The sequence below is a fragment of the Streptomyces sp. NPDC018031 genome, from assembly GCF_044327625.1.
GTDB lineage: Bacteria > Actinomycetota > Actinomycetes > Streptomycetales > Streptomycetaceae > Streptomyces.
This window is the reverse complement of the sequence record NZ_JBIRFT010000005.1, coordinates 419,866-477,214: the sequence shown is the minus strand read 5'-3', so window position 1 is coordinate 477,214 and position 57,349 is coordinate 419,866. Positions and strand designations below refer to the sequence as shown.

The following is a 57,349-nucleotide window of genomic DNA, read 5'->3' as shown; positions in this document are numbered from 1 at the left end:
ACCAGCACCACCCAGCACCACCCCACGGCCCCCCGGACCCTCCACACCCCCGGGGGGCCGTCCCCGTACCCCCACCACCCCCAGCCACCCGACCCCCACCACCCCCGGCCACCCGACCCCCACCACCCCCGGCCACCCGACCCACACCACCCCCGGCCACCCGACCCACACCACCCCGCACGCCCGAAGGCCCCGCCGCGGCGCACTCGTCGGATGCCCGGGGCGGTGGGCCTACTCGCCGAACTCCCGGTCGTACACGGGGGCGCCGGGCAGCTGCCGGTCGAGCGATTCCCGGTAGCGGACGCACCCGCGCAGGAAGCGCGGCCACGGCGGTACCGCCACCTCCGGCGCCGTACGTTCCGGCAGCAGGCCCCACAGCAGCGGGTGGTGCCAGCACAGCTCGTGCCCCGAAGCGTCCCGGTGCGCGCGGATACCGGCGCGCAGCCGGCGCACCTCGGCCGCCAGTTCGCCACGGTCGAGCCCGTCCAGGTCGTCGTCGAGGTCCACCGGCACACCGTAGGTCCCCGGCCGGCCCCGCGCGCCGCGGCCGGGCCGGGTACGTCACCCGGACGACCGCACCGGGCGCCGGCCGCCGGCGCGCTCGGCGTCAGTAGCCGATGGTGAACCGGCGCTGGACGAACCGCGGCAGCTCGGCCTCGTCGACGAGGGCGACGGCGGCGTCCTCCACCGAGATCCGGCTGCGCCCGTCGGCGTCCCGGACCGGCTGGTCGCCCCCGATCCGGAACCGGCCGGTGCGCTCGCCCGGGGCGATGGCCTCGGCCGGACTGAAGTACGTCCACAGCCGGTTGGAGGTGCGCAGCACGTTCAGCGCGTCCCGGTGGCCGCGTACGGCGGCGGCGTACTCCCGGGGCAGCCCGAGCGCGTCCAGGGCCTCGTGGAGGCGTTCCTCGGCGTCGGCGAACACCAGTCCGGGTTCGACCTCCAGGCTGCCGGTGCCGCCGATCACGATCAACCGGATCCGCGGATGGCCCGCCAGCGCCGTCAGCAGGGCGCGCGCCGCGGTGGCGTAGAGCGTGGGGTCGGCGATGGAGCGGGTCACCGTGTCCGCGATGTCCCGGGCGCCGTTGCCCGGCTGGAAGCCACTGATCAGTACGTCCAGTCCGGGCAGTACCGCCGCGACGCTGTCGGCGTCCAGCACGTCGACGCTCCGCCAGGTGATGTTCTCCCGTTCCTCGGTGATGCGTGCCGCGTCCCGGCTGAACGCGGTGACCCGGTGCCCGCGGCCGAGGGCTTCGGTCACGACGCGGCTGCCGATGGTGCCGGTGGCCCCGATGACTCCGATGTGCATGGCTCTCCCCTGCTCCGTGCTGTGTTCGCCTCGCCGTGATCACTTCACGGCGTCCCTGAACTATACGCCGTGAACTATATGGCGTGAAGTTTCCATACGCAGCTCAAGTGCGGGACGCTGTAGAGTGCGGCCATGGGAAGCACCACCGGGCGCCGGGAACGGCTGCGGGCGGAGACCACGGCGGAGATCAAGGACGTCGCGCTCCGGTTGATGGCCTCGGGCGGGCCCGACGCGATCACGCTGCGCGCCATCGCCCGCGAGATGGGCATGACGGCCAACGCCATCTACGGCTACTTCGCCACCCGGGACGACCTGGTCACCGCGCTCATCAACGACGTGTACACCGCCCTGGCGGACACCGTGGACGCCGCCTGGGCCGCCGCACCGGCCGGGGGCCCCGGGGCCCGGATCGGGCGCTGGGCCCACGCCTTCCGGGACTGGGCACTGGCCAACCCCGCGGGCTTCCGCCTCATCTACGGCGACCCGGTCCCCGGCTACCGGGCACCGGACGGCGGAGCCGCCCCGGACGCGGCGCTCCGGGTCTGCACCGGGTTCGCCGCGCTCGCCGCCGCCGCCTGGCCGCACGCCGGACCCCGCTACGCGGGCAGCGACTTCCGCTGGTCGGACTTCGAACCGGGGCTGCTCGACAAGGTCCGCCCGGCCTTCCCCGACCTGCCGCCGGCCGCCGTGGCCCTCGCCCTGCGCATCTGGAGCCACCTGCACGGCCTGGTGTCACTGGAGATCTACGGCCACCTCGCCACCCAGACGCCCAGCCCGGCCAAGCTCTTCCGCGAGGAGCTGGCCCAGCTCCTCCGCTCCCTGGGCCTCGACCCGGAGCACTGAACGGCGGCCGGCGCCGCCGGGCACCGGCCGCGGCGGCGGGCGGGCGGTCCCCGGCGGGTCGTGTCGCGCGGGTCCGGGCCGGGCGGGGCCGCACCCCGGGTGGCTCACCCGCCGCCCCGCCCGGCCGCGGGCGCGCCCGGTCAGCGCTGGAAGGGCATCGTCCAGCAGTTGGAGGTGGTGGCCTTCCCGGAGAGCCGGTCGGTCAGCCAGGAGACGGCCGCCCCCTGATCGGTGATGAGGGGCACCAGATGGTTGGTGAGCAGTCCGTCGCCGAGGTCGGGCAGGTCGACGGCCTCGTAGGTGACGGCGGCGCCCTTGCGGCACCAGTCGACGGCCAGTCGGCGCGCCTGGGCGTGCGGGACGATGTCGTCCTGCACGCCGGTCGCCAGCCGCACCGGCCCGGCGGGCTTCAGGGTGCCGATGCGCTGGGCGTCGAGGGTGGCCCGCAACTCCGGCTCCTCCGCCACGATCTCGGTGACGGACTCGCCGCCGTTGGTCCAGGCGGTGCTCTCCTCGAACGCGTAGGCGAGGATCGCGTCACCGACGCACCGGGTGGCCAGGTCGGCCAGCGCCGCCTTCCCGGTGGCGTTGAGCCGCGCGTCGGCGATCGGCCGCAGCCGGGGGTCGGACTGGAGGAAGCCGTTGAACGACCAGCCGAGGGCGCCCGCCAGCGCGCTGCCGTCGACGCCCTTCATGACCTCGGCCAGATCGGCCGGGGGCGCGCCGGAGTAGGTGCCGGCCAGCTCGATCTCCGGCGCGTGGGACGGCTGGAGTTCGGCGGCCGCGGCGCTGGCGCCGCCTCCCTCGCTGTAGCCGTAGAGGCCCACCCGCGAGCCGGAGGTGACCGACGCGCCGGGCAGCGAGCGGGCCGCGCGGACGGCGTCCAGCAGCGCGCGGCCGCCGTCGAGGCGGTTGACGTAGGTGTGCAGCCGGTCGGTGGCGCCCAGCCCGACGTAGTCGGTGACGACCACCGCGACCCCGGAGGCCAGCAGCCGGTAGACCGCCACGTCCTCGTAGCCGACCGAGACCGTCTGGCCGTCGAGGACGACCGGGTGCTCGAGCCCCAGTGAGGCCGCGCACTGGTCGCCCTGCCCCATGGTGCCGGGGGCCAGCGCGACCAGCGGGCGCGGACCGCCGCCCCGCCAGGCGGCCGAGGGTTCGAGGTAGGCGCCGGTCACCGCCACCGGCCGGCCGCCCGAGTCCGTCGACTTGTACATCAGGCGGGTGGCGGTACCGGGCAGCGGCTTCCCGTCGAGCCCGGGCAGGCTCAGCGCCAGCGGCAGCGGCTCGGTCCGCACCAGGGCGCCGTCGGCGGCGGGGAGCGAGGCCGGGGGACGGTAGAAGTCCGGGACGGCCGCGCCCCGGGACGGCCCGGCGTCCGGTCCGGCGCCGGAGGCCGGTGCCATCTGCACGCCCAGGCAGGCGAGCGTCGCGAGGACGCCGGCGACCAGGCGTCCGCGCGCGGCGGGTCTCCGGGCGGCCGGCGATCCGGTCCCTTGGGGGCGGGCCGCTTCGGTGCGGGCCGGTCGATCGGTACGGCGTGACATACGGCTCACTCCCTGTTGCGTCGAGGCGGTGCGGGCCGGACCGGACCGGCGGCGCCCAGGGGGCGGCCCGCGCCGGTCCGCTGGCGCCGGACCCGGGCGGCCGCCGGCCGGGCGGCGCGGCCCGGACGGCGGGTCCGGTCCGCGCGGTCGGGGCCGAGCCGTGCGGGCCGGGGCCGGCGGGCGCCCGGACCTCGCCCGGCACCGGGTACCGGCGCGGCTCCGGCCGGGTCGGCGTGCACCGCTCGCGGCCGTGGCTCCGCCGTCCCGCCGACGACCTCGCGGACCGCCGGACTCCCCTGCTCCGCACGTAAGTTACCGGCGGTTACAGGTGGAGGGTAGGGGCGGATGTCACGGAGTGACAAGACATCCGGGGTGCCGTTTCGGCGACTCGCCACGCCGCCGGCCGGCCGCCGAATGGGAGGTGGTGGGGCGGCGGCGCACGGCGTGGCAGCCGGGGGCCGGGCTCGCCGCCCGCCGCACCACCCGCACGCGGCGGAGAGGCCGCCCTACCGCCCGGTGCCCGACGGGCCGGGCACCGGGCGGGTCGGCGGACGCTCCCCGCCCAGCCCCGCGGCCCAGGCCAGCAGTTCGGGCGCGGCCAGGCTGGAGCCCAGCCAGTCGTGGTCGAGATCGGTACCGGGAAGGGACGGCACGACGGCCACGTGGAGTCCGGCGGCACGCGCCGAGGCGATGCCCGTGGCCGAGTCCTCGAAGGCCACGGAACGCGCCGGAGCGACGCCGAGCGCTTCGCAGGCCGTGCGGTACAGGTCCGGCGCGGGCTTGGGGAACCGCACCTCGTCGGCCGCGAACGAGTGGGTGAAGCAGTCGAGGAGGCCGGCCGATCGCAGTGCCGTGTCCAGGAGCTCCCGCGGGCTGTTGCTGGCGACGGCTATGGGGACGCGCGCCCGGCAGGCCCGCACCAGTTCCACCGCCCCGGGAAGGGCCGCGGCACCCCGGCCCAGCTCCACACGGACCCTTCGGAGGAGTTCCGCGGCGAGTTCCGCACCGGCTCCGGGGCGCCCGAAGTGGTCCGCCATGGCCTCCCCCGCGGCTTCCAGGGTGCGGCCGATGACCAGGGCCTTCTGCGCGGGACCGAAAGGCCGGCCGTGGGCCGCGAAGATCGCCGTCTCCGCCACCGTCCAGCAGGTCTCGGTATCGACCAGCAGACCGTCACAGTCGAACACCACGGCCTCCGTGCCGGCGGGAAGCGAGCGCATGAGTGTCCTCTCCGTCGAGTAGGGGTGACGCACCGTCGGCCCACTCGGCGGCTGCCGTCTCGGGCCGGTCACGAGCGATCACCCTAGGCGGGAGGGCCGGGAACTTCCATAATCCTGCCCGGAATCGGGCACGAATCGAGGAATCCAGGGCAGTGTGCCGAGGGCCGACGGAGTCCCGGGGCGCCGGGGCACCACCGGCACGGCGGCCGGCGGAACCGGGGCCGCACCGGCGCGGTGGCGGGCGGCCGGGCACCGGCACCCGCGGGCCCGGCCGCCCGCCACCGGTCAGCCGGCCTCGGCCCCGAGCGCGGCGCGCAGCCGCTCGTAGCCGGGTGCGAGCCGGCGCAGGCCGTCCGCCAGCGCCCGGTCGTCTCCCGTGACCAGCGGGTGCTGCAGGCTGCCGAGCAGCCGGGACTGCCCGGCAGCCAGGGCCGCCGAGCCGCCCAGCCCCAGCAGGCCCAGGCAGTGCGCGGCGTCGCCGAGGCGGCGCACGCCCACCGGCAGCGCGAAGTCCGCCAGGAAGCCCCGGGTCCGCGGGTCGAGCCCGCCGTCCACCCGCGCCGCCAGCTCCGCCAGCCCGGCGGCCCCGCCGAGCGTCCCCGGCGGCACCGGCCGCCCACCCGGACCCGCCAGCCACCGAGCGGCCGCCGGCAGCGACCGCCGCAGCGCCTCCTCGGCGGCGACCGGGCGCTCCCGGACGAAACCGACGCGCAGCACGTACCGGTCGGCGAGGTAGTCGACCCCCTTCCCCTCCCAGGCGGCGACGAAGTCGGCGACCGGCAGGGTCGCGTACGGGTGCCCGTGCGGGTCGTGGAAGACCACGGCGCCGCCGCCGACCTCCAGCACGACCACGAAGTGGTCGCCGCCGTCGGTGAGCGGCGTGCCCGGCTGGTGGAGCAGCAGCCCCATGTCGAGCGGGCCGGCCAGCGCGGGCCCCCGCGCGACCGCCTCCCGCAGCCGCGCCTCGGCCTGCCCGGCGGTGCCGCCCGCGGTCCGCTCGCACCGCACGCCGAGCAGCGCGAGGGCGGCGTCGATGCCTTGGTCCGGGTCCCATCCGCAGGGGTCGAACAGCGGCAGGGTCCCGCCGATCAGCTGGAAGCCGAACGGCGAGCCGGTCAGCACCTCGATGACCGCCGGCGGCGGGGCCGTTCCGGCCAGCACCATCGCCAGGGAGTTCGCGTAGCAGTACGGGCCGGATCCGATGTAGTGCGTCATGACGTCCGTACCTCCGTCCGGTCAGGCCCCGGTGACGGGCTGCTGAAGCTCCGTCACCCAGCCGGCCGGGTCGTCCGGGCAGTCCAGCGAGACCTCGCGGGCGTATCCGACCGGGCGGTACCCGTTGGCCTCGATCCACCGGGCCAGCGCGTGCGCGGTGGGCAGCACCCCGTCCATCGAGCCGCGGTGGATGACCGTGGCCGCCAGCGGGACCCCGGGCAGGTCGGTCACGCGCAGGCCCGGCAGGTCCCCGCCGCACACCGGCACCCCCGCCCGCACGATGATCGCGCCGGGTTCCGGGGCGTCCTCGTAGCGGGCCAGGGCCGGGCCGACCGGGGTTCCGCCGCCCGCGGCGAGCCGGCGGCACACTTCCGCGAAGAGCGGGCCGACCACCGGCCCGATGTCCCGCGGTTCGAAGCCGCCTGCGATACCGGTCAGCTCGGCGAGCCGGACCGGGGGCAGGGAGGTGACGACGACGTCCTCGGTGGGCATGGTGCCCTCGCTTTCGATCGACCGGAGCCTCGCCTCGACCCGGGCCAGCCGGGCCGCCGCCTCGGCGGCGGCCGACTCCAGTTCCGCCCGGCGCAGCCGCAGCATCCCGCGGAGTTCGTCGGTGCCGATGTCCTCGTCGAGGATCGACCGCACCTGCTCCAGGGTGAACCCCAGGTCCTTGAGGGCGATGACGCGGTTGAGCCGGGCCAGCTGCGCCGCCTCGTAGTAGCGGTAGCCGCTGGACGGGTCGACGCGGGCCGGGCGCAGCAGCCCGACGGCGTCGTAGTGGCGCAGCATGCGGACCGATACGCGTCCGTGCCTGGCGAAGTCTCCGATGGTGAGCATGGTGTGCTCCAGTGCAGGCCCTGACACGGTGGGAGGGTCAAGCCGGGGGCGGCAACGGCCGCCGGACCGGGGTGCCCGGCCGGCCCCGGGTAGCGTGACCGCCCGGCTGCCGGGGCGTCGCACGGTCGCGGCGGCGGCGCCCCGGTCCGGGTCACCAGGCCGAGGACAGTTCGCCCAGCAGCTTCCAGGTGCGCAGCCGCTCCTCCTCCGTTCCCAGGCCGGTCTGCGAGACGATCAGCTCGGTGGCGCCGGCCTCCCGGTACCGGGCAAGCTCCGCGGCGACCGTCTCCTCGTCCCCGAGCGCCATGACGTCCCCCGCCCGCTCGACGCCCGCCCGGTCCAGGACGGCACGGTAGGACGGGATGCCATCGTAGAAGGCGAGTTCGGCCCGTGCCTTCTCGCGGAGCGCCGCCGGATCGGCGGTGACCAGCGCCGGGACGATCGCGACCACCCGCGGCGCGGCCCGCCCGGCCGACTGCGCCGCGGCGTTGATCGTCGGTACCAGGTAGTCGCCGAGGGCCTTCGGCGCGGCGAGGTAGGGCAGTGTGCCGTCGGCGAGTTCGGCGGTGGCGCGCAGCGCCTGCGGGCCCAGCGCGGCCACCAGGACCGGCGGCGGCTCGGCGCCGGGGACGACGGCGGGCCCGAAGACGGTACGGGCCCGCAGCGTCTGGCCCTGGAAGTCGATCTCCCCGTCGTGCAGCAGGGTGCCGAGTGCGGTGAGGTACTCCCGGAGGTGCCGGAGCGGGCGGTCGAAGGGCACTCCGTAGCCCTCCTCGACGAACGACTTCGCCGACAGGCCCAGGCCCAGGTGGACCCGGTTGCCGGTGGCCGCCTGGGCGGTGCGCACCTGGGCCGCGAGGGTGATCGGGTGCCGGGGGTAGACCGGTACCACCGAGGTGCCGAGCCGGATGCCGGGGACCGCCTGGCCGGCCAGTGCGACCAGGGACAGCGCGTCCAGGTGCTGCTGCTGGGAGAACCACACCGCGCCGATCCCGGCGTCGGCGGCCACCCGGACCCGGTCGAGGAGGTCCGTCACGAGGTTGGGCGCGTGTTCGTCGCCTGCGGGCAGGGTGATGCCGATCGTCATCCGTGGGTCTCCTCACCGAGGTGGCCGGGCCGGTCCCGGCACACGGGGCTCCTCCGTCCAACCCACCGTCCGGGCAACGGAATTCCGCCCCGGTGTTGCGGCCGGATGAATTTCCGGTCGCGTGCCGTCCGCACCGGCCGGTAGCGTCCCCCCATGACCGTCCCGGACTCGACCGCCGCCCATCCGCGCTTCGCCGAAGCCCTGCGCGAGCTGGGCCTGGAGGTGGAGGTGCGGCGCTTCCCCGACGCCACCCGGACCGCCGCCGAAGCCGCCGCGGCCATCGGCTGCGCCCTGGACGAGATCGTCAAGTCACTGGTGTTCGAGGCGGACGGCGAACCCGTGGTCGTGCTGCTGGACGGCGCCTCCCGGGTCGACACCGAGCGGGTGCGGGCCGAGCTGCGCGCGGACCGGGTCCGGCGCGCGGACGCGGACACCGTGCGGACGGCCACCGGGTACGCGATCGGCGGTGTGCCGCCCTTCGGGCACCGTACGAAGACGCGGGTACTCGCGGACCGGGGGCTGCTGGCCCACGCCACGGTCTGGGCGGCGGCCGGCACCCCGCACACCGTCTTCCCGATGGCGCCCCGGACGCTGGTCGACCACGCGCGCGGCATCCTGGCCGACGTCCGCGAACAGGCCGTGTGACCTCGCTGACGGTCGCCGCGGCGGTGCTCGCGGCGGTGCCGCAGGCCGGCTGAACGCGCTCGCGCCCGCCCTGCGGGGCCGGCTCCTGGCCTTCGCGCTGACCACCGGGGGCGGGGCCGCCATCGGCGCGGTGCTCGCCTGCTTCAGCCCGCTGCCGCGTCCCGGGGCGTGGCCCTGGCTCGTGGTGTCGGCGCTGCCGCACGTCGGCTACCAGGTCCTGCTGATGCGGTCCTTCATCCTCGGCGACTTCGGGCAGATGTATCCGATCGCGCGGGGCACGGCACCGCTGGTGGTGACGGTGCCGGCGGCGCTGTTCGTCGGCGAGACGCCGAACGGCCCGCAGGTGGGGGGATCGCCCTCGCGTCCGCCGGGCTGGTCGGCGTCGCCCTGTGGGGAGCCCGCGGCACCGGGGCCCGGCCGCACCGGCCGGCGCTGGCGGCCGCGCTGGCCACCGGGGTGTCGATCGCCGCGTACACGGTGGTGGACGGCGTCGGGGTACGACGGCTCAACGGCGCCGCGCCGGTGCCGGAACCGCTACCGGCGTCGGCACCGGCATGGCACCGGCCCGCATCCCGTCTGGTTCCCGGCGGGATGCGGGCCGGTCGTGCCGGGGCGTCAGGCCCGGTGACTCGGCTCCCGCCGCTCCTCCCGGGGAGCGGCGATCACGGCGCCACCGCCGCCCCCGGTCGGCATCCCGGCCTCCAGACCGACCAGCCAGTCCCGCACGGCCTGGGCCGTCGTCAGGGAGTGCTCCTCCATGACCGTGAAGTGGTCGCCCGGGACGTCCACCAGCTCGTGCGGCCACGGCCACTTGGAGCGCCAGGCGTCGCCGTCGGCGGCCTCGGCCGAGAGGCTGGGCGGGCGGCAGGCGTGCACCTGGAGCGTCGGGGCGCCGACCTCCACCGGGGACCAGCCCTCGAAGGCCCGCAGGTAACCGCCCTGGCCGGTCAGCTGCGTGCCGGTCAGCAGTTCCAGCTCGCCGCCGGGCGCCCGCACCATCCGGTCCACGATCTCGTCCAGCAGCACGGTACGGAACTTGCCGGTGTCCGGGTACGTGTCGAGCAGCACCAGACCGGCCGGCCGCACCCCCCACTCCTCCAGACGGCCCACGACGGCGTTCGCCATCCAGCCGCCGGAGGAGTAGCCGAGCACCGCGAAGGGGCCGTCGCCGGCCAGCCGGCGCACCGCCTCGGCCTGGAAGTCCACCGCCGGCTGGAGGGTCGCCGGGATCAGCTCGCCGGGCCGGAAGCCCGGGTGCCGGAGCACCGTCACCTTCCGCTCGCCGCTGAAGACGGTCGAGAACTGGTAGAAGAAGTTCGGGCTGGCCGGCGCGATCACCGGCGGCACACACACCAGGTGGATCCCGTCGCCCGTGGTCAGCTCGACCGGGGGCAGCGGCTCGCCCGCCTCCTCGACGGTGGTGAACATCGGCCGCACCGCCGCGGCCGCACGCAGCATGTGCAGGCTCTCGTCGTAGCGGCGCAGCCGGAAGCCCTGCCGGTACAGCACGCTGATGGTGTCGTCCGACGCCGGGGCGGTGGCCGGCGCGGCCTGCTCCTGCCGCTCCCCGCCCACCGCGAGTTCGGTGCGCAGATGGCGGCACAGGCCCGCGCTGGAGGCGTGGTCGAAGATGAGGGTGGTCGGCAGCCGCAGACCGGTGGCCTGGCAGAGGCGGTTGCGCAGTTCCAGGGCGGTCAGCGAGTCGAAGCCCCACTTCGGCATGGCGTCGGTCGCGGCCAGCGCGTCCGGTGACGGATGGCCGAGGACGGCGGCCGCCAGCTCGCGGAGCAACTCCAGCAGTACGCCCTCCTGCTCCTCCTCCCCCAGCCCCGCCAGCCGGGCGGCCAGGTCGGCGGCGGCCGTCGCGGAGTCCGCTCGGGCCGCCGGGACCGCGCTCGCCGTCGCGGCGGCCCGCTTCGCCGGTGGCCGGACCAGTCCGCTCAGCACCCGGGGCACGGTTCCGGCCCGGGCACGCAGCGCGGCCATGTTCAGCCGCACCGGCGCCACCACCGCCGGGGCCGCGGCCAGCGCCCGGTCGAACAGGGCCAGCCCCTCCGGCACGGACAGCGGGTCGACGCCCAGCCGGGCCGCCCGTGCCACATCGGCCCCGGTCATCGCACCGGTCATCGCGCTGGGCTGCTCCCACAGACCCCAGACGAGGGACTGCCCGGGCAGGCCGAGCGCCCGGCGGTGCTGGGCGAGCCCGTCCAGGAACGCGTTGGCGGCCGCGTAGTTGCCCTGGCCGGGACTGCCGAGCGTGCCCGCCATGGACGAGAAGAGCACGAACGCCGACAGGTCCGACTCCCGTGTCAGCTCGTGCAGATGCCAGGCGGCGTCCACCTTCGCGCGCAGCACCCGGTCCACGCGCTCGGGGTCGAGGGATTCGACCACCCCGTCGTCGAGCACCCCGGCGGCGTGCACGACCGCGGTCAGCGGGTGCTCGGCGGGTACCGCGGCCAGCAGCCCGGCCAGCGCCGACGGGTCGGCCACGTCGCAGGCGGCCAGCGTCACCTCGGCCCCGAGGCCGGTCAGTTCGGCGCGCAGCTCCTCGGCTCCGGCCGCCGCCGGACCGCCGCGGCTGACCAGCAGCAGCCGGTCCACTCCGTGCGCGGCCACCAGGTGCCGGGCCAGGTGTCCGCCGAGGGTTCCGGTGCCCCCGGTGAGCAGCACGGTGCCGCCCGGCCGGAACGCCGGGCGCTCCGCCCCGGTCTGCTCGTCCGCCGGCCCGGTGCGGGCCAGCCGGGGCACCCGCACCTCGCCCTGGCGCAGCGCCAGCTGCGGCTCGCGGTCGGCCGACACCCCCGCCAGCACCGCGTACGAGGCGTCCGACCGGTCGAGGTCGACCAGGGCGAACCGGCCGGGGTGTTCGGACTGCGCGGACCGCAGCAGCCCCCACACGGCGGCGTGCGCGAGGTCGGTGACGTCCTCCGCGGGGCCGGCCGCCACCGCGCCCCGGGTCACCAGGACCAGCCGGGCGTCGCCGAACCGCTCGTCGGCGAGCCAGTCCTGCACCAGGCGCAGGGCCCGGTGAACGGCCTCCCGGGCCGCGGCGGGCCGGTCGGACGGACCCGCGTCGGCGTCCTCGGCGCCGAAGGACGCCAGGACCACGGTGGGTACCCCGGCCCTCGCCTCCGCGATGGCGCCGGCGGCGTCGTCGAGGTCGCGGCAGCGCTCCGCCTTCACCCCCGCGGCGGCGAACACCGCGCTCAGGTCCAGGTCGTCCTGGCCGAGGAGGAGACGACGCCCCTCGGGGACGGTCCGGGCCGGCCGCGGAACCCAGTCCAGCCGCAACAGCGGCCCGCCGGCGCCGGTCCGGCCCGGGTCCAGCCGGTCGACGTCGACCGCCCGCAGCACCAGTGACTCCACGGTGGCGATCGGTTCGCCCTGCACGTCCGCCAGTTCCACGGCGACCGAGTCCGGCCCCGCCTGGGCCAGCCGCACCCGGCCGACCGCGGCGCCGACGGCGTGCCGGCGCACCCCGCGCCAGGAGAACGGGAGCCGGGCCCGTCCGGTGCCGGTCTCCTCGGTGGAGCCGTCCAGCCAGCCGAGGCCGACGGCGTGCAGCGCGGCGTCCAGCAGCGCCGGGTGCACTCCGTAGGCGCCGGCCTCGGACTGCTGTTCCGGCGCGAGTCCGACCTCGGCGTACACCGCGTCGCCGTGCCGCCAGGCGGCCCGCAGGCCCTGGAACGCGGGCCCGTACGGGAATCCGGCCCCGGCCATGGCCTCGTACGCCCCGTCCACCGGGAGGGGTTCGGCGCCGGCCGGTGGCCAGGCCGGGAAGGCGGCCCGGGGCGCGGTGCCGCCGGTGGTGGCGAGGACACCGGAGGCGTGCCGGGTCCAGGGGGTCCACCCGGCGGTGCCGTCCGGGTCCTCGGGGCCGGTGGCCTGCTCCGGGGCGGCGTCGAAGCCCACCGTGCGGCGGCCGGACCCGTCGTCCTCCCCCAGGGTCACCCGGAGCCGCACCCCGCCGCGCTCGGGCAGCGGCAGCGGGGCGGTGATGGTCAGCTCCTCCAGCTCGTCGCACCCGGCGGGCGCACCGGCCGCCAGGGCCAGTTCCACGAACGCGGTGCCCGGCAGCAGCACCACGCCGCCGACCACGTGGTCGGCGAGCCACGGGTGCGCGGCGAGCGACAGCCGGGTGGTGGCCACCAGGCCCTGTCCGTCGGCGAGTTCCACGGTCGCGCCGAGCATCGGGTGGCCGGTGGCGGTGAGCCCCAGCTCGGCGACGGCCCGGTCGCCGGCCGGGGTGCGGGGGGCGGACAGCCAGTAGCGCTGCCGCTGGAAGGGGTAGGTGGGCAGGTCGGCGGGGCGGCCGGGCCGGGCCGCCGCCGGCCAGGTCACCGGTGCGCCGTGGACGTACGCCTCGGCCAGGGCGGTGTGGAGCCGGCGCAGGCCGCCGTCGTCGCGGCGCAGGGTGCCCAGGGCGACGCCGCCGGTGTCGCGCAGCGTCTCCTGTACCGGCATGGTCAGCACCGGGTGCGGGCTGACCTCCACGAACACCTGGTGGCCCGCGGCGGTCACGGCCCGCACCGCGCGTTCGAACTCCACGGTGTACCGCAGGTTGCGGTACCAGTAGCCGGCGTCCAGCGCGGTGGTGTCGAGCAGTTCACCGGTGAGCGAGGAGTAGAACGGCACCCGGGCGGCGCACGGCCGGATCCCGGCCAGCGCCTCGGTCAGCTCGGCCTCCACGGCGGCCACCTGCGGGGAGTGGGAGGCGTAGTCGACCGGCAGCAGCACCGCGCGGACCCCGTCCGCGGTGGCCGCGGAGACCAGTGCCTCCAGCGCCTCGACCTCCCCGGACACGGCCACCGTGCTGGGGCCGTTGACGGCGGCGATGGACAGCCGCTCGCCCCACGGGGCGATCCGCTGTGCCGCGTCCGCCACCGAGGTCACCATCGACACCATGCCACCGCGCCCGGCCAGCGCCCGCAGCGCCCGTGAGCGCAGGGCCACGATCCGCGCCCCGTCCGCCAGTGACAGCGCCCCCGCCACGCAGGCCGCGGCGATCTCGCCCTGGGAGTGGCCGACCACCGCCGTGGGGGTGACCCCGTGCGCGCGCCACACCTCCGCCAGCGACACCATGACCGCCCACAGCGCCGGCTGCACCACGTCCACCCGGTCCAGCCCGGGGGCACCGGGGGCGCAGCGCACCACGTCCGGCAGGGACCAGTCGGTGTGCGGGGCCAGCGCGGCGGCGCACTCCTCCAGCCGGGCGGCGAACACCGGCTCGGTCGCCGACAGTTCCCGTGCCATCCCGGCCCACTGGGCGCCCTGGCCGGGGAAGACGAACGCGACCTTCGCACCCGCCGTCGCCACGCCCCGGACCACCGACGCCTTGTCGCACGACCCGGGTTCGTCACGGGCCAGCGCGGCCACCCCGTCGAGCAGCCCGTCCCGGTCGTCGGCGACCACGGCCGCCCGGTGGTCCCAGGCGGTCCGGCCGGTGAGCAGCGTCCGGCCCACCTCGGCCGCCTCCGGATCGGGCCCGGCCGACAGGTGGGCGTGCAACCGCCGGGCCTGGTCCCGCAGCGCGGCCGCGGTGCGGCCGGACAGCACCCAGGGCACCGGGGCCGAGCCGGCGGGTTCGGCGGCGGTCTCCCCGGCGGGATCCTCGGCCGGCGGCGCCTGCTCCAGGACGACGTGGGCGTTGGTGCCGCTGATGCCGAAGGAGGAGACCCCGGCGCGCCGCGGCGCGCCGGTCTCCGGCCACGGCCGGGCCTCGGTGAGCAGTTCCACCGCCCCCGAGGACCAGTCCACATGGGTCGAGGGCCGGTCCACGTGCAGCGTCCTGGGCAGCCGGCCGTGCCGCATCGCCAGCACCATCTTGATCACGCCGCCGATCCCGGCCGCCGCCTGGGCGTGCCCGATGTTCGACTTCAGCGACCCCAGCCACAGCGGCCGGCCGGCCGGCCGGTCCTGGCCGTACGCCTCGATCAGCGCCTGCGCCTCGATGGGATCGCCCAGGGTGGTACCGGTGCCGTGCGCCTCCACCGCGTCCACGTCCGCCGGGGACAGCTGGGCCGCCTCCAGCGCCTGGCCGATGACCGCCACCTGCGAGGGGCCGTTCGGCGCGGTCAGGCCGTTGGAGGCGCCGTCCTGGTTGACCGCGCTGCCCCGGATCACCGCGAGCACCGGGTGGCCGCCCGCGAGCGCGTCGGACAGCCGCTCCAGGACGAGCATGCCGGCGCCCTCGCTCCAGCCGGCGCCGTCGGCGGCCTCCGCGAACGGCTTGCAGCGGCCGTCCGGGGCCGACACGCGCTGCCGGCTGGAGGCGACGAACGCCCATGGGGTGGACAGGAAGGTGGCGCCGCCGGTGAGGGCGAGCGAGCACTCCGAGCGGCGCAGTGACTGGCAGGCCAGGTGCAGTGCCACCAGCGACGACGAACACGCGGTGTCCACCGTGACGGCCGGGCCCGTCAGGCCGAAGGTGTAGGAGATGCGGCCCGACGCCACGCTGCCGGAGCTGCCGTTGAAGAGGTAGCCCTCGAAGTCCTTGGGCACCTGCGGCAGCCGGCTCGCGTAGTCGTTGTAGATGACGCTGAGGAACACCCCGGTGCGGCTGCCCCGGGCCCGGGTCAGGTCGATCCCGGCCCGCTCGCAGGCCTCCCAGGAGGTCTCCAGCAGCAGCCGCTGCTGCGGGTCCATGGCCGTCGCCTCACGGGGCGGGATACCGAAGAACTCCGCGTCGAAGTCGGCCGCGCCGCGCAGGAACCCGCCCTGCCGGGTGTACGAGGTGCCGGGGTGGTCGGGGTCCGGGTGGAAGAGCGCGTCCAGGTCCCAGTCGCGGTCGGTGGGGAAGTCCGTCACCGCGTCCCGGCCGTCGACCAGCAGCTGCCACAGCTCCTCCGGGGTGCCGACATCGCCCGGGAACCGGCAGCTCATCCCGATGATCGCGATCGGCTCGCGGTCCCGTTCCTCGACCTCGCGCAGCCGTCGCCGCGCGGTGCGCAGGTCGGTGCCGGCCCGCTTGAGGTAGCTGCGGAGCTTCGCCTCGTTCTCCATCTGAAAGTCACTTCCTGATCTGTGCGGGGCGGTTCACTGGTCGGGGTCCTGGCTTTCGAGCTCCTCGTCGAGGAGCTCGAACAGTTCGCGGTCGGACGCGGTGCTGAGGTCGCGCTCGGCGTCGGGTTCGGGCCTGCCGTCACGCGCCCCGCCCCACCGGGCCAGCAGGGTGCGCAGCCGGGCGTCGACCCGGTCGGCGGCGGTGCCGGCGGCGGGGTCCTTGGCGAGGCCGAGCACGGCCGCCTCCAGCCGCTCGATCCCGGCGAGGACCTCCGCGCCCGGATCGGGCCGGTCCAGCGGGAAGCGGGCGAGCACGAACCGGGCGATCGCGGCGGCCGTCGGATGGTCGAACGCCAAGGTGGCGGGCAGCCGCAGGCCGGTCGCGGCGTTGAGCCGGTTGCGCAGCTCGATCACGGTCAGCGAATCGAAGCCGAGATCCTTCAGCGCCCGCTCCGGGGCGATCCGCTCGGTGGTGGCGTGGCCGAGCACCTGGGCGATCTGGGTGGACACCACGTCCAGGACCAGCTGGTCGCGCTCGTCGTCGGGCAGCGCCGCGAGCCGCTCCGGCAGCGTCCCGGACGGTGCGGCGGCGGTCGCCTCGGCGGGGCGGCGCGCGGCGGGGACGGCGGCCGGCCGGACCAGGGCCCGCAGCAGCGGGTGCCGGGTGCCCGCCGCGGCCTGGTCGCGCAGTGCCGCGTGGTCCAGCCGCACCGGTGCCAGCAGTTCCCGGCCGTCCGCGAGCGCCGCGTCGAACAGCGCGAGCGCGTCCTCGGTGGACAGCGCGGCGATCCCGGACCGGGACAGCCGGGCATGGTCGGTGCTCCCGAGGGCGGCGGTCAGCCCGCTCTCCTCGGCCCACAGGCCCCACGCCAGGGACACCCCCGGCAGCCCGGCCGCCCGGCGGCGCTGGACGAGCGCGTCCAGGGCGGTGTTCGCCGCGGCGTAACCGGCCTGCCCGGCGCCGCCCAGCACCCCGGCCACCGAGGAGAACGCCACGAACGCCGACAGCGGCGCCCCGCGGGTCAGCTCGTCCAGGTGCAGTGCGCCGTCCACCTTCGGCGCGATCACCGTGTCGAGCCGCTGCGGGGTCTGCGCGTCGAGCACCCCGTCGTCCAGCACCGCGGCCGCGTGGACCACCACGCCCAGCGGGCGGTCCAGGGAGGCCAGCAGCTTGGCCACCGCGTCCCGGTCGGAGACGTCGCACGCCGCCACCGTGACCTCCGCGCCCAGGGCGCGCAGTTCGTCCTGGAGCGCGTCCGCCCCCTCGGTGGCCGGGCCGCGCCGGGCGGTGAGCACCAGGTGACGCGCCCGCCAGCGGGTCGCCAGATGGCGGGCGAGCGCCCGGCCGAGCGTGCCCAGGCCGCCGGTGACCAGCACCGCGTGCTCGGGGTCGAACGCGGCGGGCACGGTGAGCACCAGCTTGCCGATGTGCCGGGCCTGGCTGAAGAAGCGGAACGCGTCGGGGGCGCGCCGCAGATCCCAGGTGCGGGTCGGCAGCGGCCGCAGCGCGCCGCTGTCGAACAGCGCCACCAGCTCGGTCAGCATCTCCTGGATCCGGTCCGGACCGGGCCGGGCCAGGTCGAAGGTCTCGTACTCGACCCCCGGGTGGCCGGCGGCCAGCTCGCCGGGGTCGCGGAGGTCGCTCTTGCCCATCTCCACGAACCGGCCGCCGCGCGGCAGCAGCCGCAGCGACGCGTCGATGTACTCGCGGACCAGGGAGTTCAGCACCACGTCGACGCCCCGCCCGTCGGTGACGGCGGCGAACCGGTCCGCGAACTCCAGGTCGCGGGAGGACGCCAGGTGCGTACCGGGCACCCCCGAGGCGCGGACCGCGTGCCACTTGCCGGGACTGGCCGTGGCGAAGACCTCGGCGCCCCGGTGCCGGGCGAGCTGCACGGCCGCCATCCCGACGCCGCCCGCCGCCGCGTGCACCAGCACCGATTCGCCGGCCCGCAGCCGGGCCAGGTCGGTCAGCGCGTAGTACGCGGTCAGGAAAGCCGCCGGTGCCGAGGCGGCCTGCACGAACGACCAGCCGTGCGGCACCCGGACGACCATCCGGTGGTCGGCCACCGCGACCGGGCCCAGGGCGCCGAGGACGAGCCCCATCACCCGGTCGCCCACCGCCGCCCCGATGACCCCGGCGCCGACCTCGGTGACCACGCCGGCCACCTCGGAGCCCAGTTCGTAGCCGGCCGGGCCGGCGTCCAGGGTGATGAGCACGTCCAGGAAGTTCACGCCGACCGCGTGCACGTCGATCCGTACCTCGCCGGGCGCCAGCGGGCGGGCGGCCGCCGGGTGGGCGACGAGCGCGAGCCCGTCCGGTGAGCCCTTCCGTTCGGCGTCCAGCCGCCAGGTGCGGGTGTCCGGCGGCACCGTCAGGGCCGGTCGGTGCGCCGCCCGGGCCAGCCGGGGCACCGACACGGCGCCGGACCGCAGCGCGATCCGCGGCTCCCCGGTGGCGAGCGCGGCGGGCAGCGCCTGACGGGACGCCGGGTCCGCGTCGAGGTCGACCAGGACGAAGCGCTCGGGGTGCTCGGACTGCGCCGAGCTCACCAGCCCCCACACGGCGGCCTGCGCCGGGTCGGGGGTGCCGGTGTGCACCGCGCCGTGGGTGAGGACCACCAGCCGGCCGGGCGCCGGGCGTTCGCCGGCCGACCAGCGCTGCGCCAGGTCCAGCGCCCAGCCGGTGGCCGCGCGGACCGCCGCGGCGGTGTCCGCGGCGCTCCGCCCGTCGCACCGCACCGGACAGGGGGCGATCAGCTCCCCGGGCGCGGCCGGGCCGTCGTCCAGGCCGGCCCTCAGCTCCACGGCCAGGCCCGCGCCGTCGAGGCCGCAGGCGTCGTCGCCGAGCACGGCGAGGGGTTCCACGGCCGGCGTGCCCGGGGTGTCGGCGGCCGGCGTCCACTCCAGTTCGAACAGCGCCTGCGCCACCACCTCGTCCGGTCCGCCGAGCCGGCTCAGGTCGGCCGGCCGCATCGCCAGTGCGTCGACCGAGGCCACCGGCCGGCCCCGGTCGTCGGCGACGGCCAGGGTCATGGTGTCCGGTCCGGTCGCCGACCAGCGCACCCGCAGGGCCGCGCCGCCGCGGGCGTACAGCCGCACCCCGGACCAGTTGAGCGGCAGCACGGGCCCGCCGCCGCTCTCTTCCATGGCGTGCAGCACGGGCGCGTGCAGGGCGGCGTCCAGCAGCGCCGGGTGCAGCGCGAACGCGGTGCCGGCGTCCGCGTCGCCCGGCAGGGCGACCTCGGCGCAGACGTCGTCGCCGACCCGCCAGGCGGCCCGCACCGCCCGGAACGCGGGGCCGTAGGTGTAGCCCAGTTCGGCGGCCCGGTCGTACATCCCGTCGGTGTCGAGCGGGACCGCGCCCCGCGGCGGCCAGCCGGTGAGTTCCACCGGCCGGTCGCCGCCCGGCGCCAGAGTGCCGCTCGCGTGGTGGGTCCAGGGCGCGTCCGGGTCCGCGTCCTCGGGCCGCGCGTGGACGTCCAGCGAACGTCGGCCGTCGCTCCCGGGCCCGGCCGTGACCCGCAGTCGGACCCCGCCGGCCGGGGGCAGCACCAGCGGCACCCGCAGGGTGAGTTCCTCGACCTGGGTCAGGCCGCAGTGCTGGGCGGCGTACAGGGCGAGTTCGACGAAGCCGGTGCCGGGGAACACCGCACGGCCGCCCACCACGTGGTCGGCCAGCCAGGGCTGGGCACCCACCGACAGCCGCCCGGTGAAGAGGACGGAGTCCGGCTCCGGCCCGGTGATCACCGCGCCGAGCATCGGGTGGCCGGTGGCCGTCAGCCCGAGGCCGGCCGCGGCCCGGTCGGGCGCGCCGGGGGCCGCGGAGGCCAGCCAGTAGCGCTCGTGCTGGAAGGCGTAGGTGGGCAGGTCGACCCGCCGGGCGGGCCGCCCGGCCAGGAACGCGGGCCAGTCCAGCGGCACGCCCCGCGCGAACAGCAGGGCCGCGGCGCCGGTGAGCGCCGCGCCCCCGTCCGGCTGTCCGGTGCCGAGCGCGGGCACGAACACGGCGTCCGGCGCGCACCGGCGGCCCGGCACGGTCAGGGTGTCGCCGGGGCCGATCTCCAGCAGCGTGGTGATGTCCTGGGCGCGCAGCGCGGCGACCGCGTCGGCGAACCGCACGGTCCCCGCTGCCTGCGCCACCCAGTGGTCCGGCGAGCCGAGCTCGTCCGGGCCGGCCGGGCGGCCGGTCACCGTGGAGATCACCGGAATCCGCAGCGGGCCGAACGCCGTGGCCGCCACCACGCCCCGGAACTCCGCCGCCGCGGCCCCGGACGGCGGCGCGAGCAGGTGGTCGCCGGGCAGCCGCCGCACCTTCCGTCCCTGCCGCTGGAAGTGGGCCGCGGCGGCGAGCACCTCGGCCTCGGAGCCGTGCAGCACCAGCGAGCCGGGCCCGTCGACGGAGGCGACGGCCACCCGGTCGGAGAGCCATCCGGCGGCCTCCTCCTCGGTGGCCGCGACCGCGACCGCCGCCCCGCCCCGCGGCAGCGCCCGCACGAGCGCGGCCCGGGCGGCCACCAGGGCGCTCGCGTCGGCGAGCGAGAGCGCCCCGGCCGCGTGCACCGCGGTCAGTTCGCCGACCGAGTGGCCGGCCACCGCGTCCGGCCGCAGGCCCCAGGACTCCCACAGCCGCAGCAGCGCGACCTGGAAGGCGAACAGTGCAGCCTGGGCGTGGCCGGGGTCGGCCGGCTCTTCGCCGTCGTCGCCGGTCAGCACCTCCCGGAGCGGGAGGCCGAGGTGCGGTTCGAGGTGTGCGCACACCTCGTCCAGGGCGTCGGCGAAGGCCGGGTGGCGCTCGTACGGTTCGCGGGCCCGGCCCGGGAGCCGGAGTCCCTCGCCCAGGTGCGGGCCGGAGAACAGCACGGCGACCTTCCCGTCGGCGGCGGTGCCGTGCCGCACCCCGGGGATGCCCGCGAGGTCCCGGCCGTCCGCGATCGCGCCGACCGCCGCCAGCAGTTCGCCCCGGTCCGCGCCGACGACCACCGCGCGGTGTTCCAGCGCGGCGCGGCCGGTGGCCAGCGAGTAGGCGACGTCCGCGCAGTCCGGTCCGGGCCGGCCGGCCACCGCGGCGTGCAGCCGGGCCGCCTGCTCCCGCAGCGCGGTGGCGGTCCGCGCGGTCAGCGCCCAGGCGACCGGTGCGGCCTCGGCCGGGGTGTCCGGCGCCGCCGCCGCGGGCTCGGGTCCGGCGGGCTCCGGGGCCTGTTCGAGGATGGCGTGGGCGTTGGTGCCGCTGACGCCGAAGGAGGAGACCGCGGCGCGCCGCGGCCGGTCCGCCTCCGGCCACGGGCGTGCCTCGGTGAGCAGGCGGACCGCGCCCGCGTCCCAGTCCACGTGCGAGGACGGCCGGTCCACGTGCAGGGTCTTCGGCAGCGTGCCGTGCCGCAGGGCCTGCACCATCTTGATGACGCCGCCGATCCCGGCGGCCCACTGGGTGTGGCCGATGTTCGACTTCAGCGATCCCAGCCACAGCGGCCGGTCCGCCGGCCGGTCCTGCCCGTAGGTCGCCAGCAGGGCCCGGGCCTCGATCGGGTCGCCGAGGGTGGTCCCGGTGCCGTGCGCCTCCACCGCGTCCACGTCCGCGGGGCCGAGCCCGGCGTTGCCGAGCGCCTGGCGGATGACGCGTTCCTGGGCCGGACCGCTGGGCGCGGTGAGGCCGTTGGACGCGCCGTCCTGGTTCATCGCGGTGGCCCGGACGACCGCCAGGACGGGGTGCCCGTTGCGGCGTGCGTCGGACAGCCGCTCCAGCACCACCAGCCCGGCGCCCTCGCCCCAGCCGGTGCCGTCGGCCGCCTCCGCGAACGGCTTGCACCGTCCGTCCCGCGCCAGCCCGCCCTGCCGGCTGAACTCGGAGAACGAGGTGGGTTCGACCATCACCGCGGCGCCGCCGGCCAGCGCCATGGAGCACTCGCCGCGCCGCAGCGCGGCGCACGCCAGGTGGATGGCGACCAGGGAGGAGGAGCAGGCCGTGTCGACCGTCAGCGCCGGTCCGCGCAGCCCCAGTACGTAGGCCACCCGGCCGGAGAGCACGCTGGGGGCGTCGCCGAGGAACCGGTAGCCCTCGGTCCCCCGCGGGGCGTGCTCCAGCGGGCCGCCGTAGCCCTGTGCCGCGGCGCCGACGAACACCGCGGTCGGGCTTTCCCGGAGCGACCCGGGGTCGATGCCGGCGCGCTCGAACGCCTCCCAGGACAGTTCCAGGATCTGGCGCTGCTGGGGGTCCATGGCGAGTGCCTCGCGGGGCGAGATGCCGAAGAAGTCGGCGTCGAAGTCGGCGGCGCCGGGCAGGAAGCCGCCCTCCCGGGTGGTGCTGCGGCCGGCCGCTTCGGCGCCCGGCTCGTACACCCGGTCCAGGTCCCAGCCCCGGTCGGTGGGGAAGGGGCCGATGGCGTCTCGCTCGGCGGCCACCAGGTCCCACAGGTCCTCCGGGCCGTGTACCCCGCCGGGGTAGCGGCAGGCCATGGCGACCACGGCGATCGGCTCGTCGTCCGCGGCCGCGCCGCCGGCCGCGGCGGGCTCCGGCCGGTCCGGCGAGGTGCCCAGCAGGGTGCTGTGCAGGTGCCGGGCGAGCGCCTGGGCGGTGGGGTGGTCGAACACCACGGTGGTGGGCAGCCGCAGTCCGGTGGCCTCGTTGAGCCGGTTGCGGGCCTCGACCGCGATGAGGGAGTCGAAGCCCAGCTCGCGGAAGGGCCGGTCGGCGGGGATGTCGTCCGGGCCCGGCTGTCCCAGGGCGGCCGCGGCGTGGGTGCGGACCTCCGTCAGCAGCGTCCGGTGCTGTTCGGCCTCGGGCAGCGTGGCCAGCCGCGCGGCCAGTGCGGCGCCGGGGCCGCCGGGTCCCGCCGGGGCGGGTTCCGGCGCGGCGTCGGCGGTCAGCCGCGCCACCTCGGGAATGCCGTCGAGGAGTGGTCGGGGGCGGGTGGCGGTGTAACCGGCGGCGAACCGCGGCCAGTCGACGTCGACCACGGCGGCCGTGGTCTCGTCCCGGCCCAGGGCGGCGGCGAGGGCCGCGACGGCGCGGGCGGGGTCGAGTGGCCGCAGGCCGTTGCGGCGCAGCCGCTCGCCGGTCCCGCCCCCGGACATGCCTGCGCCGTCCCACATGCCCCAGGCGATGGAGAGGGCGGGCAGGCCGCGGGCCCGGCGGTGCTCGGCGAGGGCGTCGAGGAACGCGTTGGCCGCGCTGTAGGCGCCCAGGCCGCTGCCGCCCCAGACCGCGGACGCGGAGGAGAACAGTACGAACGCGTCGAGGTCGCGCCCCGCCAGCAGTTCGTCCAGGTGCGCGGCGCCGGTGGCCTTCGCGGCGAGCACGGCGGCGAGTTCCGCGGTGCCGGTGCCGGCCAGGGGCGTAGACGTGGTGGTGCCGGCCGCGTGGAACACCGAGCGGACGGGGGTGCCCTCGGCGTCCAGGCGGGCCACCAGCGCGGCCAGCGCGGCGCGGTCGCCGGTGTCGCAGGCCACCACGCTCACCTCGGCACCGAGCCCGGTGAGTTCGGCCGCCAGTTCCGCCGCGCCGGGTGTGTCGGGACCGCGCCGGCCGGCCAGGACGAGGTGCTCGGCGCCCTCCCGGGCGAGCCAGCGGGCGACATGGCCGCCCAGCGCGCCGGTACCGCCGGTGATCAGTACGGTGCCGCGCGGCCGCCAGCGGGGGGTGTCACCGGCCGGGGCCGCGGGGGCGGGGGTGATCCGGCGTACCGAGACCCCGGAGGGGCGGACGGCGAGCTGGTCCTCGGCCCCGGGGGCGGTGAGCACCGCGGCCAGTCGCGCCGCGGCCCGGTGGTCCGCGGTCCGGGGCAGGTCGACCAGGCCGCCCCAGCGGTCCGGGTGTTCCAGCCCGGCCGCCAGCCCCAGGCCCCACACCGGTGCCTGGGCGGGGCTGTCCGGCGGGTCGGCACGGCCGGTGGTGACGGCACCTCGGGTGGCCAGCCACAGCGGCGCGCCGATCCCCGCGTCGCCGAGCGCGCCGACCAGCGCGAGGGTGCCGGACAGTCCCCGAGGTACGCCGGGGAACCCGGCCTCGCCGCGCTCGTCGAGCGCCAGCAGCGACAGCACCCCGGCGGGTGCCGCGCCGGTGCCCGCCGCCGCACGGAGCCGGTCGGCGAGCGCCGCGCGGTCCGGGGCGCCGCACTCCACGGTGGTCACCTCGGCTCCGTGGTCGCGCAGCGCCGCCGCGGCGGCCCCGGCCCACGGGTGCCCGGACGGCTCCGCGGGGAGCACCAGCAGCCAGTGGCCGGTGAGGCCGGGCGCGGCAGGGACGTCGAAGGGGTGCCAGGTGACGCGGTGCCGCCAGGCGTCGATCGCCGACTCCTCCCGCCGCCGCTGCCGCCAGTCGGCGAGCTTGGGCAGCAGCGTGGCCAGCGGGATGTCGCCGTCGACGTCCAGCGCCCGGCTCACCGTCGCGAGGTCGTGCCGTTCGACGGCGGACCAGAAGGCGGTGTCCTCGGTGCGGTCGGACGGTCCGGCGGCCCGGGTGGCCGGCTCGGCCGGTTCGATCCAGTACCGCCGGCCCTGGAACGGGTAGGTGGGCAGGTCCACCCGCCTGCCGCCGGGGCAGCTCCCGCTCCAGTCCACCGGGACGCCGTCGACGAAGGCCTGCGCCAGGGAGGCCGTCAGCCGGCCGGGGCCGCCCTCGTCCCGGCGGAGGGTGCCCACCACGATGGCGTCGGTGGTGACCGCCTCGGCGAGTTCCCGCACCCCCACGGTGAGCACCGGGTGCGGGCTGACCTCGACGAACGCCCGGTGCCCGGCGGTCACCAGGCCGGAGACCACGGTGTCGAACTCCACCGTCTCGCGCAGGTTCCGGTACCAGTAGCCGGCGTCCAGTTCCGTGCCGGTGAGGTACTCGCCGGTGACGGTCGACACCATGGGCACCGTGACCGGCCGGGGCCGGACCGGCGCCAGCGCCGCCAGCAGGTCCTCCCGCACCCGTTCCACATGCGCCGAGTGCGAGGCGTAGTCCACCGGCAGCCACCAGGTGCTCACCTCGTCGGCCGCGCATGACTCGACGAGTTCGGCCAGCGCGTCGCGGTCGCCGGCGACCACCACCGACCCCGGGCCGTTCACCGCGGCCACCTGGATGCGGCCCTCCCAGCCGGCCAGCCGCTCGCGCACCCGGGCGGCCGGCAGGGCCAGCGACACCATGCCGCCGGTGCCGGACAGCGCGGTGAGCGCGCGGGAACGCAGCGCCACCGCGCGGGCGGCGTCCGGCAGCGCCAGGGCACCCGCCACGCAGGCGGCGGCGATCTCGCCCTGGCTGTGGCCCACCACCGCCGCCGGGCGCACCCCCCTCGACCGCCACACGGCGGCCAGCGACACCATCACCGCCCACAGCGCCGGCTGCACCACGTCCACCCGCTCCAGCAGCGCGGGGCCGGCGGTACCGCACACCACCTCCACCACCGGCCAGTCGACGTGCGGTTCCAGCGCGTCCGCGCACTCCTGCAGGGCGGTGCGGAACACCGGGTCGGCGTCCCACAGGCCGGCTCCCATGCCGAGCCACTGCGAGCCCTGGCCGGGGAAGACGAACACCACCTTCCGGACGCTGCCGCCGCCGGCCCGGCCGGTGACCACCCGCTCGGACTCCGCGCCGCCGGCCAGCGCGGTGAGACCGCCGAGCAGGGCGTCCCGGTCGGCGCCGATCACCACCGCACGGTGGTCGAACAGGGACCGGGAGGTCAGCAGCGAGTGCCCGACGTCCAGCAGCGGCCGGAGCGCGTCGTCGGAGCCGGCTGCCCACCCCGCCGCGTCCTCCGGCCCGGCTTCCGGCCGCACCGCGTCCTCGGAGTCGGCAGCCCTCCCCGCCGCGTTCTCGGAGTCGGCTGCCGGCCGCACCGCGTCCTCGGGGCCGTCCTCCGGCCGGGCCAGCAGCAGCGCGCGCAGCTGACGCGCCTGGGCGCGCAGCGCCGGCTCGCTCTTCGCCGACAGCACCCAGGGCACCACTCCGGCGACCGGCCCGGGCTCCCCGGCGGGGTCCGGCGTCCGGGGTTCCGCCGCGTCGGGGGCGGGCTCGGCCGGCGCCTGCTCCAGGATCGCGTGGGCATTGGTGCCGCTGACGCCGAAGGAGGACACCGCGGCCCGCCGGGGCGACCCGGTCGCGGGCCACGGGCGGGGCTCGGTGAGCAGTTCCACGGTGCCCGCGGTCCAGTCGATGTGCGGCGAGGGCCGGTCCGCGTGCAGGGTCCGGGGCAGCAGGCCGTGCCGGAGCGCGAGTACGGTCTTGATGACCCCGGCGATGCCCGCCGCGGCCTGCGTGTGGCCGATGTTCGACTTCAGCGACCCCAGCCACAGCGGCCGTCCGTCCACCCGGTGCCGGCCGTACGCCTCGATCAGCGCCCCGGCCTCGATCGGGTCGCCCAGCGGGGTGCCGGTGCCATGCGCCTCGACGGCGTCGATCTGCGCCGCGGAGAGCCCGGCGGCCGCCAGGGCCTGCGCGATCAGGGCCCGCTGGGAGGGTCCGCTGGGCGCGGTGAGCCCGTTGGAGGCACCGTCCTGGTTCACCGCGCTGCCCCGGATCACCGCCAGGACCGGGTGACCCTGGCGGCGCGCGTCGGACAGCCGCTCCACCACCACCATGCCGGCGCCCTCGGCGATGCCGAACCCGTCGGCGCCGGCCGAGAACGCCTTGCACCGGCCGTCGGGCGCCAGCGCCCGCTGGCGGCTGAACTCCACGAACAGCCCCGGGGAGGAGAGCACCGTGACACCGCCGGCCAGCGCCACCGAGCACTCCCCGCGGGACAGCGCCTGGCACGCCAGGTGCAGCGCGACCAGCGACGACGAGCAGGCGGTGTCCACCGTCACGGCCGGGCCGGTCAGCCCCAGGGTGTAGGAGATCCGGCCGGAGGCCACGCTCGCGGTGGTGCCGGTCAGCAGGTGCCCTTCCAGGTCCTTGGGCGCCTGGTGCAGCCGGGGGCCGTAGTCCTGGGCGATCGCGCCGACGAACACCCCGGCGGGGGTCCCGCGCAGCGTCCGCGGGTCGATGCCGGCCCGCTCCAGGGCCTCCCAGGAGATCTCCAGCAGGACCCGCTGCTGCGGGTCCATCGCCAGCGCCTCCCGGGGGGAGATGCCGAAGAACGAGGCGTCGAACCGGCCGGCGTCCCGTAGGAACCCGGCCTCCCGCTGGTAGTGGCGGCCCGCCACGCCCGGGTCCGGGTCGTACAGCTCGTCGACGGCCCAGCCCCGGTCGGCCGGGAACGGCTCGTACGCCTCACCACCGGCGGTCAGCAGCTCCCACAGCTCCTCCGGGCTGTGCACCCCGCCCGGCAGCCGGCAGCTCATCGCCACCACGGCGATCGGCTCGTCGGCGCCGTCCCGCAGCAGGGCGGGCGCCACCGGCCCCGCCGCTCCCGGGTCTTCGGTGTCCCGACCGGTGACCGCGCGGTCGAGCCGGTCGGTGAGAGCCGCCGTGGTGGGGTGGTCGAACACCAGCGTCACCGGCAGGTCCAGGCCGGTGGCCGCGTTCAGCAGGTTGCGCAGCTCCGTCGCGCCCACCGAGTCCAGGCCCTGCTCGGACAGCGGCGTCCACTCGTCGACCGCCGACGGCGCGTCCGGCCCGAGCACCACGGCCAACTGCTCACCGACCAGCGCCAGCAGCGCCTCGCGCCGCTCCTCCGGGCCGGCCCCGGCCAGCCGCTCCAGCGGTGATCCGGCGGCGCCGGCGCCGTCCGCGCGGTCGGCCGCCCCGGCGTCCGCGGGGGCGTCGTCGGCGGCGTGGAAGGGGTAGGTGGGCAGCGGCACCCGGCGCGCACCGCGGCCCGCGAACACCGCCGGCCAGTCCGGTTCCACGCCCCCGGCGTACAGCTCGCCGAGCGCGGTGAACAGCCGCTGCGGACCGCCCTGGTAGCGGCGCAGCGTACCGGTCACCAGCGCCTCGGCCCCCGCCGAGTCCGCGGTCTCCGCCACGGTGTGGGTGAGCACCGGGTGCGGGCTGACCTCCAGCAGCACCCCGTGCCCGTCGGCCAGCAGAGCCCGGGTGGCCCGCTCGAACTCCACCGTGCTGCGCATGACGCGGCACCAGTAGTCCGCCGTCAGGCCGGCCGGGTCGAGCCGGCCGCCGGTGGTCGCCGAGTAGTAGGCCACCGGCGCCGGGCGCGGCCGCAGGAATGCCAGCTCGTCCCGGAGCCGGTCGAGGACCGGGTCGATCTGACGGCTGTGCCCGGCCAGGCCCAGCGAGATCCGCCAGGTGCGCACCCCGTCGGCGGCGAGGTCGGCGGCGAGGGCCGTCGCCGCCCCGGGGGTGCCGGAGACGACGACCGAGCGGGGGGCGTAGCGGGCGGTCAGTTCCAGCTCGCCGTCGAAGCGCGCCAGGTAGGGGCGTACCTCCTCGGCGGGTGCCAGCACGGACAGCATCACCCCCCGGCCCAGCAGCGGTACCTGCGCCTGGCTGAACGCGGCGACCGCCCGGGCGCCGTCGTCCCGGGACAGCGCGCCGGCCACGGTGGCGGCGGTGATCTCCCCCGCGCTGGACCCGATCACCGCGTCCGGGACCACGCCGAAGGACCGCCACAGCGCCGCCAGCGCCACCGTGGTGGCCCACAGGGCGGGCTGGGCCACCTCCGGCCGGCCCAGCGCGGGGCCGCCGGAGGCGCCGCGCAGCACCTCCGGCACCGGCCACTCCACGTGTGGGGCGAGCGCCCGCGCGCATGCCGTCAGCTCCTCGGCGAACACCGGGAACGCCTCGAACAGCTCACCGGCCATGCCCGGCCACTGCGGGCCGTGGCCCGGGCACACGAAGGCGATCCGGCCCCGGTCGCCCGCGACGCCGCCGGCCACCCGCGCGTCCGCCGTACCGCCGGCCAGCCGGTCCAGGCTCTCCGCGGCCCCTTCCCGGTCCCGGGCGACGACCACGGCCCGGTGGGGATGCGCCGCCCGGGTCGTGGCCAGCGAGAAGGCCACGTCCGCCAGCGCCTGGCCGGGGTGTGCGTCGAGGTGGGCCCGCAGCTCGTGCGTCTTGGCGCGCAGCGCCTCCGCGCTGTGCGCGGACAGCGGCAACGGCACCGCGGCACCGTCGGTGGGGGCTTCGGCGGGGGCTTCGGTGGGGGCTTCGGCGGGGGCTTCGGTGGGGGCTTCGGTGGGGGCGTCCGGCCGGCCCTGCCGGAGCGCCGCGTCGACCAGGTGCCGGACGTCCCGGCCAGCCTCCCCGGTGACGTCCACCGGGTAGCCGAATCCGTCGGCGCCGGCCGTGGTGAGCACCGCCGCCACCGCCCCGGCGGTGTCGGTGGCGATCACCAGCGCGAGGCGGCAGTCCCCGTTCCGCAGGCCGGAGACCGCCGCGGCCACCGGGTCCGGCCCGGTCCAGCGGGGTCCGGCGGTGCCGAACAGCCGGGTCAGCGGCTCGATCCGGGCGGCGTCGGGACCGGCGGCGAACAGCCCGACCGGGCCGGTCGGCCGGTCCGGCGCCAGGCCCGCGTCCTCGACCGCGGCCCATGCCGCCTGGAGGACGGGAAGCTGTCCGGCGGCCGGTGCGGCGCCCGGGAGACCGGCGAACGGCCCCGGACCGCCGGGCCCGCCGGCCGGGCCGGTTCCCTCCCGTTCCGGCGTACGGCGCGCCACTCCGGTCACGGCGACGGAGTCGCCGTCCGGCGAAACGGATCCATGCATGGGAGCCCCCTGGCTGGTGCCCGGATGATCGCGGGCACGGGTTGGATGTCCGACGAAACCCGACTGACTGTCCGGTCGCTCCGAACCCCCCGGCCTGAACGGTGGATTCGGGAACGTCACACCGTGTGACGGGCCCGAACGCCCAGTGAAGCCAGCGCGTCACCGCGTGGTCAACGCGGGCCGGTGCGGATTAGAGAAATCCCTGAAATCCCGGCGTATCAGCGGGCCCGGCGGCGGAGCGGGACGCGGCGCGGCGATCCGGACTCCACGGAGGCTCAAGTGCGCCCGGATATGGATGGGACGGATGTGATTCCGAAACGATGAACTGAATGGACGGACGATCGATGTGCGCGCCGACCGGCTCCACCCCGCTTCCTCCCGGCCACCGACGAGCACGCGCCGCACCCCGGAGGGAGCCGGGCCGTCCCGCCGTGAAGACCCGGGCCGCGATGTGCCGGGGACGGCGATGAGCGGCCTGCCGGCACCCCGGTCCTCGGTCGACCGCACCTTCAGCTGCTATCTGGTCGGCGGCAACTCCCTGGTGGTGACCTGCGCGGAGCTGCTGCTGAGCCATGGGCACCGGGTGCTGGGGCTGGTGTCGGCGGACACCGGCGTCCGTGACTGGGCGCGGCAACGGCGGCTGCCCACGCCGGACTTCGGCCCCGATCTGGCCGACCGGCTCGGTGAAGTGCCCTTCGACTACCTCTTCAGCGTCGCCAACCTCCGGATGCTGCCACCCGCGCTGCTGGACCTGCCGCGTGAGCTGCCGGTGAACTTCCACGACGGACCGCTGCCGCGGCACGCCGGCCTGAACGCCACGACCTGGGCCCTGCTGGAGCGGGAGACCACCCACGGCGTCACCTGGCACGTGATGACCGAGCGGGCCGACGAGGGCGACATCCTGGTCCGGCGGCCGGTCGCGGTGACCGAGGAGGACACCAGCCACACCCTGAACGTCAAGTGCTTCGAGGCCGGTTACGCGTCCTTCGCCGAACTGCTCGGCCGGCTGGAGAGCGGGGACGTCCGGCGTACCGCACAGGACCTGTCCGCCCGGACCTACCACGGCCGGTTCGACCGGCCGCCGGACGGCGGCTTCCTGTCCTGGGACCGGCCCTCGTCGGTGCTGCACGCCGCCGTCCGGGCCGCCGATCACGGGCCCTATCCCAACGGGTTCGGCACCGCGAAGATCGCCACCGCGGACGGCGCGGTGCTGGTGGGCGGGCTCAGCCCGCTGCCCGGGCCACCCGAAGGACCGCCCGGAACCGTCCTGCGGGCGGACGGCGACGGCCTGGTGGTGTCGGTGGCGGACGGGATCGTCCGGCTCACCGGGCTCACCGCCCCGGACGGCCGGCCGCTCACCGGTGACGGCCCCGCCCGGCACGGTATCCGGCCGGGCCACCGGCTCCCCGTCCCCGACCCGGAGCTGCTGGCCGCCGCGGCCGGCGCCCAGGCCAGGGCCCTGCGCCACGAGGGCCACTGGCTGCGCCGGCTCGCCGACCTGGTGCCGGCCGACCTGGCCGGACGGGACACCACCGCGCGCGGCGGGGGGCACACCACCCTCCGGATCCCGGTCCCCGCGGACACCGCGCGGGCGGCCGCCCGCGCCGGTCTGTCCCACGACCGCTGGCTGCTCGCCGCGCACCTCGCCTTCCTCACCCGGATCGGCGTGGACGAGGGCACCGACGTGCACCTGCGCGCCGATGCCGGCCGCGCCACCGGGTGTCCTTCCGTCGACGCGCTGTACGCGCCCTTCGTGCCGCTGCGGATCCCCGCGGTGGACGGGGCCGACCTGGCCGGGTTCGCGGCGCGGGTGGCCGGCGGCGCGGACGAGGCCGAGCGCCGCGGCGGCCACCCCCTCGACCTGTGGGCCCGCCACCCGCGGTTGCGCGGCCGGCGGCCCTCCGAGCCGGGTCTGCCGATCGCCGTCGAGGTGTGCGACGACCTCGACGCACCGGCCGCGCCGGCCGAGGGCACCGCGCTGCTCATCCGCGTCCCACGCCGGGCGGACGCCCGGGAGTGCCGGTGGGTGGTACGGGATGGCGGCCACGACCACCGCACCCTCGTCCTGCTGGCCGAGTACGCCGAAGCGTTCCTCGCCGAAGTGGCCGCGCCGCGCGGGTCCGTACAGGACCTGGCCCGGGTCCCGCTCGGATCCGAGGCGCACCGGCGCGCCGCCGAGCGGTGGAACGACACGTCCGCCCCCGGCCTGCCGCTCGACAGCTGTGTGCACCATCTGGTGGCCCGGCAGGCCCGGCGCCGGCCGGACGCGCCGGCGGTGACCTGCGGCGAACAGCGCCTGAGCTACGCGGAGCTGGACCGCCGCTCGTCCGCGCTGGCCGGGCAGCTGCGGGCGCGGGGGATCGGCGGCGGGCAGTTGGTCGGGGTGTTCCTGGAGCGCTCCGCCGAGCTGCCGGTGGCGCTGCTGGGCGTGATGAAGTCCGGGGCGGCGTACGTACCGCTCGACCCGATCTACCCGGCGGAGCGCATCGGGTACATGCTCCAGGACACCGCGCTGCCCCTGGTCGTCACCGAGTCGCGGCTGCTGCCGCGGCTGCCCGCCGGCGACCGGGAGACCCTGGTGCTGGACCGGTCCCGGGCCGGCATCGAGTCCGCCGACCCGGAGCCGGGCGAGCGGGTGAGCAGCGACCAGGACGCCTACGTCCTGTACACCTCGGGTTCCACCGGGCGTCCCAAGGGGGTCCGGATCGGTCACCGCGCGCTGACCAACCTGGTCTCCGCCGTGTGCGGGACCCCCGGGCTGAGCGAGGACGACACCCTGCTGGCGGTCACCACCGTCTGCTTCGACATCGCGGGGCTGGAGCTGTTCGCGCCGCTGGTCGCCGGGGGCCGGGTCGAGGTGGCGCCGGAGACCGCGGTCGGCGACGCCGCGGCCCTGCGCGGGCTGCTGGAGCGGGTCCGCCCCACCGTGATGCAGGCGACCCCGGCCACCTGGCGGATGCTGCTGGACGCCGGGTGGCCCGGGGTGGCGGGGTCGCCGATGCCGCGGGTGCTGTGCGGCGGCGAGGCGCTCACCGACGACCTCGCCGGGCAGCTGCTCTCGCACGGCGCGCGGCTGTGGAACCTCTACGGCCCGACCGAGACCACCATCTGGTCGTCGGTCAAGCGGGTGCGGGACGGCGAGCCGGTCACCCTCGGACGGCCGATCGCCAACACCGCGTTCCACGTGGTGGACCGCCGGCTGCGCCCGGTGCCGCCCGGGGTGCCGGGCGAGCTGCTGATCGGGGGCGCCGGCGTCGCCCGGGGCTACCTGAACCGCCCGGAGCTGACCGCGGAGCGCTTCCTGCCGGATGTGTACGGCGGTTCCGGCGGCACCGTCTACCGCACCGGTGACCTGGTCCGGCTGCGGCCGGACGGCGAACTGGACTGCCTCGGCCGCCTGGACGACCAGGTCAAGCTGCACGGCTACCGGATCGAGCCGGGCGAGGTCGAACAGGCCCTGGGCCGGCACCCGGGTGTCGCCGAGGCGGTGGTGGTGGTGCGTGAGGACCGGCCCGGCGACCGGCGGCTGGTGGCCTATGTCGTGCCGCACACCACCCCCCGGCCGCGGCCGGGCGAGCTCCGCGCCCATCTGCTCACCACTCTGCCGGACTACATGGTGCCCACCGCCTTCGTGGAGCTGGACGCCGTTCCGCTGACCGCCAACGGCAAGACCGACCGGCGGGCCCTGCCACGGCCGGCCGGCGCCGCGGGGTCCGGTACCGAGCCGGCCGATCAGCTGGAGCGGACCATCGCCGGCATCTGGCGCGAGGTGCTGGCGCTGGACGCGGTGGGTACCGACGACAACTTCTTCGAGGCCGGGGGCAACTCGCTGCTGCTGATGCGGGTGATGGCCCGGATCAACGCCGACGTGGGCGGTTCGCTGACCCGGGTGGAGATGTTCATGTACCCCACCGTCCGGTCGCTGACCCGGCATGTGCGGGCCCGGCGCTCGGGCCACCCCGGACAGCGCCCGGTGGTGCCGGAGCCCCGCGGGTCCCGGCCCTCCCGCACCGGTCTCGGCGATCTGCGCCGCAGACGGCAGCAGCACCGCACGGCCGATGAGACATCCCGATGACCCGGAAGAGGACCACCATGCGCGTGTGCCAGGTATGCGCCCTGAAAGAACAGCACCCGGGGATCAGCCTCGACGACGAAGGCGTGTGCAGCCTGTGCCGGCTCGGCGTCGTCGGCGATCTGATGGAGAACTTCAGCTACACCGAGCAGATCCACGAGGAGTTCACCCGCAGCGGGCCCAACCCCCGCGGTGAGTACGACTGCCTGTTCATGTACAGCGGCGGCAAGGACAGCACCTACATGCTGGACAAGTTCGTCAACGAGTACGGGAAGCGGGTCCTCGCCTACACCTTCGACGTACCGTTCGAGAGCGCGCACGCGGCCGACAACATCGCACTGGCCCGGGAGAAGATCCCGGCCACCTTCGTCCTGGACTCGGACGACGACAACATCAAACTGGTGATGCGGGAGGTGTTCGAGCGGCCGGTCGCCAAACCCGGCAAGTATCTGGACGAGAAGCTCCCCTGCGTCTCCTGCCGCACGTTCTTCGTGATCCGCGCGATCCTCTACGCGTTCCGGCACCGCATCCCCTACATCGCGCTGTGCGCCGATCCGCAGCAGATCCTCACCATGGAGTCCGACACCAGGGAGGTGGTCCGCGGCTTCTACCAGACCTTCGGCGCCCGGCTGACCGACACGGTGTTCCGGAACGAGGCCGAGCAGGTGCTCTTCGCCGACGAGGAGGATCTGCCCAAGATCGTCTTTCCGTTCATCGCGATGCGCTACTCCTACGACCCCGACCGCATCGTGGCCGATCTCAAGGCCAAGGGGCTGTACAACTCCTCGCCGCTGGAGACCCACTGCACCCTGTTCCCCCTGCTGAACTACTACTCGTTCAAGCACTGGGACTGCATGTTCTACAAGCTCAACGCCGCCAGCCACCGGCGCTCGGTCCGGCGCAACAAGAACTACGACCGTTCCACCTTCAGCATCACCTTCCCCCGGGCGGCGGACCTGCCGGCGATCGAGGAACGGATGAAGCAGGTGGTCCTGGACATTGCCGCGGAGCGCGGCGACCGGGCCGGCCACCAGAGCGAACTCATCGACATCTTCCGGGAACTCGGCGCCACCGAGGAGGCGGCCCGGTTCGTGACCGAGGGCTTCCTCGGCATGCGGACCGTGGCCGCCGATCTGGGCATCACCCTTTAGGACGAGAGGCACAGGCAGACATGGAGCAGGCACCGACAATCCGGGAAACCGACGTCGCCATCATCGGGATGGCGTGCCGTTTCCCGGGTGCCGCCACCCCCGACAGCTTCTGGAACAACCTCCGGGACGGCCGCGAGAGCCTCGTCTTCTTCAGCGACGACGAGCTGCTGGCGGGCGGCGTCGACCCCGCCGAGCTGAACCGCCCGGGTTATGTGAAGGCCGGTCACGTACTTGCCGACCTGGAGATGTTCGACGCCGCCCACTTCGGCGTACCGGACGACGAGGCGGAGATCCTCGACCCCCAGCACCGGCACTTCCTGGAATGCGCGCTGGCCGCCCTGGAGGACTCGGGGTACGAACCCCTGAACCACCCCGATGAGATCGGCGTCTTCGCCGGCGCGGGCATGAACACCTACCTGCTCACCCAGCTGGCCGAGCGCTTCCGGAACGAGTCGTCGGTGGGCCACTACCGCCTCATGCTCGCCAACGACAAGGACTTCCTCGCCACCCGGGTGTCCTACAAGCTGAACCTGCGGGGGCCGAGCCTCAGCGTCAACACCGCCTGTTCCACCGGGCTGGTCGCCGTCCACCAGGCCTGTCTGAGCCTGCTCGCGGGCGAGTGCGGCACCGCGCTGGCCGGGGCCGTCCACCTCCGGGTGCCGCAGGACCAGGGCTACCTCCACCAGGACGGGATGATCTTCTCGCCGGACGGCCACTGCCGGGCGTTCGACGCGGACGCCGGCGGCACGGTGATCTCCAGCGGGGTCGGCGTCGTGGTGCTCAAGCGGCTGGTCGACGCGGTGGCGGACGGCGACACCGTGCACGCCGTCATCAAGGGGACGGCGGTGAACAACGACGGTTCCCACAAGACCGGCTACACGGCCCCGAGTGTCGAACGCCAGGCCGACGTCATCCGCGACGCCCAGCGGGTCGCCGACTGCCCCGCGGAGACCATCGGCTACGTGGAGGCGCACGGCACCGGTACCCCGCTCGGCGACCCGATCGAGGTGGCGGCGCTGACCCGGGCGTTCGAGGGGGTGCCGCCCGGCCAGGTGCTGCTCGGGTCGGTGAAGACCAACATCGGCCACCTGGACACCGCCGCCGGCCTGGCCGGTCTGATCAAGACCACGCTGATGCTCCGTCACCGCACCGTCGCCCCCAGCCTGCACTTCCGGAAGCCCAATCCGGACATCGACCTGACCAACGGCCCGTTCCGGATCGCCACCGAGACCGCGGCCTGGACCGCGGGCCCCGGGCCCCGGCGTGCCGGGGTCAGCTCGTTCGGGGTGGGCGGCACCAACGCCCATGTGGTCCTGGAGGAGCCGCCGGCCCCGGCCCCCGCCGCGTCCGCGTCCGGCGGGCCCGAACTGCTCGTGCTCTCCGCGCGCACGCCCCAGGCGCTCACCCGCGCGACCGGCGATCTCGCTCGCCATCTCAAGCGCCACCCGGAGCTGGACCTCGGCGCGGTCGCCCACACCCTGGCGGTGGGCCGCCGGACCTTCGTGCACCGGCGGGCCGTGGTCGGTGACGACCTCTCGGACGCGGCGCTGGCCCTGGCGATCGGCGACCCGGCCCGGGTGCTGCAGACACCCGGCGAGGGCCCCGGCCGGGTGGCGTTCGTGTTCACCGCAGCCGCCGGGCCCGCGCCGGACGCGCCGTCGCTGTACCGCGGCCTCACCCCGTTCCGGGAGGCGGCGGACGCCTGCGCCGCCGAGCTGCCGGAGGCGAGTTGGGACGCGCCGGGCCTGCTGACCGGTGCCGGCGGTGACGACCTCGCGGCGTTCGTCACCTGCTACGCGGTGGCCCGGACGTGCCAGGCGGCCGGGGTGCGGCCCGCCGCGCTGGGCGGGGCGGGCGTCGGCCGGGTGGTCGCCGGATGCCTGGCGGGCGTCTTCGGGCTCAAGCAGGCACTCGCCCTGGTGGCCGGTGGCGGCTCCCCCGGCGCCCCGGCGACCTGGGACCTCCCGGTGTCCCTGGGTGCGAGCGGCCACTGGCTCACCCCCGAGGAGGCCGCCTCCCGGGCCACCTGGACCGCCTCCGGCCCCGACGCCGGGCCCGCGGTGGCGAACCTGCCGGACGGCGAGGGCCTGGTGCCGCTGGAACTGGCCCCGGCCCCGGAGGCATCGGCCCGGCGGACGCTGCTGGAGGCGCTCGGCCGTGCCTGGACCCATGCGGCGGCGGACGTCGACTGGTCGGTGTGGTACGAGACGGAGCACCGCCGCGTCCCGCTGCCCACCTACCCGTACGAGCGGAAGCGGCACTGGGTGGAGCGGGAGCGGGCGCTCGCCGGCCAGGCCGGGGACGGGCCGGCGACGGACGGCCTGCGCCACCGCTTCGAGGCGGCCGATCCGGCGGCCCGCCGGGCCCTGGTGGAGGACTATCTGCAGCGCCAGGTGGCCGCCATGCTGGAGGGCGGTGCGGACGGCCTGCCCGACCTGGACGCCGACCTGTTCCTGCTGGGAATGGACTCGCTGATGCTCATCGACGTCATCGCCCGCCTCGGCGACGAGCTGGGGCGCCATGTCCCCGCCACACTCGACAGCGAGCACCCCACCATCAAGGAGCTCGCCGACGGGGTGACATGGTGACCCGGACGGCCTGCCCGACCGTTGCCGCCCCCGGCGGACCGGCCCCCCGCTCGGTGCGCGAACCGGACGACGACATGGGCATCGCGGGCCTGGACTCCCGGCTGGTCGTCCGGCAGGCGAACGAGCTCTTCTCCCGGCGGGTCGGCGGCCGGCCGGGGGAGATGCCCGGCCGGCGCTTCCCGGACCTGGTCCGCCCGGAGGCCCGGCCGCGGCTGGTACGGCGGCTGTTCCGGCTGGTCAACGGCACCGATCACCGGTTCACCACCGCGATAGCCCCGGCGCTGCCGGACGGCAGGCGCTCGGACCTGACGCTCACCGCCTTCGCGATACGGGGCGGCCCGCCGGACTCCACCGCCATCCTGGTCGCCCTGAGCCGGTCGCACGCCCCGGTCCGCACGGAGCAGCCGCAGCCGGCCGCCGCCCCCGGTCACGACTACCTCGACCAGGTCGACGCCCGCATCCTGGAAGGGATCGCGGCCGGCCAGTCCACGCTGAACCTGGCGGCCCGGCTCCACTTCAGCCGGCAGAACATCGACTACCGGGTGACCGGTCTGCTGCGCCGGTTCCAGGTGCCCAACCGGACCGCGCTGGTCTCCCGTGCCTTCTCCACCGGGCTCCTCGACACGGGTACCTGGCCGCCCAAGGTCGTGGCGGACGTCGTCCGGTAGCCGGCGTCGCCGGACCGGGAGTCGTCGGCCGGCCGGCAGGACCGCGGGTCCTGCCGGCCGGCCGAATCGCACCGGTTCCCGGGAGGGGACAGCCGGTCGACCGGTGCCGGGGCGGTCCGGGCGGTTGAGACGCGCAACCTGCCGCAGCCCCTTTTGTCCACTGTGGCACACAGTCACGTCCCAGGTGCGTCATCACCGCCCGGCGATCCCCCGACGTGGCACCGATGGCCGACGCGGGCCGGCCGGCCGTGGCGGCGTAACGGCCGGCTGCCCCCGCGGCCCGCCCGCGGCCCGGGAGGTCAGGGCAGATGCGGGTGCGGGGTGTCGGGTCCGGTCCGGTCGTCGCAGACCAGCAGCAGGACCGCAGCTCGTTCGGGGCCCACCGAGCGGACCTTGTGCGGCACGGTCGCCTTGAAGTAGGCGGAGTCACCCACCGCGAGTTCGATGGACCGGGACGGGAAGAGGAGTTCGGCCCGGCCCGCGTGTACGAAGAGGAACTCCTCCCCCGGGTGGTCCCGGAACGGGACCGGCCCGGCGTCCTGCGGCGGGTACAGCATGAACGGCGTCATCCGCTTGGTGCCGGCCCGCAGGGCGATGCCTTCGTAGCGGGAGCCGGGCTCCTCGTCGGGCGTGAGCGGTCGCCGCTCCCCTGCCCGGGTCACCGTGACGTCGGTGAGCCGTTCCGAGGCGGTGAACAGGGTGTCCAGCGGGACGTCCAGGGCCCGGGCCAGCGCGGCGCTGACGGCGATGGACGGCGTGCTCTGGCCGCGTTCGACCTTGGAGAGATAGCTCTTGGTCACTCCGGCGCGGTCCGCGAGGGCCTCCAGGGTCATCAGGCGTTCCTTGCGCAACTGCCGCACCCGATTGATCACCGCGTCGTCCCTTCGCACCGCCGCCCGCGGGCCGGGAGCGACCAGGCCGAAATCCTAGTACGCCCGCCTCCCGCCCCTGCCCCGGGACGACGGGACGACCGTCCGGGGCCGCCGACCCCTTCCCGCAGGAAACCTTGTGTCATATAGTGATCGCGGTTTCCTGACGGAAACGTACCCGCCGCGGGAGACCGGCCGATGGGTTCTTCGGACGTACCGGAGCCCGGAAGTGGAGCAGACATGGCAACGACACTGCGAGAGACGAAGGACGTGCTCGTCGGCCGCGCCGAGCGGCAGATGCGCCGGAACTTCGCGGACTCCAAACTGACCGTCCGGCAGAAGCTGGCCCTCACCTGCCGCATCCTCTTCGACGGCGGGCACGACTCGGGACTCGCCGGGCAGATCACCGCCCGCGGCGACGAACCGGGGACCTACTGGACCCAGCGGCTCGGCCTCGGCTTCGACGAGATCACCGAGGACAACCTGCTGCTGGTGGACGAGGACCTGGTGGTCCGGGAGGGGCAGGGCATGCCCAACCCCGCGAACCGCTTCCACTCCTGGATCTACCGGGCGCGCCCGGACGTGCACTGCATCATCCACACGCACGCCCTGCACACGGCCGCACTCGCCATGCTGGAGGTGCCCCTGGAGATCTCCCAGATGGACACCACCCCGCTGTACGACGACTGCGCCTTCCTCAAGGACTGGCCCGGCGTGCCGGTGGGCAACGAAGAGGGTGAGATCATCTCCGCGGCCCTCGGCGACAAGCGGGCGATCCTGCTCGCCCACCACGGCCAGCTGGTGACCGGCCGCACCGTGGAAGAGGCCTGCAACCTGGCCGTTCTGATCGAACGGGCCGCCCGGCTCCAGCTCCTCGCCATGGCCGCCGGCACCATCCGGCCGCTGCCGCCGGCCCTCGCCCGGGAGGCGCACGACTGGACCTCCACCGACCGTCGCAACCAGGCGAACTTCGCGTACTACGCGCGCCGCGCGCTGCGCAACCACCCCGACTGCGTCACCGTGCCCGAAGGGACCGTGCTGTGATGTCCACTCCTCCGCTGGCAGGGATCATCTCCTACCCCGTCACCCCGTTCGCACCGGCCACCGGCGGGGTCGACCTGGTGGCGCTGCGCCGGCTGGTCGGCGATCTGGTGGCGGCCGGCAGCCACGCCGTGGCGCCGCTCGGTAGCACCGGCGAGAGCGCCTACCTCCGGGAGACCGAGTGGGACGCCGTCTGCGAGACCACCCTGCAGACCGTCGCCGGACGGGTGCCCACGCTCGTCGGCGTCTCCCACTGGAGCACCGAGACCACCGTGCGGCGGGCCCGGGTGGCGGCCCGTCACGGCGCCACCGCGATCATGGTCCTGGCGCAGACGTACTGGAAGCTGACCGAGGCCGAACTCGAGCGCCACTTCGCGACCGTGGCCGCCGCCACCGACCTGCCGGTGATGCTCTACAACAACCCCGGCACCAGCGGCATCGACCTGCTGCCGGAGACCGTCGTGGCACTCGCCCGGAAGATCCCGAACCTGACCATGGTGAAGGAGAGCTCCGGGGACGTCACGCGCTTCCGTGCCCTCCGGGAGCTGTCCGAGGGCACGCTGTCGGTCTACAACGGGAGCAACCCCGTCGCGCTGGAGGCGTTCCGGGCGGGCGCGGCCGGGTGGTGCACCGCGGCCCCCTGCCTGCTGCCCCGCTGGCCGCTCGCGCTGTACGCCGCCGTGCGGGAGGGGACGGCGGAACGGGCCGACGCGCTCCTGGCGGCGCAGCTGCCGTTCCTGAGGTTCATCGTCGGCCACGGCCTGCCGCGCGCGGTCAAGGCGGGGCTGGAGCTGCTGGGCCGGCCGGCCGGACCGCCGCGCCCGCCGCTGCTGCCGCTGCCGGCCGAGGAGACGGCGCGGCTCGGGGAGCTGCTGGACGGGCTCGGGTCGCACCCGCTGCTGGACCCTCCGGAGACCGGGGCGGCGGCCCTGGCGGGCTGAGCCCCGGCCACCGCACCGCGGCCGCACCGGCGCGTGCCCGGCGGGGCGGTGCGGGCTCCCCGCCCGGGGAACCGCCGGCCCGGCACGCGCCCGGCCCGGCGGCGCCCGCCGCGCCGGCGGGACGCTCCGGCCTCCGGCCCGCGCTCCCGGCCGGCGGCGGACCCGCCGCAGGCCGCAGCCGGCCGGCGGCGGGCCTTCCCGGCGGCCGGCGAGCGGCCGGTGGCGGGCCTGCCGGCGGCCGGTGGCCCGTCTCCCGGCGGGCCTTCCGGTGGCCGGTGGCGGGTCTTCCGGCCGCGAGGGACGATGACGTTAAGAGGCTCCGCTCTCCCGACAGGACAGGGGGCCGCGACGTGGACCGCGAACCGCACCGAAGATCCCGCACCGCCGGCCGCCCGGCCCACCGGTCCGGGGATTCTCCCCTCTTCGCGGCCGGGTCCCCGTCCAGCACAGGCCCTCCCGTCGCATCGAGAGCACATCGAGACCGGTTGAGCCGGCCGGTTCCGGATACTCGGCAACCCTGCCGGGCCGGGCCGGACGCCCACCGGGGACCGACGGGAGGAAGACATGGAATACGTGGACCTGGCGTACGACTACCCGGTGCTGGGCGCCTTCTGGACGATCATGTGGATCTTCCTGTGGGTCATGTGGTTCATGCTGCTGTTCCGGGTCATCGCCGACGTCATCCGTGACCACGACCTGAGTGGCTGGGCGAAGGCGGGCTGGCTGCTGTTCGTCATCGTGGTGCCGTTCCTGGGCGTCCTGGTGTACGTGATCGCGCGCGGCCAGGGCATGGGCCGGCGTGAGTTCCGTGCGGCGCAGAAACAGCAGGAAGCGGTCGAGGCGTACATCCGGGAGACCGCGGCCGGCGGGGCCGACCCCGCCGAACAACTGGCCAGGCTGTCGGACCTGAAGACCCGGGGCGACATCACCGAGGAGGAGTTCCAGCGCGCCAAGGAAAGGATCCTGCGGTGAGCCGGGCCGGGACACCCGGCTGAGCACGGCGGGGCACCATGGACGGCCTGAACATCCTTCCGCTGGCGGTCACCATGATGGTGGGGCCGCAGATCATGTCGGCCGTCATCTTCGTGACCGCACCGCACGCGGTGCGCGTGTCCCTGGGGTTCCTGGCCGGCGTCGCGTGCGCGACGCTCGCCGGTGTGGCGGTGATGTTCGGCATCGCCACCCTGCTGGGCTCCGCCGTCGACACCGGCGACCCCTCGGACAACGGCTCGGTCGGCCACATCATCCAGTACGTCCTGGTGGCGCTGCTCGTGATCGCCGCGCTGAAGAACTGGTTCGGCCGGGCGACGGCCGAACCGCCGAAATGGCTCGCCACGCTGATGACGGCGAGCCCGAGGAAGGCGTTCACGGTCGGCCTGCTGGTCATCTCGCTGATGCCCTCGGACCTGATGGTCATGCTGACCGTCGGCGTGAACCTGGAGCAGAGCGGCGCCGGCTACGCGGCGGCCCTCCCGTTCGTCGGGCTGACGGTCCTGGTGGCCGCGCTGCCCCTGTTCCTGCTGCTGCTCCTGGGCTCCCGTGCCGACACCGTGATGCCCCGGGTCCGCGACTGGATGAACACGCACAGCTGGCTGGTGAACATCATCGCCTGCCTGATCTTCGTCGTCCTCATCCTGGTGTGACGCACCGCGGGACGGCGGAAAGGGGGTCCGCACCGGACTCGGGGACCCACCCACCTCACCCCAGAGGAAGAACCATGACACAGACGACTCAACACCGTTCCGGCGAGAGCGGAGGCATAGCCGGCGGGCTGGTGACCTTCGCCGCCGTCCTGCTGATCATCTCCGGCGTCCTGGGCGTCTTCCGCGGCATCATGGCGATCGCCGAGGACGACGTCTTCGTCAGCACCCCGGACTACGTCTTCGAGTTCGACCTGACCGGTTGGGGATGGGTGCACCTCATCTGCGGTGCGGTCGCCATCCTCGTGGGCATGGGGCTGTTCAAGGTCAGCCTCTGGGCCCGGGTCGCCGGGGTGCTGATCTCGGCGCTGCTCCTCATCGCGAACTTCCTCTCGCTCCCCTACTACCCCCTCTGGTCGATCGTCCTGATCGCCATGTACGGCTTCATCATCTGGGCGCTGTGCGTCGTCAGAAGGGACCCCTACTACTGACCGCGGTCCGCAGCCGCTGACCGCGAGCGCCGGGGCCTCCCGGCCGTGCCGTGCGCCGGCCGGGCGGTCCCGGCGCGGCGTGGTGCGCGGCGCCGGTGTGCGGCGGGGCGCGGACCGGGCGGGGCGGGTCCGCCGGGCGTGCCCTCACTCGTTTCCCCCGCACCGCGTGCCGGAGGCGGAGCCGTGTGCCTTCAATGCGGAGGAGTCCCGGTCTTCCGTACCCGGCCAGCGGAGCACGGCGGCCGCCGGACTCCGCGCGGCGGCCGAAGGAGCCCCGCGCCCCGCCGGGAGGGCGCATGCCGGTCTCGCACCAGCCCCCGGAACCGGCCGGCCGCACCCCCAGGTCCGGCCGGGCGCTGCGGGCGACCGGGCGGTGGTGCGCCCGGCACTGGATCGTCGTGATCGTGCTGTGGCTGGCCGCCCTGGCCGGGCTGCAGGTCGCGGACCGCGCGTGGGGCGGTGACTTCACCGACGACTTCTCCCTGCCCGGCACCCAGTCCCAGGACGGCCTCGACGTCCTCAAGGCGCACGACCCCGAGGCCGGCGGCTACAGCGCCCAGATCGTGCTCCATGACGCCTCCGGGCCGCTCACCGACGTCAGCGGTCAGGTCTCCTCTGCGGTCACGGCCGTCGAGAAGCTGCCCCACGTGCTGTCCGCCCAGAACCCGCTGCCGGCCCCCGGGAGCGCCCCGCCCACCCTTCCCGCGGGCACCCCCGACGTGGGCCCGCTCTCCGACGACCAGCGGACCGCGTACATCACGGTCCGTTTCGACGTACAGCCCTCCACCCTGGGCTCCGGCTACCTCGACGGCGTCGACCAGGCCGTGCGGCCCCTCCGGCAGGCGGGTGTCGAGGTGGAGTACGGCGGGCCGCTCGGTGAACTCGCCCGCCCGCCGGCGGACGACCGGGACAGCGAGGCCATCGGCTTCGGTGTGGCGATCCTGGTGCTGCTCATCGGCTTCGGCAGCGTGCTGGCCGCCGGACTGCCGCTGGTCACCGCGCTCATCGCGGTCGTCTGCGGGCTGGGTCTGCTCGGTCTGCTGGCCGCCGCGTCGGTCTTCGCCACCGTCTCCCCCACCCTGGCGACGATGATCGGGCTGGGTGTGGGCATCGACTACGCCCTGTTCCTGGTGACCCGCCACCGCCAGAACCTGATGGACGGCGCCGATCCGGTGGACGCCGCCGCGAACGCCACGGCGGGCAGCGGCAAGGCGGTCCTGGTGTCCGGCTGCACGGTGGTGATCGCGCTCACCGGCCTGTGGGTCTCCGGCATCTCCTTCATGGGCAAGCTGGGCGTGGCCGCCGCGGTGACGGTGATCACCGCGGTCCTCGGCGCCCTCACCCTGGTCCCCGCGCTGCTGGGGCTGATCGGCCGGCGCATCGACCGGTACCGGGTACGCACCCCCGTCGCGGAGACGGGCGCCCGGCCGGGTGAGGAGCCCCAGGGCACCTGGCACCGCTACGCCCAGCGGGTCGAGCGCCGCCCCTGGTGGTTCCTGGCCGGCGGGGTCGTCATCCTGTCGGTGCTGGCGATCCCGCTGTTCTCCATGCGGCTGGGCCACATCGGCGACGGCGCCGACCCCACCTCGTTCACCGACCGGCGCGCCTTCGATCTGATGTCCGACGCCTTCGGGCCGGGGTCGAACGGCCCGCTCACCATCGTCATCGACCAGAGCCAGGTCCCCGAATCGGACCGGTCCGGCCTGGCCGACCAGGCCCAGAAGGCCCTCACCGACGTCCCGGACGCCGCCTACATCACGCCCCTGAAGGCGACCCAGGACGGGGACGTGCTGATCGGCACCGCCTACTCCACGGCCGCGCCGCAGGACGCGAAGACCACCGACCTCGTCAAGCGGCTCACCGACGACGTGCTGCCCCAGGCCGTCTCCGGAACGGCGGCGGACACCTACCTCACCGGGACGACCGCCGCGCAGATCGACTTCCTGGAGATCGTCGCCGACCGTCTGCCGCTGATCATCGCGGTGGTCATCGGCCTCGCCTTCCTCGTCATGCTGACCGTCTTCCGCGGCCTGCTGGTCGCCCTGAAGGCCGCCGTGCTGAACCTGCTCTCCATCGCCGCCAGCTACGGCGTGGTGGTCGCGGTCTTCCAGTGGGGCTGGGGCGGGCCCGCGCTCGGCGTCTCCGGCACCGTCCCGATCGAGAGCTATGTGCCGATGATGATGTTCGCCATCGTCTTCGGGCTGAGCATGGACTACGAGATCTTCCTGCTCACCCGGGCCCGGGACGCCTGGCTGCGCACCGGTGACGCGAAGGCCGGCATGGCGCACGCGCTGGAGATCACCGCCCGGGTCATCACCTGTGCGGCCCTGATCATGGTCAGCGTCTTCGCGGCCTTCCTGCTCAGCGACAGCGTCGTGGTCAAGATGCTGGGGCTCGGCCTCGCGGCGAGCGTCCTGATCGACGCCACCGTGGTCCGGCTGCTGCTGGTGCCCGCGGTGATGACCCTGCTGGGCCGGGCGGCGTGGTGGATCCCGCGGTGGCTGGACCGGGTGCTGCCACGGGTCGACGCGGAGGGCTGAGGCCGCCCCGCGGCGGCTCCCGGGCCGGCCCGCGCGGCCGGCGCCCGTCCGGCGCGGACCGCCACCCCCGGCCAGGGCGGCCGGCACCCGGGGCACAGGGCGGTGGGCGGGGCCGGGTACCGGGGCGGGTGGGGCCGAAGGGGCGGCTGCGGCCGCGTGCCGTGTCGCTCGGGAGGCGTTCCCTCCCCTCTGAGGGACGATCACCTCATGGCTGTCCCGAAACTGGTGGATAAGTGGACGGTGATCGTCCCCGTCGCCGCCGTCGTCCTGCTCGTCCTCACCCTGGGCCGGGACCTGGCGGGCGCCGCGGTGGCACCGGTGGCGCTGATCCTGGCCTCGGCGGTGCTCGCCGCGGTGCACCACGCGGAGGTGATCGCGCACCGGGTCGGCGAACCGTTCGGCTCCCTCGTCCTCGCGCTCGCCGTCACCGTCATCGAGGTGGCGCTCATCGTCACCCTGATGGTGGACGGCGGCGACAAGAGCGCGTCGCTGGCCCGGGACACCGTCTTCGCCGCCGTCATGATCACGTGCAACGGCATCGTCGGCCTCAGCCTCCTGATCGGTTCGCTGCGCCACGGCATCGCGGTCTTCCGCGCCGAGGGCACCGGTGGCGCGCTGGGCACCATCGCCACCCTCTCCACCCTCTGCCTGGTCCTGCCGAACTTCACGACCACCGCCCCGGGCCCCGAGTTCTCCGCCCCGCAACTGGTCTTCGCGGCCATCGCCGCCCTCGTGCTGTACGCGCTCTTCGTGGCGACCCAGACCGTCCGCCACCGGGACTACTTCCTGCCCATCACCCGGCACGGCGAGGTCATCGACGCGGAGTCGCACGCCGAGGCGCCGTCCCTGCGGGCCACCTGGGCCAGTCTCGGTCTCCTCGGGCTCGCGCTGATCGCCGTGGTGGGCCTGGCCAAAGTCATCTCCCCCACGATCGAGTCCGGGGTGGCGGCGGCGGGCATGCCGCACGCCGTGGTGGGCGTCGTCATCGCCCTGCTGGTCCTGCTCCCGGAGACCATCGCGGCGCTGCGGGCGGCCCGCCGGGACCGCGTCCAGACCAGCCTGAACCTCGCCCTCGGCTCGTGCATGGCCAGCATCGGTCTGACCGTCCCGGCCGTCGCCATCGCCTCGTACTGGCTCTCCGGGCCCCTGATCCTGGGACTCAGCGCGACCCACATGGTGCTGCTCGCGCTGACCCTCGTCGTCTCCACACTCACCGTGGTGCCCGGCCGCGCCACGCCTCTGCAGGGCGGCCTGCACCTGGCGATCCTCGCGGCCTATCTGGAACTCGCCGTCACCCCGTGACGGCGGCGCCCGGGCGCGGGCGCCGCCCGGTCAGCCGCCCTCGGGCGCCGCCCACAGCGAGCGCACGTGCCCCAGGTGCCGGCGCATGCACGCCTCGGCCCCCTCGGCGTCACCGGCCAGCATCAGGTCCAGCAGTTCGAGGTGCTCCTCGGCCGAGGGGATCAGCCGGTTGCGCTCGTCCAGTGCCGTCAGGCCGTACAGCCGGGAACGCTTGCGCAGGTCGCCGACGGTCTCCACGAGCCGGTCGTTGCCGCAGAGGGCGAGCAGCGAGAGGTGGAACTGCCGGTCGGCCTCCAGGTAGCCGATGAGGTCGTGCTCGCGCGCGGCCCGCACGATCTCCTCGGCCACCGGCCGCAGCGCCTCCAGGGCGTCCCGGTCGGCGGTCCTGGTGATCCGGCCGACCGTGGGGATCTCGATCAGCGCCCGGATCTCGGTGTACTGGTCCAGGTCGGTCTCGGTGACCTCGGTGATCCGGAACCCCTTGTTGCGGACGGGCTCGACCAGCCCCTCCCGGGTCAGGTCGAGCATCGCCTCGCGCACGGGAGTGGCGGACACCCCGAAGTCCTCGGCGAGGCCGGGGGCCGAGTAGACCTGGCCCGGCCTCAGCTCTCCGGCGATCAGGGCGGCCCGCAGGGCGTGGGCCACCTGGTCGCGCAGTCGCTCCCTGGCCGTGATGAGGGTGCGCTGCTGCAGGTGAGCCATGGTGTTCCCTCCGTACCGCGGTGGAACGGCCATTGTACGATGTCACATTGCCTTGGCCGGTGACAGCGTGTAGGTGCGGCTCGCGGTGTAGAACTCCAGAGCCGCGGCGCCCTGTTCGCGCGGGCCGTGGGCGGAGGACTTGGCACCGCCGAACGGCAGGTGGAAGTCGACGCCGGTGGACGGCGCGTTGATCCGGATCATGCCCGTGTCCAGCCGGTCCAGTCCGTGCAGCGCCAGGTCCAGGTCCGCCGTGTGCACCGAGGTGACCAGGCCGTACGGCACCTCGTTGGTCAGCCGCACCGCGTGGTCCAGGTCGTCGGCCGGGAGCAGCGCGGCGACGGGCCCGAAGACCTCCTCCCGCAGCAGCCGGTGGCCGGTCGGCACCTTCTCCACCAGGGTCGGTGCCGCGTACCAGCCGGGGGCGTCGGGGATGGTGCCGCCGGCGATCACCGGGACCCCCTCCCATGCGTCGGCGACCTGTGCGCGGGCGTGCTCGGAGACGAGCGGCCCGCACACCGTGGCGGCGTCGGCGGGGTCTCCGACCGGCACCGCCCGCAGCGCTTCCGCGAGCGCTTCGCGCAGCGGGTCCAGCACCGACCCGACCGCGATCACCCGGCTGGTGGCGGTGCACTTCTGCCCCGCGTATCCGGCGATGGCGGCGGCGATGTGCGCGGCGGCCCCCGCCACGTCGGCGTCCGGGAGCACGATCGCCGCGTTGAGGCCGCCCATCTCCGCCTGGACCGGCACGCCCCGGGCGGTGGCCGTGGCCACCACCGCCCGGCCGGTGGCGGTGGAGCCGGTGAAGGAGACCACGTCGGCGGCGGAGACCACGGCGTGGCCTTCGGCGGCCCCGCCGGGCACGACCGCGCACACCCCGGCGGGCAGGGCCTGCCGGACGATCTCGGCGAGGCGCTGGGCGCACGCCGTGGCCTCGGGTGCGGGTTTGAGGACGACCGTGTTGCCGGTCGCGAGCGCCGGGGCCGCCTTCCAGCTCGGGATGGCGTAGGGGAAGTTCCAGGGGGTGATCAGCCCGGCGACGCCGTGCGGACGCCGGCGGGTGAGCAGCAGGCCCGGGCCCGCGGCCGTCTCGTGGACGGCGCCGGACGGCTCGTAGGGGGCTTGGGCGTAGTACCGCCAGATCGCGATCGTCCGGGCCACCTCGGCCCGGGCCTCGGCGAGCGGCTTGCCCACCTCCCGGACGGCGAGGGCGGCCAGTTCCTCCGCTTCGCCCTCCAGGGCGGCGGCGACCGCGGTGAGCGCGGCCGCGCGTGCTGCCGCGCCGCCGTGCAGCCAGCCGGGCTGGGCGGCGCGGGCCCGCTCGACGGCGTCGACGGCCGCGAACGCGCCGGGGGCGGCCAGTTCCACGACGACGTCGGAGGGGTCGGCCGGGTTGCGCGAGACAACCGGCGGCAGGGTGGTGGTCACAGCAGGAATCCTCCGGGAAAGGGGTCGTCCGGGTCGAGCAGGTACTGGGCGGTCGCGGTGATCCAGGCGCGGCCGGTGACGGTGGGGACGACGGCCGGCACCCCGCCGACCTCCGTCTCCCCCACCAGCCGGCCGGTGAACCGGGTGCCGATGAAGGACTCGTTGACGAAGTCCTGGTGCAGCGGCAGCTCGCCCCGGGCGTGCAGCTGCGCCATCCGCGCCGAGGTGCCGGTGCCGCAGGGCGAGCGGTCGAACCAGCCGGGGTGGATGGCCATGGCGTGCCGGGAGTGGGCGGCGTCGGAGCCGGGGGCCGCGAGATAGACGTGCTTGACGCCGCCGATCTCGGGGCTCTCGGGGTGGACGGGCCGGTCGGTGGCGTTGATGGCGTCCATCACGGCCAGCCCGGCGGCGAGCAGGTCGTCCTTGCGGGCGCGGTCGAACGGCAGGCCCAGGGCGTCGAGTTCGACGAAGGCGTAGAAGTTGCCGCCGAAGGCGAGGTCGTAGGTGACCTTGCCGTGGCCGGGGACGTCCACCGTGCGCCCCAGGCCCACGCAGAAGGCGGGCACGTTGGTGAGGGTCACCGAGGTGGCGGCTCCGTCCCGCACGGTCACGTCGACGGACACCAGCCCCGCTGGGGTGTCGAGGCGGACCGTGGTGACCGGTTCGGTGACCGGCACCATGCCGGTCTCGACCAGCACCGTGGCCACTCCTATCGTGCCGTGCCCGCACATCGGCAGCAGTCCGGACACCTCGATGAACAGGACGCCGTGGTCGGCGTCCGGCCGGGTGGGCGGCTGGAGGATCGCGCCGCTCATCGCCGCGTGGCCGCGCGGCTCGTACATCAGCAGGGTGCGGAGGTGGTCCAGGTGCTCGATGAAGTGCAGCCTGCGTTCGGCCATGGTGGCGCCGGGGATCACCCCCACGCCCCCGGTGATCACACGGGTGGGCATGCCTTCGGTGTGCGAGTCCACGGCGTGCAGGACATGGCGAGTACGCACGGAGATCCTTCCGGTGGTCAGCGGTGGCCGTCGGCGACGGCCTTCTCGGTCGCGGTCCGCACCGCGTTCCGGGTCTCCCCGGTGAGCGGGGCGCGCGGCGGCCGGACCGGGCCGCCGCGGCGCCCGACCAGGTCCATCGACAGCTTGATCGACTGGACGAACTCGGTCTTGGAGTCCCAGCGCAGCAGCGAGTGCAGCGACCGGTACAGCGGCCGGGCGGTGGCCAGGTCACCGGCGACGGCGGCGTGGTACAGCTCCGCGCAGGTGGCGGGGAAGGCGTTGGGGTAGCCGGCGATCCAGCCGACGGCGCCGGCCACGGCCAGTTCCAGCAGTACGTCGTCGGCGCCGATGAGCAGGTCGAGTTCCGGGGCGAGCTCGGCGAGTTCCCAGGCGCGTCGCACGTCGCCGCTGAACTCCTTGACGGCCACGATGTGCCCGTCGCCGTGCAGCCGGGCCAGCAGGGCGGGGGCGAGGTCCACCTTGGTGTCGATGGGGTTGTTGTAGGCGACCACCGGCACTCCGGCGCGGGCCGCCTCGGCGTAGTGGGCGCGCACCGCCTCCGCGTCCGCGCGGTAGGCGTTGGGGGGCAGCAGGAGGACCGAGCCGCATCCGGCCTCGCCGGCCTGCTCGGCCCAGCGGCGGGCCTCGGCACTGCCGTAGGCGGAGACCCCGGGCATCACCCGGGCTCCGTCGCCGGCCGCCTCGACCGCGATCCGCACGACGCGGGCCCGCTCGGCGTCGGTGAGCGTCTGGTACTCGCCGAGGGAGCCGTTGGGGACCACGCCGTCGCAGCCGTTGTCGAGCAGCCAGCGGACGTGCTCGGCGTAGGCGTCCTCGTCGACGGAGAGGTCCTCGCGGAGCGGCAGCGCGGTGGCGACCATGATGCCGCGCCAGGGTCGGTCGGCGTTCCAGGTGGTGGCGGTCATGTGAATCAGCCCTTCTGCGGTGGGGACATCGTGTCCGGTGGTCCGGTGGTCCGGTGTACGGGGAAAGCGGTCAGTCGCCGGCTTCGGCCGGGTCGCCGGAGTCGTCGTCGAGGGCGCCGAGCGCGCCGAGCGGGACGGGCACCGAGAACGGGCGGCGTTCGGTGGACGTCGGCACGCCGTCGCCGGCGGTGAGGCAGGCCACGGCCGCACCGCACATCCGGCCCTGGCACCAGCCCATGCCGGCCCGGGTGAGGAGTTTGGCGCTCCGCGCGTCGCGGGCGCCGAGACCGGTGACGGCCTCGCGGATCCGGCCGGCGGTCACCTCCTCGCAGCGGCACACGTCGGTGTCGTCGGTCAGCCACCCGGGCCAGCCGGGGCCGGGCGCGTGGGCCGCCGCCATGGCGTCCGCGAAGGCCCGCATCCGGTCCCGGTGGCGGCGCAGCCGCCGGACCCGCGGTGCTCCGGTCAGCGCGGGCCGGCCGAGGAGCCGGGCGGCGACGGCGATGCCGGCCAGTTCGCCTTCCGCGCGGGCCAGTCGGGCGCCGCCGACCCCGCCGGTCTCCCCGGCCGCCCACACACCGGGCACCGAGGTCTCCTGGTGGTCGTCGAGGACGAGGGCGGCGGTGGCGTCCGGGGTACGGCGGGTGGCGCAGCCGAGTTCGACGGCGAGTTCGATCTGCGGGGCGAGGCCGTGGCCCACCGCCAGCGCGTCGCACGGGATCCGGCGGTCCGTGCCGGGCACCGGCCGCCAGTCGGCGTCGAGCCGGGAGACGGTGACCGCCGTCACCCGTGCCCCGGCTGCCGGCTCCGTCCCGGCGGGGGACGCCCCGTCGCCGCCGTGTACCGCGGTGACCGCGCTGCGGGTCCGCAGCCGCACCCCGTGGCGGAGCAGGGCGGAGCCGTGGATTACCGCCTCGGCCGCCTTGTGCGGGTTGACGGCGAGGGCCCGCGGGTGCCGGGCGTAGCGCAGGTAGCCGGACGCCTCCACCACCGCGGGGACGCGCGCCCCGGCGGCGGTGAGCGAGGAGGCCACGGCGAGCAGCAGCGGTCCGCTGCCCGCGACGACCACCCGGCTGCCGGGCAGCACCAGGCCGGACTTGAGCATCGCCTGGGCTCCGCCGGCCCCCACCACGCCCGGCAGGGTCCAGCCGGGGAAGGGCAGTTGGCGCTCGTAGGCGCCGGTGGCGACGAGCAGCGCCCGGGCCGGGATCCGCACCGGCCGGCCGTCCGTTCCGTCCGCGCCGGTCACCGCGTGCACCGTCCACCGGGCGTCGCCGCCGCCGTCGGTCACCGCCCACACGTGGTGGCCGGGCAGGTGGACGGCGCCGCTGTGCTCCAGGCGCCGGCGCAGCTCGGCGAAGGCCCGCCAGTCGTGGTGGAGCGCTTCCGGCCGGGCGGCGCCGAGGGCGGGGTCCGGGGTCCGGTAGAACTGGCCGCCGACCGTGTTGGAGGCGTCCAGCAGGGCGACGGACAGTCCGTGGGCGGCGGCGGCGACGGCGCCGGCCAGCCCCGCGCAGCCCGCGCCGATGACCGCGAGGTCGTACGGTTCAGACGGCGAGGCCGGCATGTCCGTGTCCTTCCTGGGTGGTGATCGCGTCTCCGGGGCGGGCCGGTACCAGGCAGGCCCGCCGGTTGGGTTCCCCGTTGATGGTGGCGAGGCAGTCGTGGCACTGGCCGATGCCGCAGAACGCGCCCCGCGGGCGGCCGCCGGCGCGCGTGGTGCGCCAGGCGACGATGCCGGCGCCCCACAGCGCGGCGGCGACGGTCTGTCCGGGCAGGGCGGTCAGGGTCCGGCCGTCCATCGTGATCTCGAACGGCGGACCGGGTTCCGCCCCGACCAGTTCGGCGGGGGTTCGGGCCACGGTGGCCCTCCTCTCGTGGCGTCGGGCTCAGGCGGCGGAGGCGAAGCGCTCCGGCCGGAACGGGGTGATGTCGAGCGGCTGTGCGGCGCCGGTCAGGGACCGTGCCACGACCAGCCCGGTGGCGGGCGCCAGCCCGATCCCCGCGCCCTCGTGGCCGCAGGCGTGCAGCAGTCCGGGGACCCGCGGGTCGGGGCCGATCGCGGGCAGGTGGTCGGGCAGGTACGGGCGGAAGCCGGGGTAGGTGCGGATCGCCCGCACCCGGGCGAGGACCGGGAAGAGCGCGACGGCCTGGGCCGCGAGCCGGCGCAGCGCCTCCGCCGACAGGGACCGGTCGAATCCGACGCGTTCCCGGCTGGCGCCGATCAGCACCGGCCCGGCCGGGGTCCCTTCGACCACGCCCGAGGTCTGGAGGGCGGCGGATCCGCTGGCCACGTCGGCCACGTAGTCCGCCGAGTAGACCTTGTGGCGGACCACGCGCGGCAGCGGCTCGGTGACCAGGACGAAGCCCCGGCGGGGCAGGACGGGGAGGTCCACGCCGGCGAGGCGGGCGAGGTCACCGCCCCAGGTGCCGGCGGCGTTCACCACGTACGGGGCGTGGATCGTGCCGGTCGCCGTCCGCACCCCCCGCACCTCGCCGGCCGCTCCGGTGAGCAGGCCGGTGACCTCCTCGCCGAGCCGCAGCCGGATCCGGTCGCCGCCGGCCCGCAGCAGTTGCGCGGCGGCCAGGGCCGGCATGACCTGGGCGTCCTGGGGATAGTGGAATCCCCCGGCGAACCCGGCGGCGAGGTGGGGTTCCAGGTCGCGCAGCCGGTCCGCCGGAACCTCCTCCGCCGTGACGCCCGCGGTGCGCTGTCCGGCGGCGAAGTCCCGCAGCGCCGCCATGCCGCTCTCGGCGGAGGCGACGACCAGCCCTCCTTTGGGCTCGTACTCGATCGCCGCCGGGAGCCCGTCCGGCAGTTCCCGCCACAGACGGGTGGAGAGCAGGGCGAGCGCGAGCTCGGGGCCCGGCTCCTTGTCCGACACCAGGAGGTTGCCCTCGCCGGCCCCGGTGGTGCCGCCCGCGACCGGCCCCCGGTCGAGCACGGTGACCCGGAGGCCGGCGCGGGCGGCGTAGTACGCGCAGGCGGCGCCGATCACACCGGCGCCGACGACGAGGACGTCCGAGGAGTTTCTCGTGAGCACGGCAGTAATATTTCACATTGCACAGGCCGTGCCAAGGGGCCGCGCGGTCAGGCGTCCATCAGTCCGCCCATCCACTCCTCGATCGCGTCCGGCGTCCGCGGCAGCGCGCCCGACATCAGCCGGGCCCCGTCCGCCGTGATGACCAGGTCGTCCTCGACCCGCACCCCGATGCCCCGCAGTTCGGCGGGGAGCGTCTCGTCGTCCGGCTGGAGGTAGAGCCCGGGCTCGACGGTGAGCACCTGCCCCTCCTCCAGCACCCCGTCGAGATACGCCTCGGCCCGCGCCTGCCCGCAGTCGTGGACGTCGAGGCCGAGCATGTGCCCGCTGCTGCACAGGGTGTAGCGGCGATGGAAGTCGCCGTCGGCGTTCTTCAGCACCCCCCACTCCGCCAGCCCGTCGGCGATCACCCGCATGCACGCCCGGTGGAAGTCGCGGAAGCTGGCACCGGGCTTCAGCGCGGCGATGCCCGCCTCCTGCGCGGCGAGGACGAGGTCGTAGACCTGGCGCTGGACGGAGGAGAACCGGCCGGAGAGCGGGAGCGTGCGGGTGATGTCCGCCGTGTAGAGGGAGTCGGTCTCCACGCCCGCGTCGAGCAGCAGCAGTTCCCGGGAGTCCAGCGGCCCGTCGTTGCGGATCCAGTGCAGGGCGCACGCGTGGGCGCCGGCGGCGGCGATCGTCTCGTAGCCGGTGCCGTTGCCCTCGGCCCGGGCCCGCAGCCCGAAGACGCCCTCGATCCAGCGCTCCCCGCGCGGGTGCGCCAGGGCGCGCGGCAGCGCCCGCACCACGTCCTCGAAGCCGGCGGTGGTGTGGTCCACCGCCAGTTGCAGCTGACCCACCTCCCAGGCGTCCTTGACCAGCCGCAACTCGCTGAGGACGGTGGCGAGCCGGGTGTCGGACGAGGCGTCGCGCCCCGGCGGCAGCGCCCCGTACGCCTCCAGGCGCTCACAGCGGATGCCGGCCATCCGCTCCGCCTCGTCGAGGTCGGGGCGCCGCCCGACCCAGAACTCGCCGTACCGGCGGTCCCGGTAGAACCCCTCGTCGGAGCGGGGCGAGCGGGGGCGGACGTACAGCACCGCCTCGTGGCTCCGCGGTCCGTCCGGCTCCAGGACGAGCACATGGCCCGCCTGGTCCTCCCCGGTCAGCCCGGTCAGCCACGCGTAGGCGCTGTGCGGCCGGAAGCGGTGATCGCAGTCGTTGGAGCGGACGGTGAGACCGCCCGCGGGGACGATCAGCCGCTCGCCGGGGAAGTGGGCGGACAGCCGGGCGCGGCGGGCCGGCGTCAGGTCCGCCACCGGCAGCCGGATGTCCCGGGGCAGCGGGGTCGCGGCCCAGTGGGCGGACATGAAGGCGGCGAGTTCCGGCGAGACCGGCAGATCGTGACTCACCTTGCGGATTTCGGTGACCGCTGGTCGGTCCATGAGAGCCCCTCCTCGGGCACGGGTGGGTAACGGCGAGACCTACACCTTGTCAGTACCATTTCACATTACTATGTTACCGGTCACATTCCAGCCACGTTCCGGCTGTCCGACTGTTCACGGAGTGACCCCTGATGAACAAGCGCACCTGTACCGCCCTCGCCGCCGCCGTCGCGGCGGCGCTCGTCCTCGGCACCGCGGGCTGTTCCGACGGCCGGCGGTCCGGCGGAGGGAACGGCAAGAACCCCGCAACCGCCAACCTCGGTGCGGTGATCGGCGGCACCCCGCAGAAGGGCGGCACCCTCACGGTGCTGTCCAACACCGACTTCACCCACCTCGACCCGGCCCGCAACTGGGTGATGAGCGACATGGAGTTCGGCACCCGGCTTCTGTACCGCACCCTGGTCACCTACCGGGCGGCGCCGGGGACCAAGGGCGGCGAGCTGGTCCCCGACCTCGCGACCGACCTCGGCACACCCTCCGACGGCGCCCGGACCTGGACCTTCCGCCTGAAGAAGGGGATCCGGTACGAGGACGGGACGCCGGTCACCGCCCAGGACGTCAAGTACAACGTCGAGCGGTCCTTCTCGCCGGACCTGCCCGGCGGCGCCGACTACGCGGCCCGCTACCTCAAGGGCGCCGAGGGCTACCGGGGACCGGCCGAGGGCAAGCACCTCGACTCCATCCGCACCCCCGACGACCACACCATCGTCTTCGAACTGCGCAAGCCATTCGCCGAGTTCGCCGACGCGACCGTCATGCCGACCTTCGCGCCGGTGCCGCGGGAGAAGGACACCGGCCCCGGATACGACAACCGGCCGTTCTCCTCCGGCCCCTACAAGATCGAGACGTACCAGCGCAACAAGAAGCTGGTCCTGGTCCGCAACCCGCACTGGGACCCGGCGACGGACGGGATACGCAAGGCGTACCCGGACCGGCTGGTCATGGTGATGGGGCTCAAGCCCAACCAGATCGACGACCGGATGATCGCCAGCCAGGGCGCGGACGCCTCCGCCGTCCCCTGGTACGCGCTGCGGCCGGAGAGCGCGGCCAAGGTGCTGCCGAACGCCGGGGTGCGCGAGCGGCTGCTCGCCGAGTCGACCAACTGCACCGACATGCTCCAGATGCACACCGGACGCGCCCCGTTCGACGACCCCCGGATCCGCCGGGCCGTCCAGTACGCGCTGGACAAGGAGGTCGTGGTCACCGCCTCCGGCGGCCCGGCCTTCAACGACGTCTCCACCGCCTACATGCCCGCCACGCTCTTCGACGGAAAGCAGCCCGACACCCTGAGGATCCCCGCCACCGGAGACGTGGAGCGGGCCAAGCGGCTGCTGGCGGAGGCGGGCAAGCCGGACGGCCTCAGCACGAAGCTGACCGTCTCGATCGGCGACAAGGGGCGGGGCGAGGCGATCCAGCAGGCGCTCGGCAAGGCCGGCATCAAGGTCACCATCGAGACGGTCGACCCGTCCGCGTTCTACGCCACCATCGGCGACACCGCCGGCCGCACCGACCTGGTCTACACCGGCTGGTGCCCCGACTACCCCTCCGGCTCCACCTTCCTGCCCTTCGTCTTCGACGGCCGGTACATCAAGGAGAAGGGCAACACCGGCAACCACTCCCTCTTCCGCGACGACGCCACGATGCGCCGGATGGACGAGATCGCCGCGATGACCGACGCCGGGAAGGCGGCCGCGGCCTGGCGCGACCTGGACGGCGACATCCTCGCCCAGGCCCCGGCCGTTCCGGTGCTGGTCCGGCGCTGGCCGCTGGTGGTGGGCGACAACATCGCGGGCGCGTACGGGCACACCTCCTTCGGCGGCCAGCTCGACTACGCCTCGGTCGGTCTCAAGGACCCCGCCAAGGCCCAGGGCTGAGGGGCACCGCCACCATGGCCACCACCGCCACCACCCCGCCCCCGACCACGGCGGCCGCACCCGGCAACGGCCCCTGGGCTCTGGCCCGCAGGGAGCTGCGCCGGCGCGCCTCGGTGCGGATCTCCCTCGTCGTGATCGCGCTCTTCGCGGTCATGGCGCTGGCCGCCCCGCTGCTCAGCGCCCTGGGCGGCTGGTCACCCGAGGAGTTCGACAAGAGCGCCGTCGATCCGTACCTCGGCGGGCAGCCCATCGGCCCGCTCGGCGGGATCTCCACCGAGCACTGGCTCGGCGTGGAACCCGTCACCGGCCGCGACCTGTTCGCCCGGGTCGTGCACGGCGCCCGGGTCTCACTGCTCATCGCCTTCGCCGCCAC

Annotated in this window: 33 protein-coding genes and 1 pseudogene (1 of these 34 cut by a window edge); 16 read left to right on the top strand and 18 right to left on the bottom strand. The window is 75.5% G+C overall.

Annotated elements, in window-relative coordinates:
- Nucleotides 1-231: 231 nt before the first annotated feature.
- Nucleotides 232-507, bottom strand: a complete 276-nt coding sequence (locus ACH4B3_RS16500) for a hypothetical protein (protein ID WP_398463533.1) — start codon at nucleotides 505-507, stop codon at nucleotides 232-234.
- A 100-nt stretch (nucleotides 508-607) separates the two neighbouring features.
- Nucleotides 608-1,309, bottom strand: coding sequence for an NAD(P)-dependent oxidoreductase (locus ACH4B3_RS16495; protein WP_398463532.1), 702 nt, complete (start codon nucleotides 1,307-1,309; stop codon nucleotides 608-610).
- Nucleotides 1,310-1,441: 132 nt separating this feature from the next.
- Between ACH4B3_RS16495 and ACH4B3_RS16490 the strand changes: the two genes are divergently transcribed.
- Nucleotides 1,442-2,152, top strand: coding sequence for a TetR/AcrR family transcriptional regulator (locus tag ACH4B3_RS16490; protein WP_398463531.1), 711 nt, complete (start codon nucleotides 1,442-1,444; stop codon nucleotides 2,150-2,152).
- 140 nt (nucleotides 2,153-2,292) lie between these two features.
- Here ACH4B3_RS16490 and ACH4B3_RS16485 read toward each other — a convergent pair whose 3' ends face one another.
- The 5 genes from ACH4B3_RS16485 to ACH4B3_RS16465 all read right to left on the bottom strand — a co-directional run bounded on the left by ACH4B3_RS16485 (nucleotide 2,293) and on the right by ACH4B3_RS16465 (nucleotide 8,055).
- Entirely contained in the window at nucleotides 2,293-3,699 is a 1,407-nt protein-coding gene (locus tag ACH4B3_RS16485; protein WP_398463530.1) for a lipase family protein, read from the bottom strand.
- 506 nt (nucleotides 3,700-4,205) lie between these two features.
- The gene (locus ACH4B3_RS16480) at nucleotides 4,206-4,916 is read right to left on the bottom strand and encodes an HAD family hydrolase (protein ID WP_398463529.1); all 711 of its coding nucleotides are present in this window, start codon (nucleotides 4,914-4,916) and stop codon (nucleotides 4,206-4,208) included.
- A 285-nt stretch (nucleotides 4,917-5,201) separates the two neighbouring features.
- Nucleotides 5,202-6,131 (bottom strand): hypothetical protein, encoded by a 930-nt coding sequence (locus ACH4B3_RS16475; RefSeq protein ID WP_398463528.1) that lies wholly within the window; start codon nucleotides 6,129-6,131, stop codon nucleotides 5,202-5,204.
- A gap of 21 nt (nucleotides 6,132-6,152) precedes the next feature.
- Nucleotides 6,153-6,968: a MerR family transcriptional regulator gene (locus ACH4B3_RS16470; protein WP_398463549.1), complete on the bottom strand. Its 816-nt coding sequence runs from the start codon at nucleotides 6,966-6,968 to the stop codon at nucleotides 6,153-6,155.
- A 151-nt stretch (nucleotides 6,969-7,119) separates the two neighbouring features.
- Entirely contained in the window at nucleotides 7,120-8,055 is a 936-nt protein-coding gene (locus ACH4B3_RS16465) for a TIGR03564 family F420-dependent LLM class oxidoreductase (RefSeq protein WP_398463527.1), read from the bottom strand.
- Between the two features lie 153 nt (nucleotides 8,056-8,208).
- Here ACH4B3_RS16465 and ACH4B3_RS16460 point away from each other — a divergent pair, with 153 nt between their 5' ends.
- Both ACH4B3_RS16460 and ACH4B3_RS16455 read left to right on the top strand, forming a co-directional pair.
- Entirely contained in the window at nucleotides 8,209-8,700 is a 492-nt protein-coding gene (locus ACH4B3_RS16460; RefSeq protein WP_398463526.1) for a YbaK/EbsC family protein, read from the top strand.
- A pseudogene (locus ACH4B3_RS16455) lies at nucleotides 8,697-9,201 on the top strand (EamA family transporter); the annotation flags it as partial. The gene ACH4B3_RS16460 and the pseudogene ACH4B3_RS16455, both read left to right, overlap by 4 nt.
- A gap of 114 nt (nucleotides 9,202-9,315) precedes the next feature.
- Here the strand turns inward: ACH4B3_RS16455 and ACH4B3_RS16450 are convergent.
- Both ACH4B3_RS16450 and ACH4B3_RS16445 read right to left on the bottom strand, forming a co-directional pair.
- Nucleotides 9,316-15,702, bottom strand: coding sequence for a type I polyketide synthase (locus ACH4B3_RS16450; protein WP_398463525.1), 6,387 nt, complete (start codon nucleotides 15,700-15,702; stop codon nucleotides 9,316-9,318).
- A 33-nt stretch (nucleotides 15,703-15,735) separates the two neighbouring features.
- Nucleotides 15,736-29,286, bottom strand: coding sequence for an SDR family NAD(P)-dependent oxidoreductase (locus ACH4B3_RS16445; RefSeq protein WP_398463524.1), 13,551 nt, complete (start codon nucleotides 29,284-29,286; stop codon nucleotides 15,736-15,738).
- Nucleotides 29,287-29,752: 466 nt separating this feature from the next.
- Here ACH4B3_RS16445 and ACH4B3_RS16440 point away from each other — a divergent pair, with 466 nt between their 5' ends.
- Genes ACH4B3_RS16440 through ACH4B3_RS16425 form a run of 4 tightly spaced genes read left to right on the top strand, consistent with a single transcriptional unit; the run spans nucleotide 29,753 to nucleotide 37,765 of the window.
- The gene (locus ACH4B3_RS16440) at nucleotides 29,753-33,361 is read left to right on the top strand and encodes an amino acid adenylation domain-containing protein (protein ID WP_398463523.1); all 3,609 of its coding nucleotides are present in this window, start codon (nucleotides 29,753-29,755) and stop codon (nucleotides 33,359-33,361) included.
- The gene (locus tag ACH4B3_RS16435) at nucleotides 33,358-34,509 is read left to right on the top strand and encodes an OzmP (protein WP_398463522.1); all 1,152 of its coding nucleotides are present in this window, start codon (nucleotides 33,358-33,360) and stop codon (nucleotides 34,507-34,509) included. Before ACH4B3_RS16440 ends, ACH4B3_RS16435 begins: the two co-directional genes overlap by 4 nt.
- Nucleotides 34,510-34,529: 20 nt before the next feature.
- Nucleotides 34,530-37,097, top strand: coding sequence for a type I polyketide synthase (locus ACH4B3_RS16430; RefSeq protein ID WP_398463521.1), 2,568 nt, complete (start codon nucleotides 34,530-34,532; stop codon nucleotides 37,095-37,097).
- Entirely contained in the window at nucleotides 37,091-37,765 is a 675-nt protein-coding gene (locus ACH4B3_RS16425) for a helix-turn-helix transcriptional regulator (RefSeq protein WP_398463520.1), read from the top strand. The genes ACH4B3_RS16430 and ACH4B3_RS16425 overlap by 7 nt, the downstream gene beginning before the upstream one ends.
- Before the next feature lie 299 nt (nucleotides 37,766-38,064).
- Here ACH4B3_RS16425 and ACH4B3_RS16420 read toward each other — a convergent pair whose 3' ends face one another.
- Nucleotides 38,065-38,637, bottom strand: a complete 573-nt coding sequence (locus tag ACH4B3_RS16420; RefSeq protein ID WP_398463519.1) for a helix-turn-helix domain-containing protein — start codon at nucleotides 38,635-38,637, stop codon at nucleotides 38,065-38,067.
- Nucleotides 38,638-38,874: 237 nt separating this feature from the next.
- Here ACH4B3_RS16420 and ACH4B3_RS16415 point away from each other — a divergent pair, with 237 nt between their 5' ends.
- The 7 genes from ACH4B3_RS16415 (at nucleotide 38,875) to ACH4B3_RS16385 (ending at nucleotide 46,589) form a co-directional block, all read left to right on the top strand.
- Nucleotides 38,875-39,678: an aldolase gene (locus ACH4B3_RS16415; RefSeq protein WP_398463518.1), complete on the top strand. Its 804-nt coding sequence runs from the start codon at nucleotides 38,875-38,877 to the stop codon at nucleotides 39,676-39,678.
- Complete coding sequence (locus tag ACH4B3_RS16410; protein WP_398463517.1) at nucleotides 39,678-40,616, top strand: dihydrodipicolinate synthase family protein; 939 nt, start codon at nucleotides 39,678-39,680, stop codon at nucleotides 40,614-40,616. Before ACH4B3_RS16415 ends, ACH4B3_RS16410 begins: the two co-directional genes overlap by 1 nt.
- A gap of 564 nt (nucleotides 40,617-41,180) precedes the next feature.
- Nucleotides 41,181-41,588, top strand: coding sequence for an SHOCT domain-containing protein (locus ACH4B3_RS16405; RefSeq protein ID WP_398463516.1), 408 nt, complete (start codon nucleotides 41,181-41,183; stop codon nucleotides 41,586-41,588).
- A 38-nt stretch (nucleotides 41,589-41,626) separates the two neighbouring features.
- The gene (locus ACH4B3_RS16400) at nucleotides 41,627-42,259 is read left to right on the top strand and encodes a GAP family protein (RefSeq protein WP_398463515.1); all 633 of its coding nucleotides are present in this window, start codon (nucleotides 41,627-41,629) and stop codon (nucleotides 42,257-42,259) included.
- A 74-nt stretch (nucleotides 42,260-42,333) separates the two neighbouring features.
- Nucleotides 42,334-42,747 (top strand): hypothetical protein, encoded by a 414-nt coding sequence (locus tag ACH4B3_RS16395; RefSeq protein WP_398463514.1) that lies wholly within the window; start codon nucleotides 42,334-42,336, stop codon nucleotides 42,745-42,747.
- A gap of 296 nt (nucleotides 42,748-43,043) precedes the next feature.
- Nucleotides 43,044-45,287 (top strand): MMPL family transporter, encoded by a 2,244-nt coding sequence (locus ACH4B3_RS16390; RefSeq protein ID WP_398463513.1) that lies wholly within the window; start codon nucleotides 43,044-43,046, stop codon nucleotides 45,285-45,287.
- Between the two features lie 207 nt (nucleotides 45,288-45,494).
- Nucleotides 45,495-46,589, top strand: coding sequence for a calcium:proton antiporter (locus ACH4B3_RS16385; RefSeq protein WP_398463512.1), 1,095 nt, complete (start codon nucleotides 45,495-45,497; stop codon nucleotides 46,587-46,589).
- 30 nt (nucleotides 46,590-46,619) lie between these two features.
- Here the strand turns inward: ACH4B3_RS16385 and ACH4B3_RS16380 are convergent, their stop codons facing one another.
- The 8 genes from ACH4B3_RS16380 to ACH4B3_RS16345 form a co-directional block, all read right to left on the bottom strand.
- Complete coding sequence (locus ACH4B3_RS16380; RefSeq protein WP_398463511.1) at nucleotides 46,620-47,291, bottom strand: GntR family transcriptional regulator; 672 nt, start codon at nucleotides 47,289-47,291, stop codon at nucleotides 46,620-46,622.
- A 42-nt stretch (nucleotides 47,292-47,333) separates the two neighbouring features.
- A complete protein-coding gene (locus tag ACH4B3_RS16375) occupies nucleotides 47,334-48,716 on the bottom strand; it encodes an aldehyde dehydrogenase family protein (protein WP_398463510.1) in 1,383 nt (460 codons plus the stop codon).
- Nucleotides 48,713-49,714: a proline racemase family protein gene (locus ACH4B3_RS16370; RefSeq protein ID WP_398463509.1), complete on the bottom strand. Its 1,002-nt coding sequence runs from the start codon at nucleotides 49,712-49,714 to the stop codon at nucleotides 48,713-48,715. The genes ACH4B3_RS16375 and ACH4B3_RS16370 overlap by 4 nt, the downstream gene beginning before the upstream one ends.
- 17 nt (nucleotides 49,715-49,731) lie before the next feature.
- A complete protein-coding gene (locus tag ACH4B3_RS16365; RefSeq protein WP_398463508.1) occupies nucleotides 49,732-50,640 on the bottom strand; it encodes a dihydrodipicolinate synthase family protein in 909 nt (302 codons plus the stop codon).
- Nucleotides 50,641-50,710: 70 nt separating this feature from the next.
- A complete protein-coding gene (locus ACH4B3_RS16360; RefSeq protein ID WP_398463507.1) occupies nucleotides 50,711-52,207 on the bottom strand; it encodes an NAD(P)/FAD-dependent oxidoreductase in 1,497 nt (498 codons plus the stop codon).
- Nucleotides 52,188-52,502: a (2Fe-2S)-binding protein gene (locus ACH4B3_RS16355; protein ID WP_398463506.1), complete on the bottom strand. Its 315-nt coding sequence runs from the start codon at nucleotides 52,500-52,502 to the stop codon at nucleotides 52,188-52,190. The genes ACH4B3_RS16360 and ACH4B3_RS16355 overlap by 20 nt, the downstream gene beginning before the upstream one ends.
- A 27-nt stretch (nucleotides 52,503-52,529) precedes the next feature.
- Nucleotides 52,530-53,684 carry an NAD(P)/FAD-dependent oxidoreductase gene (locus ACH4B3_RS16350; protein ID WP_398463505.1) on the bottom strand — a complete coding sequence of 385 codons (1,155 nt, stop codon included), beginning with the start codon at nucleotides 53,682-53,684 and terminating at the stop codon, nucleotides 52,530-52,532.
- Nucleotides 53,685-53,731: 47 nt separating this feature from the next.
- A complete protein-coding gene (locus tag ACH4B3_RS16345; RefSeq protein WP_398463504.1) occupies nucleotides 53,732-55,102 on the bottom strand; it encodes an aminopeptidase P family protein in 1,371 nt (456 codons plus the stop codon).
- Nucleotides 55,103-55,233: 131 nt separating this feature from the next.
- Here ACH4B3_RS16345 and ACH4B3_RS16340 point away from each other — a divergent pair, with 131 nt between their 5' ends.
- Nucleotides 55,234-56,976, top strand: a complete 1,743-nt coding sequence (locus ACH4B3_RS16340; RefSeq protein WP_398463503.1) for an ABC transporter substrate-binding protein — start codon at nucleotides 55,234-55,236, stop codon at nucleotides 56,974-56,976.
- A gap of 14 nt (nucleotides 56,977-56,990) precedes the next feature.
- A protein-coding gene (locus ACH4B3_RS16335; protein ID WP_398463502.1) for an ABC transporter permease crosses the window boundary here: on the top strand, nucleotides 56,991-57,349 show its beginning. It continues 586 nt past the right edge of the window; the window shows 359 of its 945 coding nt (coding positions 1-359); it begins with the start codon at nucleotides 56,991-56,993; the stop codon falls past the right edge of the window.

Bases quoted from the DNA above. Each gene is read 5' to 3' on its own strand.
- ACH4B3_RS16340 (WP_398463503.1), top strand. From the start codon at position 55,234: ATGAACAAGCGCACCTGTACCGCCCTCGCCGCCGCCGTCGCGGCGGCG.
- ACH4B3_RS16470 (WP_398463549.1), bottom strand. From the start codon at position 6,968: ATGCTCACCATCGGAGACTTCGCCAGGCACGGACGCGTATCGGTCCGC.
- ACH4B3_RS16440 (WP_398463523.1), top strand. From the start codon at position 29,753: ATGAGCGGCCTGCCGGCACCCCGGTCCTCGGTCGACCGCACCTTCAGC.
- ACH4B3_RS16410 (WP_398463517.1), top strand. From the start codon at position 39,678: ATGTCCACTCCTCCGCTGGCAGGGATCATCTCCTACCCCGTCACCCCG.
- ACH4B3_RS16430 (WP_398463521.1), top strand. From the start codon at position 34,530: ATGGAGCAGGCACCGACAATCCGGGAAACCGACGTCGCCATCATCGGG.
- ACH4B3_RS16445 (WP_398463524.1), bottom strand. From the start codon at position 29,286: ATGCATGGATCCGTTTCGCCGGACGGCGACTCCGTCGCCGTGACCGGA.
- ACH4B3_RS16415 (WP_398463518.1), top strand. From the start codon at position 38,875: ATGGCAACGACACTGCGAGAGACGAAGGACGTGCTCGTCGGCCGCGCC.
- ACH4B3_RS16400 (WP_398463515.1), top strand. From the start codon at position 41,627: ATGGACGGCCTGAACATCCTTCCGCTGGCGGTCACCATGATGGTGGGG.
- ACH4B3_RS16380 (WP_398463511.1), bottom strand. From the start codon at position 47,291: ATGGCTCACCTGCAGCAGCGCACCCTCATCACGGCCAGGGAGCGACTG.
- ACH4B3_RS16365 (WP_398463508.1), bottom strand. From the start codon at position 50,640: ATGACCGCCACCACCTGGAACGCCGACCGACCCTGGCGCGGCATCATG.
- ACH4B3_RS16390 (WP_398463513.1), top strand. From the start codon at position 43,044: ATGCCGGTCTCGCACCAGCCCCCGGAACCGGCCGGCCGCACCCCCAGG.
- ACH4B3_RS16495 (WP_398463532.1), bottom strand. From the start codon at position 1,309: ATGCACATCGGAGTCATCGGGGCCACCGGCACCATCGGCAGCCGCGTC.
- ACH4B3_RS16360 (WP_398463507.1), bottom strand. From the start codon at position 52,207: ATGCCGGCCTCGCCGTCTGAACCGTACGACCTCGCGGTCATCGGCGCG.
- ACH4B3_RS16385 (WP_398463512.1), top strand. From the start codon at position 45,495: ATGGCTGTCCCGAAACTGGTGGATAAGTGGACGGTGATCGTCCCCGTC.
- ACH4B3_RS16395 (WP_398463514.1), top strand. From the start codon at position 42,334: ATGACACAGACGACTCAACACCGTTCCGGCGAGAGCGGAGGCATAGCC.
- ACH4B3_RS16490 (WP_398463531.1), top strand. From the start codon at position 1,442: ATGGGAAGCACCACCGGGCGCCGGGAACGGCTGCGGGCGGAGACCACG.
- ACH4B3_RS16425 (WP_398463520.1), top strand. From the start codon at position 37,091: ATGGTGACCCGGACGGCCTGCCCGACCGTTGCCGCCCCCGGCGGACCG.
- ACH4B3_RS16405 (WP_398463516.1), top strand. From the start codon at position 41,181: ATGGAATACGTGGACCTGGCGTACGACTACCCGGTGCTGGGCGCCTTC.
- ACH4B3_RS16450 (WP_398463525.1), bottom strand. From the start codon at position 15,702: ATGGAGAACGAGGCGAAGCTCCGCAGCTACCTCAAGCGGGCCGGCACC.
- ACH4B3_RS16480 (WP_398463529.1), bottom strand. From the start codon at position 4,916: ATGCGCTCGCTTCCCGCCGGCACGGAGGCCGTGGTGTTCGACTGTGAC.
- ACH4B3_RS16345 (WP_398463504.1), bottom strand. From the start codon at position 55,102: ATGGACCGACCAGCGGTCACCGAAATCCGCAAGGTGAGTCACGATCTG.
- ACH4B3_RS16460 (WP_398463526.1), top strand. From the start codon at position 8,209: ATGACCGTCCCGGACTCGACCGCCGCCCATCCGCGCTTCGCCGAAGCC.
- ACH4B3_RS16485 (WP_398463530.1), bottom strand. From the start codon at position 3,699: ATGTCACGCCGTACCGATCGACCGGCCCGCACCGAAGCGGCCCGCCCC.
- ACH4B3_RS16465 (WP_398463527.1), bottom strand. From the start codon at position 8,055: ATGACGATCGGCATCACCCTGCCCGCAGGCGACGAACACGCGCCCAAC.
- ACH4B3_RS16435 (WP_398463522.1), top strand. From the start codon at position 33,358: ATGACCCGGAAGAGGACCACCATGCGCGTGTGCCAGGTATGCGCCCTG.
- ACH4B3_RS16475 (WP_398463528.1), bottom strand. From the start codon at position 6,131: ATGACGCACTACATCGGATCCGGCCCGTACTGCTACGCGAACTCCCTG.